Annotated in this window: 51 protein-coding genes and 1 tRNA gene (2 of these 52 only partly in view); 23 read left to right on the top strand and 29 right to left on the bottom strand. The window is 63.5% G+C overall.

The genetic code is table 11. From position 1 onward, the window contains the following. Positions 1–648, top strand: partial view of an HD domain-containing protein gene (locus tag BM374_RS04275; RefSeq protein WP_092289282.1) — the 3' portion only. 447 nt of this gene lie to the left of the window's left edge; 648 of the gene's 1,095 nt are visible here — the last part of the coding sequence; the start codon falls outside the window, past its left edge; its stop codon occupies positions 646–648. 27 nt (positions 649–675) lie between these two features. Here BM374_RS04275 and BM374_RS04270 read toward each other — a convergent pair whose 3' ends face one another. Next, entirely contained in the window at positions 676–1,086 is a 411-nt protein-coding gene (locus BM374_RS04270; RefSeq protein WP_092289281.1) for a VOC family protein, read from the bottom strand. A 109-nt stretch (positions 1,087–1,195) separates the two neighbouring features. On the opposite strand from BM374_RS04270, the gene BM374_RS04265 reads away from it, so the two are divergent. From BM374_RS04265 to BM374_RS04250, 4 genes are all read left to right on the top strand, one after another. Beyond that, complete coding sequence (locus tag BM374_RS04265; protein WP_092289280.1) at positions 1,196–2,170, top strand: Bug family tripartite tricarboxylate transporter substrate binding protein; 975 nt, start codon at positions 1,196–1,198, stop codon at positions 2,168–2,170. A 104-nt stretch (positions 2,171–2,274) separates the two neighbouring features. After that, on the top strand, positions 2,275–2,727 hold the full coding sequence (locus tag BM374_RS04260; protein WP_092289279.1) for an ArsR/SmtB family transcription factor: 453 nt from the start codon (positions 2,275–2,277) through the stop codon (positions 2,725–2,727). After that, the gene (locus BM374_RS04255) at positions 2,727–3,071 is read left to right on the top strand and encodes an SRPBCC family protein (protein ID WP_244552535.1); all 345 of its coding nucleotides are present in this window, start codon (positions 2,727–2,729) and stop codon (positions 3,069–3,071) included. Before BM374_RS04260 ends, BM374_RS04255 begins: the two co-directional genes overlap by 1 nt. A gap of 21 nt (positions 3,072–3,092) precedes the next feature. After that, positions 3,093–3,827: a DUF899 domain-containing protein gene (locus BM374_RS04250; protein ID WP_092289278.1), complete on the top strand. Its 735-nt coding sequence runs from the start codon at positions 3,093–3,095 to the stop codon at positions 3,825–3,827. 200 nt (positions 3,828–4,027) lie between these two features. Here the strand turns inward: BM374_RS04250 and BM374_RS04245 are convergent, their stop codons facing one another. Then, positions 4,028–5,284, bottom strand: coding sequence for a S1C family serine protease (locus BM374_RS04245; protein WP_092289277.1), 1,257 nt, complete (start codon positions 5,282–5,284; stop codon positions 4,028–4,030). Positions 5,285–5,477: 193 nt separating this feature from the next. Between BM374_RS04245 and BM374_RS04240 the strand changes: the two genes are divergently transcribed. The 6 genes from BM374_RS04240 to BM374_RS04215 all read left to right on the top strand — a co-directional run bounded on the left by BM374_RS04240 (position 5,478) and on the right by BM374_RS04215 (position 9,183). Further along, positions 5,478–6,095 (top strand): hypothetical protein, encoded by a 618-nt coding sequence (locus BM374_RS04240; protein WP_092289276.1) that lies wholly within the window; start codon positions 5,478–5,480, stop codon positions 6,093–6,095. Continuing rightward, a complete protein-coding gene (locus BM374_RS04235; protein ID WP_177248083.1) occupies positions 6,082–6,456 on the top strand; it encodes a winged helix-turn-helix domain-containing protein in 375 nt (124 codons plus the stop codon). Before BM374_RS04240 ends, BM374_RS04235 begins: the two co-directional genes overlap by 14 nt. Before the next feature lie 30 nt (positions 6,457–6,486). Next, complete coding sequence (locus BM374_RS04230) at positions 6,487–7,227, top strand: di-trans,poly-cis-decaprenylcistransferase (RefSeq protein ID WP_092289274.1); 741 nt, start codon at positions 6,487–6,489, stop codon at positions 7,225–7,227. A 147-nt stretch (positions 7,228–7,374) separates the two neighbouring features. Continuing rightward, positions 7,375–7,905 (top strand): GNAT family N-acetyltransferase, encoded by a 531-nt coding sequence (locus BM374_RS04225; protein ID WP_092289273.1) that lies wholly within the window; start codon positions 7,375–7,377, stop codon positions 7,903–7,905. A 99-nt stretch (positions 7,906–8,004) separates the two neighbouring features. After that, complete coding sequence (locus tag BM374_RS04220; protein WP_092290229.1) at positions 8,005–8,691, top strand: DNA-3-methyladenine glycosylase I; 687 nt, start codon at positions 8,005–8,007, stop codon at positions 8,689–8,691. Positions 8,692–8,889: 198 nt separating this feature from the next. Further along, entirely contained in the window at positions 8,890–9,183 is a 294-nt protein-coding gene (locus BM374_RS04215) for a hypothetical protein (RefSeq protein WP_092289272.1), read from the top strand. 65 nt (positions 9,184–9,248) lie between these two features. Here BM374_RS04215 and BM374_RS37745 read toward each other — a convergent pair whose 3' ends face one another. From BM374_RS37745 to BM374_RS40255, 3 genes are all read right to left on the bottom strand, one after another. After that, a complete protein-coding gene (locus tag BM374_RS37745) occupies positions 9,249–9,389 on the bottom strand; it encodes a ComC/BlpC family leader-containing pheromone/bacteriocin (RefSeq protein WP_143270143.1) in 141 nt (46 codons plus the stop codon). Between the two features lie 171 nt (positions 9,390–9,560). Continuing rightward, positions 9,561–10,082 (bottom strand): coproporphyrinogen III oxidase, encoded by a 522-nt coding sequence (locus tag BM374_RS40260; protein ID WP_177248082.1) that lies wholly within the window; start codon positions 10,080–10,082, stop codon positions 9,561–9,563. A 29-nt stretch (positions 10,083–10,111) separates the two neighbouring features. After that, positions 10,112–10,774 (bottom strand): GNAT family N-acetyltransferase, encoded by a 663-nt coding sequence (locus BM374_RS40255; RefSeq protein ID WP_092289270.1) that lies wholly within the window; start codon positions 10,772–10,774, stop codon positions 10,112–10,114. A gap of 746 nt (positions 10,775–11,520) precedes the next feature. On the opposite strand from BM374_RS40255, the gene BM374_RS04200 reads away from it, so the two are divergent. Then, the gene (locus BM374_RS04200) at positions 11,521–13,155 is read left to right on the top strand and encodes a recombinase family protein (RefSeq protein ID WP_092289269.1); all 1,635 of its coding nucleotides are present in this window, start codon (positions 11,521–11,523) and stop codon (positions 13,153–13,155) included. On the opposite strand, the gene BM374_RS04195 is transcribed toward BM374_RS04200, so the two are convergent. The 15 genes from BM374_RS04195 to BM374_RS04125 form a co-directional block, all read right to left on the bottom strand. Next, positions 13,126–13,202 (bottom strand) — tRNA-Arg (locus BM374_RS04195). The two genes, BM374_RS04200 and BM374_RS04195, sit on opposite strands and share 30 nt — an antisense overlap. 68 nt (positions 13,203–13,270) lie before the next feature. Next, a complete protein-coding gene (locus tag BM374_RS04190; protein WP_092289268.1) occupies positions 13,271–14,338 on the bottom strand; it encodes a sensor domain-containing diguanylate cyclase in 1,068 nt (355 codons plus the stop codon). 1 nt (position 14,339) lies between these two features. After that, positions 14,340–17,381, bottom strand: a complete 3,042-nt coding sequence (locus tag BM374_RS04185) for a bifunctional diguanylate cyclase/phosphodiesterase (RefSeq protein WP_502689410.1) — start codon at positions 17,379–17,381, stop codon at positions 14,340–14,342. 242 nt (positions 17,382–17,623) lie between these two features. Continuing rightward, the gene (locus tag BM374_RS04180) at positions 17,624–18,709 is read right to left on the bottom strand and encodes a branched-chain amino acid ABC transporter permease (RefSeq protein WP_177248080.1); all 1,086 of its coding nucleotides are present in this window, start codon (positions 18,707–18,709) and stop codon (positions 17,624–17,626) included. After that, a complete protein-coding gene (locus tag BM374_RS04175; RefSeq protein ID WP_092289265.1) occupies positions 18,706–19,716 on the bottom strand; it encodes a branched-chain amino acid ABC transporter permease in 1,011 nt (336 codons plus the stop codon). The genes BM374_RS04180 and BM374_RS04175 overlap by 4 nt, the downstream gene beginning before the upstream one ends. After that, positions 19,713–20,435 carry an ABC transporter ATP-binding protein gene (locus tag BM374_RS04170; protein ID WP_092289264.1) on the bottom strand — a complete coding sequence of 241 codons (723 nt, stop codon included), beginning with the start codon at positions 20,433–20,435 and terminating at the stop codon, positions 19,713–19,715. Before BM374_RS04170 ends, BM374_RS04175 begins: the two co-directional genes overlap by 4 nt. Then, positions 20,432–21,196 carry an ABC transporter ATP-binding protein gene (locus BM374_RS04165; protein ID WP_092289263.1) on the bottom strand — a complete coding sequence of 255 codons (765 nt, stop codon included), beginning with the start codon at positions 21,194–21,196 and terminating at the stop codon, positions 20,432–20,434. Before BM374_RS04165 ends, BM374_RS04170 begins: the two co-directional genes overlap by 4 nt. Positions 21,197–21,377: 181 nt before the next feature. Beyond that, entirely contained in the window at positions 21,378–22,562 is a 1,185-nt protein-coding gene (locus BM374_RS04160) for a substrate-binding domain-containing protein (RefSeq protein ID WP_092290227.1), read from the bottom strand. A gap of 111 nt (positions 22,563–22,673) precedes the next feature. Further along, positions 22,674–24,716, bottom strand: coding sequence for an acyl CoA:acetate/3-ketoacid CoA transferase (locus BM374_RS04155; protein WP_092289262.1), 2,043 nt, complete (start codon positions 24,714–24,716; stop codon positions 22,674–22,676). Positions 24,717–24,823: 107 nt separating this feature from the next. After that, entirely contained in the window at positions 24,824–26,134 is a 1,311-nt protein-coding gene (locus BM374_RS04150) for an MFS transporter (protein WP_092289261.1), read from the bottom strand. Positions 26,135–26,585: 451 nt separating this feature from the next. Beyond that, positions 26,586–28,028, bottom strand: a complete 1,443-nt coding sequence (locus BM374_RS04145; RefSeq protein ID WP_092289260.1) for a sigma-54 interaction domain-containing protein — start codon at positions 28,026–28,028, stop codon at positions 26,586–26,588. Between the two features lie 284 nt (positions 28,029–28,312). Next, positions 28,313–30,049 carry a putative bifunctional diguanylate cyclase/phosphodiesterase gene (locus BM374_RS04140; protein ID WP_177248079.1) on the bottom strand — a complete coding sequence of 579 codons (1,737 nt, stop codon included), beginning with the start codon at positions 30,047–30,049 and terminating at the stop codon, positions 28,313–28,315. A 404-nt stretch (positions 30,050–30,453) separates the two neighbouring features. Beyond that, the gene (locus BM374_RS04135; RefSeq protein ID WP_092289258.1) at positions 30,454–31,419 is read right to left on the bottom strand and encodes a sensor histidine kinase; all 966 of its coding nucleotides are present in this window, start codon (positions 31,417–31,419) and stop codon (positions 30,454–30,456) included. 475 nt (positions 31,420–31,894) lie between these two features. Further along, on the bottom strand, positions 31,895–33,274 hold the full coding sequence (locus BM374_RS04130; protein WP_092289257.1) for a cytochrome P450: 1,380 nt from the start codon (positions 33,272–33,274) through the stop codon (positions 31,895–31,897). 169 nt (positions 33,275–33,443) lie between these two features. After that, positions 33,444–34,679 carry an LLM class flavin-dependent oxidoreductase gene (locus BM374_RS04125; protein ID WP_092289256.1) on the bottom strand — a complete coding sequence of 412 codons (1,236 nt, stop codon included), beginning with the start codon at positions 34,677–34,679 and terminating at the stop codon, positions 33,444–33,446. Positions 34,680–34,927: 248 nt separating this feature from the next. On the opposite strand from BM374_RS04125, the gene BM374_RS04120 reads away from it, so the two are divergent. Both BM374_RS04120 and BM374_RS04115 read left to right on the top strand, forming a co-directional pair. Beyond that, entirely contained in the window at positions 34,928–36,340 is a 1,413-nt protein-coding gene (locus tag BM374_RS04120) for an MFS transporter (RefSeq protein ID WP_092289255.1), read from the top strand. A 141-nt stretch (positions 36,341–36,481) separates the two neighbouring features. Next, complete coding sequence (locus tag BM374_RS04115) at positions 36,482–37,639, top strand: extracellular catalytic domain type 1 short-chain-length polyhydroxyalkanoate depolymerase (RefSeq protein ID WP_092290226.1); 1,158 nt, start codon at positions 36,482–36,484, stop codon at positions 37,637–37,639. A 2-nt stretch (positions 37,640–37,641) separates the two neighbouring features. Here BM374_RS04115 and BM374_RS04110 read toward each other — a convergent pair whose 3' ends face one another. Beyond that, a complete protein-coding gene (locus BM374_RS04110) occupies positions 37,642–37,944 on the bottom strand; it encodes a hypothetical protein (protein ID WP_244552523.1) in 303 nt (100 codons plus the stop codon). Positions 37,945–38,073: 129 nt separating this feature from the next. Between BM374_RS04110 and BM374_RS04105 the strand changes: the two genes are divergently transcribed. Then, on the top strand, positions 38,074–38,439 hold the full coding sequence (locus BM374_RS04105; RefSeq protein WP_092290225.1) for a winged helix-turn-helix transcriptional regulator: 366 nt from the start codon (positions 38,074–38,076) through the stop codon (positions 38,437–38,439). A 3-nt stretch (positions 38,440–38,442) separates the two neighbouring features. Here BM374_RS04105 and BM374_RS04100 read toward each other — a convergent pair whose 3' ends face one another. After that, entirely contained in the window at positions 38,443–39,111 is a 669-nt protein-coding gene (locus BM374_RS04100; RefSeq protein ID WP_092289253.1) for an MBL fold metallo-hydrolase, read from the bottom strand. 160 nt (positions 39,112–39,271) lie between these two features. Here BM374_RS04100 and BM374_RS04095 point away from each other — a divergent pair, with 160 nt between their 5' ends. Further along, entirely contained in the window at positions 39,272–40,870 is a 1,599-nt protein-coding gene (locus BM374_RS04095; RefSeq protein WP_092289252.1) for an alpha-amylase family glycosyl hydrolase, read from the top strand. A 106-nt stretch (positions 40,871–40,976) separates the two neighbouring features. Here BM374_RS04095 and BM374_RS04090 read toward each other — a convergent pair whose 3' ends face one another. Further along, a complete protein-coding gene (locus BM374_RS04090) occupies positions 40,977–42,653 on the bottom strand; it encodes an alpha-amylase family protein (protein WP_092289251.1) in 1,677 nt (558 codons plus the stop codon). Between the two features lie 130 nt (positions 42,654–42,783). Between BM374_RS04090 and BM374_RS04085 the strand changes: the two genes are divergently transcribed. Continuing rightward, a complete protein-coding gene (locus BM374_RS04085) occupies positions 42,784–43,272 on the top strand; it encodes an MmcB family DNA repair protein (protein ID WP_092289250.1) in 489 nt (162 codons plus the stop codon). A 132-nt stretch (positions 43,273–43,404) separates the two neighbouring features. Here BM374_RS04085 and BM374_RS04080 read toward each other — a convergent pair whose 3' ends face one another. Then, complete coding sequence (locus BM374_RS04080; RefSeq protein WP_092290224.1) at positions 43,405–43,959, bottom strand: ActR/PrrA/RegA family redox response regulator transcription factor; 555 nt, start codon at positions 43,957–43,959, stop codon at positions 43,405–43,407. A gap of 102 nt (positions 43,960–44,061) precedes the next feature. Continuing rightward, the gene (locus tag BM374_RS04075; protein WP_092289249.1) at positions 44,062–45,372 is read right to left on the bottom strand and encodes an ActS/PrrB/RegB family redox-sensitive histidine kinase; all 1,311 of its coding nucleotides are present in this window, start codon (positions 45,370–45,372) and stop codon (positions 44,062–44,064) included. Between the two features lie 133 nt (positions 45,373–45,505). Between BM374_RS04075 and BM374_RS04070 the strand changes: the two genes are divergently transcribed. From BM374_RS04070 to BM374_RS04055, 4 genes are all read left to right on the top strand, one after another. Next, on the top strand, positions 45,506–46,309 hold the full coding sequence (locus BM374_RS04070) for an ABC transporter ATP-binding protein (protein WP_092290223.1): 804 nt from the start codon (positions 45,506–45,508) through the stop codon (positions 46,307–46,309). 88 nt (positions 46,310–46,397) lie between these two features. Continuing rightward, a complete protein-coding gene (locus BM374_RS04065; RefSeq protein ID WP_092289248.1) occupies positions 46,398–47,216 on the top strand; it encodes an ABC transporter permease in 819 nt (272 codons plus the stop codon). Positions 47,217–47,336: 120 nt separating this feature from the next. Beyond that, complete coding sequence (locus BM374_RS04060; RefSeq protein WP_092290222.1) at positions 47,337–48,665, top strand: polyhydroxyalkanoate depolymerase; 1,329 nt, start codon at positions 47,337–47,339, stop codon at positions 48,663–48,665. A gap of 217 nt (positions 48,666–48,882) precedes the next feature. Next, the gene (locus BM374_RS04055) at positions 48,883–49,722 is read left to right on the top strand and encodes a M48 family metallopeptidase (RefSeq protein WP_092289247.1); all 840 of its coding nucleotides are present in this window, start codon (positions 48,883–48,885) and stop codon (positions 49,720–49,722) included. A 157-nt stretch (positions 49,723–49,879) separates the two neighbouring features. Here BM374_RS04055 and BM374_RS04050 read toward each other — a convergent pair whose 3' ends face one another. Continuing rightward, positions 49,880–52,096 carry a transglycosylase domain-containing protein gene (locus BM374_RS04050; protein WP_092289246.1) on the bottom strand — a complete coding sequence of 739 codons (2,217 nt, stop codon included), beginning with the start codon at positions 52,094–52,096 and terminating at the stop codon, positions 49,880–49,882. A 165-nt stretch (positions 52,097–52,261) separates the two neighbouring features. Here BM374_RS04050 and BM374_RS04045 point away from each other — a divergent pair, with 165 nt between their 5' ends. Continuing rightward, positions 52,262–52,687 (top strand): DUF1330 domain-containing protein, encoded by a 426-nt coding sequence (locus BM374_RS04045; RefSeq protein WP_092289245.1) that lies wholly within the window; start codon positions 52,262–52,264, stop codon positions 52,685–52,687. A gap of 57 nt (positions 52,688–52,744) precedes the next feature. Here BM374_RS04045 and BM374_RS04040 read toward each other — a convergent pair whose 3' ends face one another. Together BM374_RS04040 and BM374_RS04035 are read right to left on the bottom strand one after the other, a co-directional pair. Next, a complete protein-coding gene (locus BM374_RS04040) occupies positions 52,745–53,968 on the bottom strand; it encodes an ABC transporter substrate-binding protein (RefSeq protein WP_092290220.1) in 1,224 nt (407 codons plus the stop codon). Between the two features lie 147 nt (positions 53,969–54,115). Then, positions 54,116–54,478: a DUF1304 domain-containing protein gene (locus BM374_RS04035; protein WP_210188573.1), complete on the bottom strand. Its 363-nt coding sequence runs from the start codon at positions 54,476–54,478 to the stop codon at positions 54,116–54,118. A 92-nt stretch (positions 54,479–54,570) separates the two neighbouring features. Between BM374_RS04035 and BM374_RS04030 the strand changes: the two genes are divergently transcribed. Beyond that, entirely contained in the window at positions 54,571–55,101 is a 531-nt protein-coding gene (locus BM374_RS04030) for a methylated-DNA--[protein]-cysteine S-methyltransferase (RefSeq protein ID WP_092289244.1), read from the top strand. 64 nt (positions 55,102–55,165) lie between these two features. On the opposite strand, the gene BM374_RS04025 is transcribed toward BM374_RS04030, so the two are convergent. Next, positions 55,166–57,381 carry the 3' portion of a [protein-PII] uridylyltransferase gene (locus tag BM374_RS04025; protein ID WP_092289243.1) on the bottom strand. Its footprint extends 574 nt past the window's final position, so 2,216 of the gene's 2,790 nt are visible here — the last part of the coding sequence; the start codon falls outside the window, past its right edge — the gene reads right to left on this strand; its stop codon occupies positions 55,166–55,168.

Here is a 57,381-nt window from a genome sequence, read left to right as displayed (position 1 = left end):
GTGCTCACGAAGATGTTCGAGAAGCTGCCGCTCGGCGTGCCCCTGACCTTCGACGACGTCATCGCCGCCGAGAACAAGATCCTGAAAGCGATCAAGCACTCGTCGCTGCGCGAATGGCTCACCACGGTCGGGTGCCACCATGTCGGCAGCTATCGCCACTGCCTGTTCGTCACCGGCTTCGCAGTTGCCTTCGCGCAGCATCTCGGCATGCGCGAGGACGACCAGCGCCGCCTGACCCGCGCCGCCTTGCTGCACGACGTCGGCAAGGCCTTCGTTCCCTCCGCGCTGCTCGACAAGCCCGGCAAGCTTACCGACGAGGAGATGGAAGAAGTTCGCCAGCATCCGCGCCGCGGTTATGAGGCGCTCGCCGCCCAGGGCGGCTTCCCGCCGGAGATGCTCGACGTGGTGCTGCATCACCACGAATTCCTCGACGGCAGCGGCTACCCCAACAATCTGTCGTCGAACCAGATCAGCGACATCGTGCGGCTGACGACGATCGTCGATATCTATGCCGCCCTGGTGGAGAAGCGCGCCTACCGCATGCCCTTCACCCATACGCGTGCGTTCACGATGATGGAAGGCATGGGCGGCAAGCTGGATCAGCAGCTGCTGCAGGCGTTCCGGCCCGTGGCGCTGGGATCGTTTTAAGGCGCGCCGGGGCGCGTCGCGCGCCTCCTAATCCTCGTACGAGGAAATCTCGATCAGGCTCCCATCCGGATCCCGGCAATAGACCGAGCGCAGCGTGCCGCGCGCGCCCTGCCGGAGCGACGGACCTTCCTCGATCGTGATGCCGTGTGCTCTCAAATGCGCCACCACCTCGTCGGGAGTCGCAGCGGTGAGGAAGCACAGATCCTCGCTGCCGGGAGTCTCGTGGTCGGCCGTGAACCAGTCCACCTTGTCGGCGTCGCGCGGCCGGACGTTGATCTTCTGTTCACCGAACTGAAGCGAAGTCCGCGGCGCTTTGCCGCCACCGGGATCGAACACCTTGACTTCCATGCCGAGGATCTTGCGATACCACTCGGCAGTGACAGCGACGTCGGCGACGTTGATCACGAGGTGATCGAGGGCCTGAACCTTGACAGGCATGCCTTATCCTTTCCGTCGTCATGGGGCTTGCGCACTTTCCGCAGCAGGCGGGCCTTGTTACAACGCCGCTGACGCCACTATCAAGAACACACCTGGGAGAACCCTTGAAATGATCACTCGCCGTACCGCGCTTGGACTGCTCGCCGCCAGTCCGCTTGCAGCCAGCCCGCTGTCGAAAGCCTTTGCTGCGGATTATCCGTCCCGGCCGGTGAAGTTCGTGGTCGGCTATCCTCCCGGCGGCGCCACCGACATTCTGGCGCGTCTGATCGGCCAGCGGCTGTCGGAGCGCCTCGGCCAGCAATTCGTGGTCGAGAACAAGCCGGGCGCCGGCAACAATATCGCCACCGAATCCGTCGTGAATGCGGAGCCCGATGGCTACACCGTGCTGCTGATCAATCCGGCGAACTACATCAACGCGACACTCTACGCCAACCTCAAATTCAACTTCGTCCGCGATATCGCGCCAATCGCCGCATTCCAGCGCGTACCGAATGTGATGACCGTCAACAAGGACGTGCCGGCCACGACCGTCGCCGAGTTCATCGACTACGTGAAGGCCAATCCGGGCAAGGTGAACATGGCGTCCTCCGGCAACGGCACTTCGGTGCATCTGTCCGGCGAGATGTTCATGGCGATGACCGGCTGCAAGATGCAGCACGTACCCTACCGCGGCGCGGCACCGGCGATCACCGATATGCTGGGTGGCCAGGTGCAGGTGATCTTCGACAACATGCCGTCGATCATCCAGCACATCCGCTCTGGCTCGCTACGTGCGCTCGGCGTCACCACCGCGCAACGCTCGCCGCAGCTGCCGGACGTGCCCGCGATCGGCGAGACCGTGAAGGGCTACGAGGCGAGCGCGCTGTTCGGCATCGGTGCGCCGAAGAACATGCCCAAGGACTTGATCGCCAAGCTCAACAACGAGATCAGCACGTTGATGAAAGAGCCCGACATGACCAAGCGCCTGGTCGAGCTCGGTGGCGATCCGTTGGTCGAGACGCCGGAAGCTTTCGGCAAGGAGATCGAGGCCGAGACCGCCAAGTGGAAGAAGGTCGTCGAGTTCGCGGGCCTCAAGGTCGAGTAGCGATCCTGCGTCATAAGCCGGAATAGGGCCCCGCCGTTTAGGCGGGGCTTTTTTTAATTGGGCTCCCGCTTGACCGGCCTGCATTTGCTCCTATACTAAACCTCATGGTTAAGTATCAGGATGAGACGCTCGACCGCACCTTTGCGGCGCTGTCCGATCCAACACGGCGGGCGCTGCTTGCGCGCCTCGGCGAACGGGACTGCCTGTCGGTGAGCGAGCTCGCGACGCCGTTTTCGATCTCGCTCCCGGCGATCATGAAGCATCTCGACGTGCTCTCGGATGCCGGTCTGATCGTGCGTGAGAAGACCGGGCGCACGGTCTCGTGCCGGCTCACGGCGCAACCGATGGAGCAGGCGATGAACTGGCTCAGTCGATACGCGCAATTCTGGTCCGAGAGTTTCGATCGCCTTGCCGCCTTTGTGGAGGACCAGCCATGGTCAACGCAGCCGTCAATGCCGCCCAACGTTCAACTGAAGCTCCAAGCCTCACGCTCACGCGCCGGCTCCGCGCGCCGCCGGAAAAAGTCTACGCCGCCTGGACGCAAGCCGCGCAGCTAGTGCAATGGTTCGGGCCGCCGAACATCAAGCCGGCGACGCTGCATGCGGAGCTCGACGTTCGCACGGGCGGCCGCTTCCGCATCTCGTTCACCCGCGACGACGGCGAATATTTCGAGGCCGGCGGCATCTACCGCGAGGTGGTGCCGAACCAACGCCTGGTCTTCAGCTGGGCTTGGCATTCGACGCCAGAACGCGAATCGCTGGTGACGATCACGCTCAAGCCGGACAGCGCCGGCACGCTGATGATCTTCCATCACGCCCAGTTCTTCGACGAGACCGCGCGCGACAACCACCAGCGCGGCTGGAGTTCGTTCTTCGACAAGCTCGACGCCTTCGTCGCCTGATTCCTGTCAAAGGAGGATACCATGCAGCAACATCAGATCGTCTCGCGCGAGCAATGGGTCGCCGCCCGCAAAGCTCATCTGGCCCATGAGAAGGAGTTTTCGCAGGCTCGCGAGCGCCTCGCCGAGGAGCGCCGCGCATTGCCCTGGGTGAAGGTCGACAAGCCCTACGTGTTCGACGGGCCTGATGGAAAGGTGACGCTTGCAGATCTCTTCAAGGGTCGGCCGCAGCTCGTGGTCCAGCACGTGATGTTCGCACCCGACTGGGACGCTGCCTGCAAGAGCTGCTCGTTCTGGGCGGACGGCTTCGAGCGGATGGTGCCGCATCTGGCAGCGCGCGATACCACCATGGTGGCGATCTCGCTGGCCTCAGTCGCAAAGCTCGAAGCGTTCAAGAAGCGGATGGGCTGGAGCTTCGATTGGGTGTCTTCAGGCAATAGCGACTTCAATTACGATTACGAGGTCTCGTTCACGCGCGAGCAGATCGATCGGGGCGTGCCGAAATACAATTTCGGCACAACCCCGTTCTACGGCCCTGAGCTACCCGGCGTCAGCGTGTTCTATCGCAACGAAGCGGGTGAGATTTTCCACACCTATTCCTGCTTCGCCCGTGGCCTCGACATGATGAATGCCGCCTATCAATATCTCGATCTCACCCCGCTCGGTCGTCACGAGGAGGGCCTGCCCTATCCGATGGACTGGGTTCGCCTGCGCGACCAGTACGAGCCGCAGGCGAAGGGCGCGTGCTGCCACGGGTGAGGGGGGTCTCGCGGACTCTCGCTGTCACGAGCGCAAATTGTTCTCGTCACGCTGAGGTGCGCGCCTTGCAAGGCAGGGCGGGCCTCGAAGGGCGACAGCCCGGCTGCATCTCGGCCATTCATCCTTCGAGGCTCTCCATGGGGCGCGTTGCGTCCCATGCCTCGCGCCTCAGGATGACGGGTCGGGCTGCGTCGATCTACTCACTTCTTCGCGTCAGCCTGCTCCGTGCCTTTGCACGAGATCAGCATCGTGTAGGCGCGGGCGTTGCCGGCGATCTCGGTGGTCTTGAGCTCACCCTTCGGCTCGGCCGTCTGGTACGGCACGACCGAATTGTCGAGGAAGTCTCGCAGCGCGCCCGTCTTGATCGCGAAATTGATGTTTTCGGGGATGTCGCCGGTCAGTGCGGCAATGCGCAATCCGGAGAGCTTTGCGGTGACCACGCCGACGATTTGCCCGCTGGTGTCCAACAGCGGGCCGCCGCTATTGCCGGGCTGCACGGGCGCGCTGATTTGCAGGAAGCGCGAATCGTTGCGCATGCCGCTGAGCGAGCTCACGATACCCGTGGTCACTGTGAAATCCGAGGTCAGCAGCCCGTGAAGCGGAAAGCCGATCGCGACGACGGAATCACCGGAGCGGATCGAGCGGTCGCGGATCCTCGCAAAATCCTTGAACGTCGCTGTTGACGACGGCTGCAACAAAGCCAGATCGTTGTTCGCATCGCTCGACACAACCCGCAACACCATCGCGGTTTCGCCGGTGAGATTGCCCTTGAGCTCGCTGCAACCGTCGATCACGTGGTTGTTGGTGACGATGTGCCCGCTGGCGCTGACCACGAAGCCGGTGCCAAAGCCGTCGCTGTTCTTGGCCCCTTTTCCGGGCTTGCTGGCGGGCGGCGAGCCTTGCTTGTCGGCCGTGACTGCCGGCTTCGCTGCGCCTTTGGTGAAGTCACCGGCCTTTTCGAGTCCGTCGGCTTTCACGCGGGTCACGCAATTGGCCAATGCGGAGATCGCTGGACCGGTTGACCTCAGGTCGAAGTTCAGGACGGCATGGCCGGCCGTCGCGACCATCAGGCTTGCCTTCTGAAACGTACGCACGACAGTCAGCGGCATGACGGCCGTCAGCATGTCGGGTCGGTACGCCGTGGCGTACAGCCTGGCTTGCTCCCGCCCGTCAAAGGTCACGTCGATCGCGGCGCTCTCGTCCTTGTTGAAGTGATAATTGGGACTTGCAAAGGCGAGCGACCATATGCCGGCGGCATTTTGGCTCACGACGAGGATGACGCCGTTCGCATAAGGCGCCGTCGCTGCGCAATGGGAGAAAGCGCCCGTCTCGTCGTTGCTGAAGGCGCCGCCGACCCAGCCGCCGACATTGACCGTGCCAAACGGTCCTTTCGCATGTGCTGTCCCAACAAGACACACCTGCAGCAGAGCTGCAGCGACGAACGACCTAAACCACATGACTTCCCCCAGGGCACCTTGGCCGCATCTTAGCTGGGCTGACGTCCGCGGCGCAACCGATAGTTGTCAAGTCGGGCCTCATCCCGGGCCGGCAATTTCCTCTCTTGCGTTTACTTTGTGCTGCGGTATACTTTGCGATACAAAGTAGTCGGGTGGTCCGTGGGCTGGATGGAGCGGAGTTTTGGCGTTGCCGATGCGCGATCTCGATAAGGCACTGGCCGACATCGTGGCGATCCGCAGCCAGATTGCGGCGGGCACGGCATTCCGCGGCTACGGCCCTGCGACGATGGCGGCGACCGGCGCGGTCGCGCTTGTCACTGCCATCCTGCAATTCTGGCTGCTCGGCGATCCCACAAGCGAGCCGCTGGGTTTCTTTCTCGGCTGGTTCATTGCGGCTGCGCTGTCCGGCCTGATTATCTGGATCGAGATGCGCGCGCGTTCGCGTCGTCATCATTCGGGCCTTGCCGACGCCATGATCCACCAGGCGGTCGAGCAGTTCTTGCCCGCTGGTGTCGCCGGCGTGCTGCTTGCGGTGGTGATGTGGAAGTTCGCCGCCGCGACGCTGTGGCTGCTGCCGGGGCTGTGGCAGATCCTGGTGTCGCTCGGCATTTTCGCGTCGGTCCGTTCGCTGCCGCGCAGCGTCGCGTTCGCGGGGGCCTGGTACTTCATCTCGGGTTTCGTGGTGGTGGTGCTGGCGAGCCGGACCCACATGCTGTCGCCGTGGACCATGGGGCTGCCCTTCGTGATCGGCCAGTCGGTGATGGCGGCCATTCTTTATTTCGCGTCCGGAGACCATGATGTCGAAGGTTGACAGCGCGCCCTTCTCTTACGAGGGACTCGACCGAGTGATCCACGAGAAGGCGAGGCTCGGCCTTCTCACCTCGCTGATGGCTCACCCGAAAGGGCTTGCGTTCGCTGACCTCAAGCAGCTTTGCGGTCTCACCGACGGCAATCTCAGCCGGCATCTCGCCGTGCTCCAGGAGGCGGGCCTCGTCGAGGTGACCAAAGGCTATGAGGGCAACCGCCCGCACACCACCTGCCGGCTGACCAAGACAGGCCGTCGCCGCTTCCTCGACTATCTCGCCGTGCTCGAGCGGCTGGTGCGCGATGCCGCCAAGGCTGCTGGCCGCGAGGCGCCGCCGCTCGGCCGCCTCGGCATTCTCCCGACCTGATCGCCCCCTTTTTTGACTGGAGACTTTGCGATGCAAAGCGACGTCATGTCCCACAATGACAAGCTTCATGTCGGCATCATCATGGACGGCAACGGGCGATGGGCGACACGGCGTGGCCTCTCGCGCCTGCGTGGCCACGAGGCCGGGGTCGAGACCATCCGCCGTATCGTCGAGGCCGCACCGAAGCAGGGCATCGGCACGCTGACGCTCTACGCGTTCTCGACCGACAATTGGCGCAGGCCGAAGGCCGAGGTCGCCGGGCTGATGACCCTGCTCCGCTTCTATCTCGCCAATGAAGTGCAGAGCCTCGTGAAGAATGGCGTGAGGCTCAACGTGATCGGCCGCCGTGACCGCCTGCCTGAAGGCATCGCCACCGCCATCGCACGCGCAGAGGACGCCACCGCACACGGCGCCACGCTGCATTTGCGCATCGCCGTCGACTATTCCGCGCGGGATGCCATCCTGAACGCCGCGGCGAAGGCCGCCGCGCTGACCAGCCTGACCCGCGAGGCCTTCTCGCAGCTCGTCACCGGCGAAGCGGGCTTGCGCGACGTCGATCTCATCATCCGCACCTCGGGCGAAAAGCGGTTGTCGGACTTCCTGCTCTGGGAAGGCGCCTATGCCGAGCTGCATTTCACCGAGCGGATGTGGCCCGAATTCGATGCGGGCGATCTCGCCGCGGCGCTGGCCTCCTTCCATGGCCGCGAACGCCGTTTCGGCGGTCTTCAAGCCATTCTGCCGGACGAGGTGCCTTCACTCTCGCGGGCGTAGGGGCGCATGAGCGCGGCTTCTCCGTGACATCAAGCACAGGCCAAGGGCAGTTCGTTTTCGGCAGCAAGATTGGCGGCTGTGTCCAAGCGGCGAGCGCGTAACTTCGGCTAGCTCTGCTACTCCCGCAACCTGCCGAGAGCCTCGCGCATGTCACAGTTGCCTCCGGATGCCGTTGTCCGGCCGCATCAGATCAACGGTACGGTCCGCATCCGGGCCGCCAATGCATCTGATGTCGGTGGCCTCTCGCTCTATTTCACCGGCCTGTCGTCGACGTCGCGCAACAAGCGCTTCATGGGGGCGCGCGCCGACCTCGCGACGCTTGCGGCGGAATGCGTCGCCAAGGCCGGCCATCCCGATCATTTCACCTTGCTCGCCGAACTCAGGCAGGGGGAAGGGCTGGGCACGATCATCGGCGAAACGCGATATGCCTATGATACGGTGGCGCGTTACGGAGATTTCGCCATCTCCGTGGCCGATATGTTTCAGCGCAAGGGCATCGGCCTGCAGATGATGAATGCGATGGAGCGGCAGGCAAGCGATTTCGGTCACGAGATGATTGCAGCCGAGACCGCGCGGGCGAATGCGGAGATGCGCGGCCTTGCAAAGAAGGCCGGTTATGAAGATACCGGTCTCGGAGACTGGCTGTCCGTCCATCTTGCAAAGCGTTTGTTGCGATAGCTAGGCTGGTCGACCCCGAGCTCAGGCCGCGGGCGTGGCGAGACTGGACCGGATCGCCAATTTCTGATGTCGTGGATCACCGTTATCGCAGGTGTCCGCATGACTTCCTTCAAGACCATTCGTGCTCGCGTTGAGAAGCGCAAAGGCGGTCCCAAGGCGCTCGACAGACTGATGCCCGAGAAGCCGGACCTGAAACGCCTGGCGAGGCTCGGCGATGATCGCATCCTTGCCGAGATGACGAAGCGGGTGTTTTGCGCGGGGTTCGCCTGGAGCGTGATCGACGCCAAATGGGACGGTTTCGAAGACGCCTTCCTGCGCTTCCAGCCCGCCAAGCTGAGCTTCCAGCCCGAGGATTATTGGGAAGGCCTGCTGCGCGACACGCGGATCGTGCGCAATGGCGCCAAGATCATGTCGGTGCGCGCCAATGCTGCGTTCGTGCAGGAGATCGCGAAGCAGCACGGCAGCTTCGGCAAGTTTCTGGCGGCATGGCCGCCATCCAACGAGATCGGGCTGCTTGATCTCCTCACCAAACGCGGCAGCCGGCTCGGCGGCAATACCGGGCAGATGCTGCTGCGCTTCGTCGGCTGGGACGGCTTCGTCACCTCGAAGGACGTCGTCGCCTGCCTGCGCGATGCAGGCCTCGACATTGCCGAAGAGGTCAAGTCGAAGGGCGATCTTGCAAAGGTACAGGCGCAGTTCAACGCCTGGGCCGAGGAGACCGGCCTGCCTTACACCTATCTGTCACGCATCTGCGCACTTTCGATTGGCGAAGTCAGGAGTGAGTAGCGAGGACGGATCCTGGAGATCCTGTGGCGATCCCGCGACGTCAACGCGGCAGTTGCCGCGCGCGATCACGAAATGCATTTCGCAGGAACATTTGTGCGCAGCACCCGTTCGGGAGGTTGGGCCAGGCGGCAAAGGCGCAGGGAACACGCGCGCTCCGGCTCAGTTCCATGAAACGCGAATGACAGAACGGAGCAGCTCATGAAGCTCACATCCGAACAGGTGAAGCAGACCGTCAACCAGCTCGGCGCGCAGGTGCTGCCCGACGAGCATCCCGCCATGCCGCAGCTCAACAGCATGTTCGGCGAGCACACGTTCTTCGTCGACGAGATGGGACTGAAGGTCCTGGAGCCGACCCCGTCGGCCGGCGCGGACCGCGAGACCGGCGAAGTCGTCAGTCTCGCCGACTGGAGCGATGCGGAGCTGACGCGCCTGATGGCGCATGAGCCCGAGCCGACCGGCGTGATCGTCGTGTTCGAGCACGTCAGGCATTGAGCTTGCGAGGACGAGGGCCGCGTGCGGCCCTCGTCCGGATGCTGCGGTCGAAAGATGAGACGAGATCAGGGACGGTCGAGCGGACGGCGCAGGTCGCCGGGGCCGCCGAACAGGCCGCGGAAGAAGCCGGCAATGCTGCCCCAGAAGCTTCCGCCGGCGATCGTCTCGAGCTCCGTCTCCGTCAATTCCCGAGCCATGTTCTGCATGGCAGTCTCCTTTTTACATCGGCCGGACCATTCCGCGCGCGATGCGAGGAGAATGCGGCTACGTCGGCCGCGTTGCCGTGACCGGGGACACAGTGCCGGCGTGCGATGCCGGTCAAGAGGTCCGCGTGGAAATGAGATGAAATGGCGCGCCACGGCCGATGAAGATGGGCACTACTGCTTCGCCGTGGCACTATGATGCAGCTGTCGATCAAGCGCTACGACTACCCAATCTGCGAAGGTCTGCGATCTTGAGCTACACCACTCATCGCGCTTCAGGCACTGGCTGTTTGGCCCTCCGTCCGTTTGCAAACGCACGCCAACAGTCGGCGGGCGATGCGGCTGAAACACTCGGGTTTCAACGATCTGCCAGGACAACGCGCTCAGTCCCACATTACGCTTGGAGGCGCCAGGCATTGAGAGAGCGATCTCAGGCGGAAAATGGCCGTGGGTAGTTGACGTATGGACGCCGGCCTTCTCGAATAAGCGGCCATTCTCCAAAAATCCCCCGCGGCCAGCGCCCCCATTTGCACGTGCTTGCGCTTGAAAATGAAACGTTTTCGGGCTGTGGCCAAAGATATCTTCGGACGCGTCCCGCTCTAAGGTCTCTAGTTCGGCGCATATCCGATCGCGAAGGGTCTCGAATGATATCCGAGCCTGTTCTCTTTGGGACTGGAAGGTCTTGTGGAGCTTCATATCGTATCGTCTCGGATGGGTTCGCGCCGTCACGCCGCAAGTTTGGCTATTTGGGCGTCCAAATTTGATCTCACCCGAGGCCATTCCTCGGCCAAGATGGAAAAGATCACTCGATCGAACACTCGTCCAGTCCAGGTTGTTCGCGCGCGTCGAAGGACGCCTTCTTCGGTTGCTCCCAACTTCAGCATCGCGCGGCGTGATCGTAGATTTAGAGCGTCGACGCCAAACTGCACACGATTTGCCCCACACCCGAAGGCATGCCCCAACAAGAGATGCTTGACTCCTGGATTAACGACGGTGCCGCGATCCTCCGGGCGGTAGTAGGTGCTACCTATGTCAACCGACCGGTACTTCGCTTCGGGCCTGATATAGGATGTCAGGCCTACGCAACGACCGGATCGTATTACGGCAAACGGGATCCAATTGCCCGCCTTGTGGTCCTGTTGAATTCGGGTCCACGACGGATCGAATTGATCTCCCTCCAGCGAAAAAGGGTAGATTGCGGTCCAGATTTCGCGATCGGCGCTCGTGGCCTCGCGCAGGGGTTCGCGATGTTTCTCTGACAGCGGCTCAAGCCGAACGTGTTCGTTCTCAAGAATGCATTCCACTAGGTTCAAGTCTAGCTCCGCATTGGCAGGATGAGGATGCTCGTCCGGCTGCGACAGAAACCCCGGCCTGATCTTTGCGAGCATAGGTGAACCAGCATGGTGCGGCAAGGAGTCCGCGCGATTAGGACGGCTAGATAAAAGCGACGGTGTCGCTCTGGGCTATCCGGGGTCGTAAGTGTTTGTCTGTACATGATTTTGGATTGCACTTCAGCGGCACCGCATGAAGTGGCCTGGCGCCGCTCGAACCCAGAAAGCATTCAAAATCAACGTTCCGAGCGCCATCGTTCGCAGCATAGCGTCTTGTCGCGCGTGCTCGGCGGGACGTCCGGCCATGATCGCATGGGAGGCCGCTGCCGGACCAACGGAGCGCCGTCAAGGCTCGCGCTGCGCGCGACCGGCTCCGCCGGCTCGCGGCCTTGACTGCGCACCGTTGGCCCGGCTCTTTTGCTTCCATGCGTTCATGGCTTGCTCTGCGCGATCGCGCTCATGCGGCAGAGAAAGTGCGAGTTCGCAGGGCCGCAGCGTGACTTGGCGTAGACATCGGCCGTTCTGTGGATCGGTCAGGCTTGCCACAGTGGCGCCATGGCTCCCCCTCACAAATCGCAGTCGCGGCGTCCGCCGGACCGCGCCCCACTTGACGATCTCTACGACTATGCGCGTGCCCCCGCGCGGCCCCGTCGACGACGAGCGAAGTGCGCTTCGGTGACACGGACGGTGACGGACGACTGGCCGAAGGACGTGCCGGTGACCGAAACGGAGATCGACGTGTTCGAAGCCTGGTTCGGTGATCTGTTCGACGAGTTGTTTGGGAATGATTGAGGGACATCACCATGGCTGCAACGGTTCGGGCGGCGCTCTACCTGCGGGTCTCAACGGGACGGCAGGCCGATAGCGATCTCTCCATTCCGGATCAGCGCCGCCAGGCGAAGGGCTATTGCGCGTCGCGCGGCTGGGAGATCGTCGCCGACTATGTCGAGCCAGGCGCGTCCGCAACCGACGATCGGCGGCCGGAGTTCCAGCGCATGATTGACGCGACGACGGTCAAGCCGCCGGCGTTTGACGTGATCCTGGTCCATAGCTTCAGCCGCTTCTTCCGTGACCAGTTCCAGCTTGAGTTTTATGTCCGCCGGCTAGCCAAGAACGGCGTGCGGCTGGTGTCGATCACACAAGAGCTGGGCGACGATCCCATGAGCAACATGATCCGCCAGATCATGGCGCTATTTGATGAATATCAGTCCAAGGAGAACGCTAAGCATACGCTGCGCGCGATGAAGGAAAATGCGAGACAAGGCTTCTGGAATGGCGCGCTGCCACCGATCGGCTACCGCGTCGTGGAAGCCGCCGAACAGCGCGGCCACCGCACCAAGAAGACGCTGGAAATCGATCCCATCCAGGCCGAGACGGTGCGGCTGATCTATCGCCTGGCGCGGGAAGGAAACGGCTCCTCGGGGCCGATGGGCGTCAAATCAATTGCCAAACATCTGAATGAATCCCGCATCCGAACCCGCGACGACGGACGCGGGGGCGTCGATGCCGTGCACAAGGTTCTGACGCGCACGACGTATATCGGCCGTCACCGCTTCAACACCAAATACTGGAAAACACGCGAGCGCAAACCGGACGCCGAGGTGGTGGAAATGGCCGTGCCGCCGATCATCGAGGCCGTCGAGTTCGAGGCGGTGCAGGCGCTGCTCAAAGAGCGCAGCCCCGCAATGACAGCACCGCGCGTCGTCAGCGGTCCGACCCTCCTTACCGGCATCTGCTTTTGCTCCGCCTGCGGCGGGGCCATGACACTGAGGACCGGGAAGAGTGGCAGGAACAGGTATTACACTTGCTGCACCAAAGCCCGCCAGGGCGAGACCGGCTGCAAGGGGCGTACCGTTCCAATGGAAAAGCTCGACAGTCTCGTAGCCGAGCACATCGAAGAGCGGCTATTGCAACCCAAACGCCTCGAGGAAGTCCTGTCGGCCGTTCTGTATCGCCGGAAAGAGCGCGCCGAGCGCCGAACGATGCATATTGCCGAATTGCGCAAGCGCGCAGCCGAAGCAGAAGCCAAACTCAAGCGATTGTACGACGCGATCGAGAACGGCGTCGCTGACGTGTCCGATCCGCTGCTCAAGGAGCGCGTGACCGAGCTGAAGTCCATCCGCGATCAGGCCCGCGCCGACGCTGAGCGGGCCGCGGGCGCGCTCGATCGGGCTGGGCCGAGCATCACACCGCAGGCGCTCAAAACCTTCGCCAGCCAGGCCCGCAGGCGGATGCGGACCGAGGCGGGCGGCTACCGCCGCGACCACCTCCGTACGCTGGCCCAGCGCATCGAGGTGGACGCGAAAGAGGTTCGCATCATGGGCTCGAAAAGCGTGCTCCTGCGTAGGCTCGTCGCCGCGTCGAGCGTAAAAACGGCAGGTTTTGGAGTGCCCAGTTTTGTACCGAAGTGGCGCGCCCGACACGATTCGAACGTGTGACCTTTGCCTTCGGAGGGCAACGCTCTATCCAGCTGAGCTACGGGCGCAACGAGGCCTCATTTAGCCTAATGGCGAGGGGCGGGCAACCGGTCTTGCCGCGGGATGAGCCCGCGCTTCAGGCCGATTTTCGCGAGGCGGGGCCAGGAACCTGGCCGGTGACCGCCACATCGTCCCGGCCGAGGCCTGCGAATTCGGCCAAGACCCGCTCGGAGCAGACGACGCGGTTGCGGCCGAGCCGCTTGGCGGCATAGAGCGCTTGGTCGGCCGCACCCAAGAGCCGGTCGGGGCCGCTGTCGGTCTCGCCGGGGACGTGACTGGCGACGCCGACACTGAGCGTGACGTGGTTGCCGGCCCCAGGGGCGCCGTGGACGATCCCTAAGGCCATGACGGCGCGCCGGATCTCCTCGGCGATGGCGCAGGCATCGTCCCAGCTCAAGTCCGGCAGGATCAGCGCGAACTCCTCGCCGCCGTAGCGGCTGGCAAGGTCGAGCGGGCGCTGCGCATGGCGGCTGACGACACCGGCGACCGCGCGCAGGCACTCGTCGCCGGTCTGGTGGCCGTGCTGGTCGTTGAACAGCTTGAAATGGTCGACGTCGACGAACAGCAGCGCCAGCGGCTTCTGCGTACGCTGCGCGCGCGCCCATTCGCTCATCAGCATCTGGTCGAACGAGCGGCGGTTCGAGAGCCCGGTCAGCCCGTCCTTGGTGGCGAGCTCCTTCAGCGCCATCTCGGCGCGCTTCTGGTCGGTGAGGTCGCGCAGCGTCTCCACCACGGCGATCAGATTGCCGGCTTCGTCGTGGATGGGGCCCGCGTCGATCGCGAGATAGAGCTGGTTGCCGAGCTTCGGCATCACGCACCAGTTCTCCGCGGAAAAGCCGAGGCCGTTGTGGCCGCGCGCGGCATATTCCGGATAGAACTCCGGTAGCTGCTCGGGCCGGTCGAGCGCGACCAGATCGGCGAGGCAAGGGCGCTTGGTCTCGTAGAAGGCCTGCCAATGCTTGGTGGTGCCGATCACCTCGGAGGCGGCAACGCCGGTCAGCCGCTCGCAGGCCCTGTTCCAGATCACGACGCGCCGCTTCGGGTCGATCACGAAGGTCGGCACCACCAGATGCTGCATCAGCCGCACCGCGTAGGAATCCGCCACGTCGACAGTGTCGGGGGGAGCCTTGGTGAGCTTTGTCATCTCAGGCCACCGCCGCCACGGGCATGGCATCATCAGGGCCGAACAGCTCGCGTACCTCGGCGGCCGGCCTCGGCTTGCTGAACAGATAGCCCTGCATCTCCGTGCAGCCGAGCGAACGCAGCAGCTCGCGCTGCGCCTCGGTCTCGACGCCTTCGGCGACCGTGGTCATGTTGCTGGCGGAGGCGATGTTCACCACGGCCTGCACGATCACGGGTGATCCGCTGGATTCGGCGATGTCGGCCACGAAGCAGCGGTCGATCTTGATCTTGTCGAACGGGAAGCGTTTCAAATAGCTCAGCGATGAATAGCCGGTGCCGAAATCGTCGAGTGCGATGCGCACGCCGATGGAGCGGAGCTGGTGGAGGATCGAGAGCGCCGCATCGTCGTCGCGGATCAGCACCGCTTCGGTGATCTCGAGCTCGAGCCGGCGCGGATCGAGCCCGGAGCCAGCGAGGGCTCCGGCGATCCGGAGCGCCAGCGTGTCGCATTTGAGCTGCACCGGCGAGACGTTGACCGCGAGGCGGACATGGGCGGGCCAGGTCGCGGCCTCGTTGCAGGCCGTGCGCAACACCCAGTCGCCGAGCTCGTTGATCAGCCCGGTGTCCTCGGCGATCGGAATGAATTCGGCCGGCGATACCATGCCGCGTTGGGGATGGCGCCAGCGCAGCAGCGCCTCGCAACCGGAGACCACGCCCGTGTGCAGATTGACCAGCGGCTGGTAATGGATCTCGAAGCCGCCATTGACCAGCGCCTGGCGCAGATCCTGCTCCAGCGTGAGGCGGGCCTTGGCGCTCGCATCCATTTCCGGCACGAAGAAGCGATGGGTGCGTCGCCCTTCCGCCTTGGCGCCGTACATTGCAAGGTCCGCGTTCTTGACGAGCTGGTCTAGATCGGTGCCGTCCTGCGGCGCCAGCGCGATGCCGATGCTTGCGTCGGTCGAGAGCTGGTGCCCGAGGCAATGATAGGGGCGGCGGATCGCTTCGTGAATCCGCGTCACGAAGGCCAGCACGTCGGCGGACGATTCGATTCCGCTCTGGATCACCGCGAATTCGTCGCCGCCGAGCCGCGCGATCAGATCGCCCGGCTTGAGACAGGCGCGAATGCGGCCCGCGATCGCCTTCAGCAGCTCGTCGCCGACATGGTGGCCGAGTGAATCATTGATGCCCTTGAACTCGTCGACGTCGATGTAGAGCAGCGCGAATTGCCCCCCGCCGGCGACCTTCTCGAGCTCGCGCTCGATCTGCTCGCGGAACAGCGTGCGATTGGGAAGGTCGGTCAGCGCGTCGTAATGCGCCATATGCTCGATCTCCTCCGCGGTCCGCCGCTGCTCGGTAATGTCCTCGATGACGTTGATGATGTAGCGGGGAGCGCCGGCGTCGTCGCAGATACCGATGCGCTTTGAAATGGTATGGCGTTGCCCGTCAGTCGGCGTTCTCCAGCTTTGCTCCCTTTGCAGCAATCGGTCTGGCGACTGCAGCACGGTGTCATCGTCGCGTGTAACGACCTGGGCGTCCGTTTCGGGCAGGAGATCGGCTGCGGTCTTGCCGACGATCGTCTTGCCTGCTTCGCCAAGGACCTCCTCGGCGATCCGGTTGACCAGCAGATATTGCCGCGTTCGGGCGTCCTTCACCGTGATCTGCGACGGGATGTGGTCGATGATCTCGCGGAGGAACGTGTAGTTGCGATCGCGTTCCTGCTCGAGGTTGCGCCGCTCGGTGATTTCCTCGATCGTGGCGACCCAGCCCCCCTGAGCCAGCGGGGTATTGATGACCTGGAACGCGCGGCCGTTGGGCAGCAGATGAGTTCTGGTAGAAACCGTGCCTTCGGCCACGACCCGCATCACATCGGCACAGAAGTCTTCGACGTTGCCGTCGAAGGCGCCGCACTCCTTGCGATGGTACATCGCCTCGAGGATATGACAGCCGGGCTTGATGACGTCATGGGAGAGGCCGAACATGTCGACGTAGCGGCGGTTGCAGGTGACGATGGTGCCGCTCGCATCGTGCAGGATCAGCCCCTGTGTCATGTTGTTCAAGGCGGTGTCGAGCCGCAGCCGTTCCGCTTCCAGCCGCTGCTGAGCGTCGCGGTTCTGCCGGTTGATCTGACGAATGATCAGATAGAGGATCAGCGCGATCACGGTGGCGGAAAGCGCCGCGGTCGTGACCATAAAGCCGGTCTGCTGCCGCCAGTCTGCGAGCGCCGCCGCCGTGGTGTTGGTGGCGGCGATGATCAGAGGGAAATGCGTCAGCGATGCCGCCGAGCCGAGGCGTTCTCCGCCATCGAGCACACTCTTGATGCGAAGCGTTTGCCGGCCACCCTTGGCCAGCACCTTCTTTATCAGAGGCGCATCCTTGAAGCTCTTGCCGATCAGTTCCTCATTGTTCGGATAGCGGGCGAGCATCTTGCCTTCGCGGTCGAACAGCGAAATCGCGGTCCCCTCCGCAAGAGCCACGGATGCGAAATACTGCTGATAGCTGTCAGGGTCGATCCGCCGGACCATCGCCCCGACGAAGGTTCCGTCAGGCAGGCTCAGCCTGCGCGCGACGACCGTGGTCCATTTCTTCATGATGAAGCTGCGCACCGATTCCAGCAGCACGGGCTCTGCCATCGGATTGGTCTTGAAGGTCTGGAAGTAAGCGCGCGCGGAGATGTTGATCTTGGGCAGCGGCAGGGCCCGTGACCAGTTGATCAGGTCGCCGTCGACGTCGTAGACCGCGATGTCGCCCAAATAGGACACCGCGCTGACCTTGCTGCGCAGCATCTGGTTCGCATCGTCTCCCGACATGCGTTCGCGGAACATCTGCGGCGAGGTGATGTCCGGAAGGCGCATCTGTCCGATCAGATCGGCCGCGACCGCATCGGAATCTTCAAACTGCTGATCGAAGTGGCGCGCGATCAGCTGCACGGTGTTCTCCAGATCGCGCTCACGATTGGTCAGCGTGCGCTCGCGAAACTCGCCGACGGCCATCGCGGTCACGGCGAATATGCCGGCGACCAGCAATGCGCCCGAGAGTGTCAGCCACAGCACCGGGCCACGCCGCATGGCGGCGTCCCAGCCATCCCTTGCGGTTCGCGACAGTCTGGATGCCATGCCTGAAAATAGGTCGTGCATTTCCTCCCCCTCAGGGAACAAAAATACACCGCAGAAATGGCACAAAGCTTAGGAAAGCCAGTTACCCAAGCATTAATCAGGTTGCGTAGCGCATCACCGTGCAGCGCAGCGCGAATCACGCAATGCTTGTGCGGAGGCCATCACCAACGCTGCGCTGCATCGTTAATCGAAGCTTAATGCGACGTGCCCACGCCCTTGTCGCCGCCGCCATGGCGCAGCCGTCCGACCACGCCGCTCGGGAAGAAATAGACGCTGGCGATGAACAGCAGCCCGAGCCAGAGCAGCCAGCGGTCGGGGTGGAGCAGTCCCGGCAGCAGCGGCAGACCGGCTTCCGACGCAGCCTTGGAGGCGACGCCCATCAGCGATTGCAGGTAGTTCTGCGCCAGGATGAAGATGGTGGCGCCGATGATCGCTCCGTAGATCGTCCCCATCCCGCCGATCACGACCATCAGCAGGATGTCGAGCATGATCGAGAAGCTGAGCGAGGTGTCCGGCCCGGCGTAGCGCAGCCACAATGCGTTCAGGACGCCGGCGCCGGCGGCGACCAGCGCGGCGAGGCAGTTGGCGTAGGTCAGGTGAAAGACGGTGCGAAAGCCGAGCGCTTCGGCGCGAAAGCGGTTCTCGCGGATCGCCTGTAGCACGCGCCCGAACGGCGAGTTCACCACGCGCAGCAGGGCGAGGATCATCATGGCCGAGACCGCGAACACCAGGTAGAAGGTCAGGATGCGGCCGTTGATCTCGAAGCCGAACATGTTTTTCGAGATCAGCACCGTGCCGGGACGCAGCAGCTCGGGGAGCTGGAAGCTGCGCCCGTCCTCACCACCTGTCAGCCAGGACAGTTGCGACGCCAATACCTGAAAGGCGGAGGCGACCGCGAGCGTGATCATGGCGAAGAAGATCGCGGCAACCCGCAGCGAGAACAGGCCGATCGCGAGCGCAAGCAGCGCCGCCAGCGGCAGGCCGACCACGATGCCGGTCGCGACCGCCGCCCAATTCGGACCCATGCCGTACAGCGCGATCGCGATCGCGTAGCTGCCGATGCCATAGAACATCGTATGCGCGAACGACACCGAGCCGGTATAGCCGAGCAACAGATCGTAAGAGGCGACCAGCGCGGCGAACACGCAGATCTTGGCCGCCACGTTCAGCGCCTTCGCGCCCGGAAACAGGAATGGCGTCGCGGCCAGCGCCAGGATGATGACGACGAGAACGAGCGTGAGCACGCGGCTGCGCGGCGGGTCGCCTGAGAGGATCATCATCGGCTGGTCACCGCATAGAGGCCGCGCGGCCGCCACATCAGAATGGCGACCATCAGCAGGATGTTGGAGACGAGGGCGAGTTTCGGCACGAGGAAGCCGCCGTAATTTGCGACCATCGCCACCAGGATCGCGCCGATGAAGCAGCCGCCGATCGACCCCAACCCGCCGATGATGACGACGACGAAAATCAAGACCGTGAGCTCGTCGCTCATGGAGGCGTGGACCTGCTCGCGATAGAGCGCCCACATCACCCCGCCAAGGCCGGCGAGCGCCGATCCCGTCATGAATACGCCGAGGAATAGCCGGCGGATGCGATAGCCCAGCGCCTCGACCATCTCGCGGTTCTCGACGCCGGCGCGGATCAAAAGGCCGAGTTTGGTGCGGTTGAGCACGAGCTGGATCGCGATGAAGACCGCGAGGCCGATGAACATCGCCAGCACACGGTATTTGGCAATGGCGACATCCCCGAGGATGAAGGAACCGCGCAGCGAGGCCGGCAGCGGCATCGGGATGATCTGCGGTCCCCACAGTGCATAGAGCGTCTGTTCAGCGACGATCAGGCCGCCCGTCGTCATCAGGATCTGCTTCAGGTGCTGGCCGTAGACGGGGAGGATCAGCACGCGCTCGACGACGAGGCCGAGGGCGCCGGAGACGGCCATCGACAGCAGCGCCGCCGGCGCCAGCACCGCGAGGTTCACTAGAAGCGAATCCGCCTGCACCGAGGCCGCGAACGGCGCGAACACCAGCGTTGCGATGTAAGCGCCGACTGCGATGAAGGCGCCGTGGCCGAAATTCAGCACGTCCATCAGCCCGAACACCAGCGTCAGCCCCGAGGCCATGATGAAGATCATCATGCCCATGGCAAGGCTCGCGGCGGTGAGCGTCAGCCAGGAGCTGGTCGAGCCGATCAGCGGGATCATCAGAAGGGCGAGCGCGATCGGCAGCAGGATCGGCGCGATGTCGCGCTTCGGCTTCGGCAGCGGATCGGATGCGGCGAGTTCGGTCACTGGTGTGCCTCCAGGCTCAGGCCGAGCAGCCGCTCCTGCAGCGGCACGTCGGCGGCGAGATCAGCCATCTCGCCGCGATGGACGATGGTGCCGTTGTCCATGACCAGCACGCTGTCGCCGAGCTCGCGCGCGGCAAAGAAATTCTGTTCGACCAGAAGGATCGTCGCACCCTTGCGCTTGATCTCCTTCAGGCACTCGATCAGCGCCATGACGATGGCGGGCGCCAATCCCTTGGTCGGCTCGTCGATCAGCAGCAGCTTGCGCGGCTCGATGATGGCGCGGGCGATCGATAGCATCTGTTTTTGCCCGCCGGAGAGGCTTCCGGCGCGCGACAGCCAGAACCGGCGCAGCGCCGGGAAGAAGCCGAAGATCCAGTCGAGCTGGGTGTCGTCGAGCGGCCCGTCGCGCGCCGCCAGCACCAGATTCTCCTTCACCGTGAGGTCGGAGAACACGGCCATGCTCTCCGGCACATAGCCGACGCCGAGCCGCGCGATGTCGGGCGTGGCGCGGCTTTCGATGCGCTCGCTGCCGAACGTGATCTCGCCGGAAGAGGCCTGCCACAGGCCCATGATGGTGCGCAGCGTTGTGGTCTTGCCGGCGCCGTTGCGCCCGAGCAGCATCGTGACCTGCCCCTGCGGCACGGCGAGGTCGATACCCTGGAGGATGTGATAACGCCCGATATTGGTGTGCACACCGGAGAGTTTGAGCAGGTCCGTCATGCTGCACTCTTCGGTGCGACGCCGAGATAGGCTTCCTGCACGACCGGCGAGGCGATCACCTCGGCGGGCTGGCCATCGGCGACGAGCTGGCCGTTGTGCAGCACGATGATGCGGTCGGCGAGCGAGCGCACCACGTCCATCTTGTGCTCGACCAGCAGGATGATCTTGCTCTTGTCCTGCTTCAGCTGCGCGATCAGGTTCAGGACAACGGGCACCTCGTCGATGCTCATGCCGGCGGTCGGCTCGTCGAACATGAACACCTTTGGCTCCAGTGCGATCATCAGCGCGACTTCGAGCTTGCGCTGGTCACCATGCGACAGCGTAGTCGCAGCGACGCTGCGGCGGTTGCCGAGCGCGACCTGGTCGAGGATGGCATCGGCACGCGCGACTAGATCGCGGCGGACCATCCAGGGCCGCAGCATGTCATAGTGGGTGCCGCTCGCCGCCTGCACCGCGAGGCGGACGTTCTCCTCCACCGTCAGGTTCGGAAAGAGATTTGTCAGTTGGAACGCGCGCCCCAGGCCCGCACGGGTCCGCAGCGGCGCGGACTGCAGGGTGATGTCGGTGCCGTCGAACAGGATGCTGCCGCTCGAGGCCCGCAGCTGGCCCGAGATCAGATTGAAATAGGTGGTCTTGCCGGCGCCGTTCGGCCCGACGATCGCGGTGAGCTCGCCCGGGCGGAACGTGCAGCTGACATTGTTGACCGCGACATGCCCGCCGAAGCGGATGGTGAGATCGCGGGTTTCGAGCGAGAGGGTCATTCTTGCAAACCGGGTTGAGTCTATCCGTTCACCTCTCCCCGGAGGGGAGAGGTCGATTTGCTCCTGGCGATGCGAAGCATCGTCCAGTGCTAATCGGGTGAGGGGCTCAGGTCCCGCGAGGGAGCGGAATCCCTCACCCGCGCCTTCGGCGCGACCTCTCCGGGAGGGAGAGGTGAAGCACCTAGCGCTTGTTCTTGATCGGAACGTCCATGTCCTCGATCTTCAGCTCGCGCACCGGCTCGAGAATGGCCCAGGCGACGTTCGGATCGACCTTGACCTTGAAGTGATACATGCTCTGCAGCGCCTGATGGTCCTCCTTGCGAAACACCATCTTGCCCTTCGGCGTGTCGAACTCCATGCCTTCCATCGCCGTGATCAGCTTCTCGGTGTCGGTCGACTTGGCCTTGGTGACGGCGGTCACGACGGACATGGCTGCGGCAAAGCCGCCCGCAGTAAAGAAATCAGGCGGCGACTTGAACCGCTTCTGGTGTTCGGCGACGAGCCAGTCGTTCACCGGATTCTTCGGAATGTCGTAGTAGTAATAGGTCGCACCCTCCATGCCGGGCAGGCTCTTATAGGCGGCGAGCGCCGGCAGGATGTTGCCGCCGGTCGAGAGCTCGATGCCGTAGCGCTTCGGGTCCATGTCCTGGAGTTTCGCCAGCGGATTGCCCGCGCCGGCCCAGATCACCCAGATCACCTTGCGGCCGGGCTTGTCCTTCAGCGCATCGAACAGGCGCTGGCCGACCGCGGTGAAGTCGGTGGTGTTGGTCGGGGCGTATTCTTCCGCGGCGAGCGTCGCGCCTGTCTTGGCAAGCGCTTCCTTGAAGGCGGCGACGCCGTCGCGGCCGAAGGCGTAGTCCTGCGCCAGCGTCGCAACGGTGACGCCCTGTTTGCCGATCGCGACCGCGTTGGAGATCGCGTCCTCCGAGGAGTTGCGCGCGGTGCGGAAGATGTAGCGATTCCATTTTTCGCCGGTAATCTGGTCCGCGACTGCGGGCTCGACGATCAGGATCTTCTTGTTCTCCTCGGCGACGGGGAGAATGGCGAGCGCTGCGGCCGAGGAGGTCGTGCCGATCGCGATGTCGGCCTTGTCGTCCTGATAGGCTTCCGCGAGCGCGGCCTTGGAAAGGTCCGGCTTGCCCTGGTCGTCCTTGGTGATGATGACGATCTTGCGACCGTCGACCGTCATGGTGCCCTTGGTGGCGTATTCGAAGCCCATCTGCAGGCCCGTTTCCGTCTGCTTGGCATAAGCCTCAAGCGGACCGGTCTTGCCGTAGATCAGCGCGACCTTGAGGTCGTCGGCGTGCGCGGCACTCGCCGCGGCCAGGCCGAGAATGGTTGTTGTTATGATGAGTGAACGACGCACGATGGTCCCTCCTGATTTGAAGTTTCTCGGCAACAGCGATTTGCACAAGCGTGTGAACTTTGCAATTCAACCTTCCGGTTGACTGTACCTGTAGACGAGCATGCATCATTTTTAGGCCTGCCGCGCAGTGGGCGCCTCGCCGGATATTGGAGGCGCGCCCTCGACCTGACGCCACTCCGACTGCGCCTCGTCCGCACTCTCGAAAATATGCGGCGCGACGCCGCGCTTCTCCAGCGCCTCGCCGAGCTTGATGCGCAGGAAGCCTGATGTGGTGTAGCGCGAAACGCCGGCATAGAAGCGGTCGACCAGGTTGCGTACCATCGCCGAATAATCGTCCAGCAGCTCCGGCAGAATCGAGAAGTTGTCATAATTGACGATGGCGTAGACCTTGCGGCCGAGCGGGGCGAGCCGTGCCGCGACAATCCGTGCGATCTCGTCGATCTCGGCCTTGCTGCGCAGGGGATAGCGTTCCAGATTGACGAAGAACAGGTTCTGCTGCTCGTCGAAGGTGAAACGCTGGTCGAGCGGGATGGTCAGGAGCCTTTCGCGCAGGTCCATGGGGCCGTCGCGGAAGATGCGTGCATCCATCGGTGCGGGATCGCAGGGGATCAACGGTTTGAAATCCATCAGGCGCAGGATGTCACGCTCGATGTCGATGCCGGGCGCGACTTCGGTGAGCTCGAGCCCGTCGGGGCTCAGCGCGAACACGCAGCGCTCGGTGACATAGAGCACGCGTTGCCCGCGCGCCGCGGCGAAGGGCCCGCTGAAGGTGACGTGCTCGACATGTTCGACGAATTTGCGGGACTTCGCCTCCTCCAGGATGGACAGCTTGCCGTCGCTGACCGCGATCCGCTGCTTGCCCGCGGCAAAGGTGCCGACGAACACAACTTCCTTGGCATTCTGGCTGATGTTGATGAAGCCGCCGGCGCCGGCGAGCTTCGGCCCGAACTTGCTGACATTGAGATTGCCGCTGTGGTCGACCTGCGCGAGGCCGAGAAAGGCGGCGTCCAGCCCGCCTCCGTCATAGAAGTCGAACTGGTAGGGCTGGTCGATCACGGCCTGGGTGTTGATCGCGGCGCCAAAGTCGATGCCGCTTGCGGGAATGCCGCCGATCACGCCCGGCTCGGCCGTCAGCGTGATCAGGTCGATGATCCGCTCTTCGTTGGCAACGGAGGCGATCCCTTCGGGCATGCCGATGCCGAGATTGACGACGCTGTTGGCCTTGAGTTCGAAGGCCGCGCGACGGGCGATGATCTTGCGCTCGCTCATCGGCATCTCGGGGAGCGATGCCGCGCGCACCCGGATCTCGCTGGAATAAGCCGGATTATATTGCGTGCCAAACGTCTGCCAATGATGCTCAGGCTTGGCCACGACGACGCAGTCGACGAGCACGCCGGGGATCTTGACCTGGCGCGGATTGAGGCTGCCGCTCTCGGCCACCCTCTCGATCTGCGCGATGACGATGCCGCCGGAATTGTGCGCGGCCATGGCAATGGCGAGCGCCTCCAGCGTCAGTGCCTCCTTCTCCATGGTGAGGTTGCCGTCGGGATCGCCAGTCGTGGCGCGGATAATGCCGACATTGATCGGGAACGTCTTGTAGAGCAGGCACTCTTCGCCCCCAATCGTGATCAGCTCCACCATGTCCTCGGTGGTGCGCGCATTGAGCTTGCCGCCGCCGTGCCGCGGGTCGACGAAGGTCCCCATGCCGACGCGAGTGACATGGCCTGGCCGGTGTGCCGCGATGTCGCGGAACAGATGCGTGATCACGCCCTGCGGCAGGTTGTAGGCCTCGATCTGGTTCGCGATCGCCAACTGCTGCAGTTTCGGCGCAAGCCCCCAATGCCCGCCGATGACGCGGCGGACCAGGCCTTCATGCGCGAAATGGTTGAGGCCGCGATGCTTACCGTCGCCCTGGCCCGCGGCATAGACAAGCGTCAGATTGCGCGGCTTGCCTTGCGTATAGGGCGCATCGCCCTCATGGGAGAGATAGAGCTCCTCCAGCGCGATCGCGATTTCCTCGGCAAAGCCGATGCCGACGAAGCCGCCGGTGGCCACCGTGTCGCCGTCGCGGATCAGCATGACCGCTTCGGCGGCCGTAACGACCTTGCCTTTCTCCGAGGTCGGTAAATAGGGCAAAGCGGGATGCTGGCTCACGGCATTCCTCCCGATCTCAGTGGATCGCACGCTATTGTTGTTGCTTTGAACGAAGTCTAGCGCGCGAGGCGGCCTTGGAACAGGCCGCTCCGCGGCAAGAGCCGAATTCAGGACTGAACTATCTTGCGTGTTTCCGTGGCGAAGTAGACCGACACCACCGTGATGATCGCGAGTGCGACCATGTAGAGCGAGATCGGCCAGGTTGCCGGCGCATAGGCCGTCATCAGGCCTGTCGCGATCAACGGCGACAGCGCGCCGGCGAAGATCGAGGCGAGGTTATAGCCGAGCGAGACGCCGCTATAGCGCACCTTGGTGCCGAACAGCTCCGACAGGAAGCTCGCCTGCGGGCCGTACATCGCGGCGTGTCCGATGGCGAGGCCCAGCACGATCGCGATCCAGGCGAGTTTCGGGTTCTTGGTCGACAGCAGCATGAACAGCGGGAACGACATCAGCGCCGAGAACACCGCGCCGAAGATGTAGATCGGCCGACGCCCGACCTTGTCGGACAGCGCGCCGAAGGCGGGGATGGTGAAGGTCTCGATCGCGGCTGCGATCAAGACGCCGTTGAGCATGTCCTGCCTGTTCATGCCGAGCGATTGCGTCGCAAAGGCGAGCACGAAGGTGGCGTAGATGTAGAAGAAGCCGTTCTCCGCAAAGCGCGCGCCCATCGCGAGCAGGATGTTCTTCGGGTACATCCTGATCGCCTCGAGGATCGGCATCTTCACCTCTTGCTTGGTGTCCTTGACCTTCTGGAACTCAGGCGATTCCGCGATGGTGAAGCGGATCCACAGGCCGACCAGCACCAGCGCGATCGAGAACAGGAACGGGATGCGCCAGCCCCAGGCATAGAGCTGGGCATCGGTCAGCAGCGCCGAGACCACCGAGAACACCAGCGTGCCGAGCACGAGGCCGAGCGGTGCGCCAAGCTGCGGCCAGCTGCCGTAGAAACCTTTCTTGTCTTCCGGCGCATGCTCGACCGCCATCAGCACGGCTCCGCCCCATTCGCCTCCTAAGCCAAAGCCCTGCACCAAGCGGCAGGTGACGAGCAGGATTGCGGCGCCGATGCCGGCGGTCTCGTAGGTCGGCAGGAAGCCGATGGCCGCGGTCGCCGCACCCATGATCAGCAACGTCAGGTACAGCATGGTCTTGCGGCCGATCTTGTCGCCGTAATGGCCGAACACGACGCCGCCGAGCGGGCGCGCGATGAAGCCGAGCGCATAGGTCGCAAACGCCAGCAGCGTCCCCATCATCGGGTCGAAGGTCGGAAAGAACAGCTTGTTGAAGATCAGCGCCGCGGCGGTGCCGTAGAGGAAAAAATCGTACCACTCGATCGCCGTGCCGATCAGGCTCGCGGTGGCGACCGTGACGTGCGAGGGCTGTCTCGCCTGAAGCTGATGGACTGAGATCGCGTCACTCATCCTTGCGTCCTCCCTGGTTTGCGAATGCGCATGTGCAACATGCGTCATTGTGCAAAAGCGAAGAGCAAGGTCCGCGCCAGATGCGGCGCCGATGAGCAAACTGGCTCAAATCCCGGCAATTTCAGCGTAGCACGCGGAAAAGGCAGGTCGATCGCAGTGTCAGGAATCCGAGACTCGTGACACGAGGAGTCTCGAAAGTCAGACGGGTTACGGCGCCTGAGCGGAGCGCACGACGGCGAGCCATTTACTCCGCTGTCGTCCCGGACAAGCGCGCCACAAGCGCGCGCCGATCCGGGATCCTTAAACCCAAGAAGAAATGCGGCGCGAGCTGACAACTGCGAGTCTGCCAAACTCAATCCTGTGGCTATGGATCCCGGAATCTGCGCTTACGCTTGTCCGGGACGACACCGAGAGTTTGGCGACAGCTACCGCTCCATCCGGATCTACGATCTCAGACCGGCGGCGCCCCCGTCGTGAGGCCGAACTTGGCGAGCTTCTTGTAGAAGGTCGCGCGCGAGATCTGGAGCAGCTTTGCGGCTTCCGAGATCTGGCCGTTGCTGGCGGCGAGCGCCTGTTCGAGCGTGTGCTTCTCGAATTCCGCCTCGGCCTCGGCATAGGGCACGACCATGCCAGCCGCCCGCATCGTCGAGGCCGGCCTCGCATCCGTGCCGACGGGGAGGATGCGGGCGAAGTCGTCGCCGGTGAGCCGCCCGGAATCGCTCAGGATCAGCGCGCGCTCCAGGACGTTGCGAAGCTCGCGGACATTGCCCGGCCAATCGTAGCGGGCAAGCGCCGACAGCGCGCTCGGGGTGATCTTGGCGCTGACATAATCGCCGGAGGCGCTGATGTCCTCGAGCAGCCGGGCGCTGATCTCGGGGAGATCACCAAGGCAGTCGCGCAGGGGCGGCAGGTCGATCGAGAGCACGTTGAGGCGGTAATAGAGGTCGGGCCGGAACGCGCCGTCGCTGACGCGCTTGCGCAAGTCCACATTGGTGGCGGCGACCACGCGAACGTCCACCTTCGAGATCTTGTCCGATCCGAGCGGCTCGATCTCGCGCTCCTGCAACACGCGGAGCAGCTTGGCCTGCAATTGCAGCGGCATCTCGCCGATCTCGTCGAGAAACAGCGTGCCGCCGTCGGCGACCCGGAACTTTCCCTCGCGACCCCTGCGGTCTGCACCGGTGTAGGCGCCGGGCGCGGTGCCGAAAAACTCCGATTCGATCAGCGTGTCGGGGATAGCGGCGACGTTGACGCTGACGAACGGCTTCTCGGCGCGGGAGGAGGCGTTGTGGATGGCCTGCGCCAGCATCTCCTTGCCCGTTCCGGTTTCGCCGGTAAGCAGGACGGTGACGTTCTGTCGGGCGGCGCGGCCTGCGAGCTCCTTGGCCTGTGCGATCCCTGAGGTCTTGCCGACGAAGTCGGCAAAGGTGAAGCGTGCCGCGCGGGGGTTCGACAATTGCCGTCGCGCCAGCCGCAGATCGCTCTCGAGCTGGGCGACGCGCGAAAGCAGCGGCTTGAGACTCTCCAGATGGTCATAAAGCACGAAGCCGATCGCGCCAATGACGTTGCGCTGCTCGTCCTCGATCGGCATGCGCGTCACCACGAGCTGCTCGCCGCCGAGCTCCATGATGTCGAGCAGGATCGGCTCGCCTGTCTCGACCACCTTCCGCATCAGGCTGTTTGGAATGACCTCCTCGATCGGCCGCCCGATTGCCTCGGATGTGTGCTTGAGACCGAGCGAGGTGAGGTACTTCTCGTTGACGTAGATGACCCGCCCGCGACGGTCGATCGCAATCGCGCCTTCGCACAGATGCTCCAGCCGCTCGAACAACGTCACCATTGCCCGCGCGCGGACATAGGCGGGATCGCTGACATCGGGAGAAGTGCTGGGCATGGCGTGCCTCGGGGAGGTCCGCCTGTTATTACCAAAAGCCAAGTAATTTCAAAGGGAAAAATGGACGTCTCAGGTCTATCCCCGTCACCCTGAGGTGCTCGTCCTGCGGCGTGCCGCAGGGCGAGCCTCGAAGGGCGACGGCCCGGCTGGCAGCTCGGCCGTGCATCCGTCGAGGCTCGCCCCACGATGCATTCGCATCGCGGGCCTCACGCCTCGGGATGACGGAGCTGATCTGGGTAGGCGCAGCGCTGTCTGTGCCGACGCGCAGCTTCAGGGCCGCGCCTTTACCGCCGGTATCCGCTCGCCCGCGAATAACCCTGCCTATTCTGCTGCGCCGGCCGACTCGCCACGTTGCCGCGCGCCTCGCTTGAGACCGGGCTGGCGAGCTTCAGCTCCTCCAGGAAGATCGGTCGGGAAAAGTAATAGCCCTGCGCGTAGCGGATCTTGGTGGCAGCCTGGAGATAGGCGAGCTCCTCGAAGGATTCGAGACCTTCGGCGATCACGGTCATGCCGAGGGCTTCGCTCAAGGATTCGATTGCGCGCAAGATGCCCTGGCTGCGAGGGCGCTTGTGGATGTCGGTGATGAAGGACCGGTCGATCTTGATCTCGTCGGCAGTGATGTCGGCGAGCGCCGAGAGCGAGGAATAGCCGATGCCGAAATCGTCGATGGAGATGCCGACACCGAGCTTGCGGAACAGCGGCAGGATCCCGGACTGGAAGTGATTCTTGGCGACGAAGGCGTCTTCCGTCACCTCGATCATGAAGCGTTGCGGAAAGCCGGTGTCCTCCAGCGCCTGCGCAAAACTGCGCATGAATTCGGGGTTGCCGGCCTGCTTGGCAGCGACGTTGATGCTGATGGTCGCTTCCGCGCCGAAGGTGTGGTTGATCGAATCGATCGATTTGACGATCTCGGCGAGCACCAGGTGCGTGAGCTCGTCGATCAGCCCGAGTTCGCAGGCAAGATCGATGAACGAGCCGGGCGCCTGGATCACGCCTTCGTCGTCACGCAGGCGAACAAGGGCCTCGATGCCCTTTACGGCTTGCGTGCGGATGTCGACCTTGGACTGGAACGCGCAGCAGAAGCGCTTCTCGAGGATGGCGAGCCGCAGCGACTGCTCGATCTTCATCCGGGCCAGCGCCTCGCGCTCCATACCGGCATCGAAGAAAGCGGCGGATCCCTTGCCGTCGTTCTTGATGCGATACATCGCGATGTCGGCATTCTGGCGCAGCGTCTCGAAGCTGCGGCCGTGTTCGGGATAGATGCTGATGCCGACGGAGGTCGAGACGAAGATCTCGGAATGGTCGATGAAGAAGGGTGCGGTCAGCCGCTGCAACGTCGCCTGCATGAATTCGGCGACTTCCTCCTGGCTCTGGATCGGTGAGAGCAGCAGCAGGAACTCGTCGCCGGAAATGCGCGACAGCATGTCGGAATCGCGCAAGTCTCGCCCGAGCCGCTTCGCCAGCTCGGCCAGCAGTGCGTCGCCGACGGCATGACCGTAATAGTCGTTGATGTGCTTGAAATTGTCGACATCGAGAAAGGCCAGCGCAAATCGTTCGTCGGCACCATCGCGCGCGAGCAGGCTGTTGGAGCGATGCTCGATCACGCGCCGCGAGGGCAGGCCGGTTAGCTCGTCGAAATAGGCCGAGCGGAACAGCTGGTCCTCGAAATTCTTCTGCTCGGTGATGTCGGACGAGGCCGAGATCAACAGCTCGCGTCCGGCGTGGCGGACCGGGCGGTGTGTAGTCAGCAGCACCTGGCGTGCGGCTCCGTGGTGGAGCGCTTCCTCCGAGGTGACGGGTTGGCCGGACCTGAGGGCCTGCTGGCAAGCCTCGCGGCGCGGCGCGAGATCGGGCGAGGGGCGGCTGCCGTCCATGCCGAGCTGCGACGCCGCCAGATCGTTAACCAGTAGAAGCTTGCCCTGCGCGTCCTGCACGGTCAGGCCGGCAGGCAGCATTCTAACGATTTCCTTGAGAAATCCGAGTTCGGCTTCGTTCGCGCCGTCGTATGCGTTGTCGTTCATAGAATTCATGAATCTTGTTGTTTCAGCGCGCCTTTGCAATGGGCGCGATCATGCGCAGTTCCCTCTTAGGTTTGGTTAAGGGGTCCGAAGAAATACGGCGGTGCTTTGTGAGAAACTTGCGACGATGTGAGGCGCGCCGTCGATCGTCATTAACAGAAGGTCAACGGTGCTTGCGAAAGCGCGAGCGCTGCGCGCGGTCGCTTTCGCTTGCGGGAACGGCATCATTTTCATTCATTCAATCGACGCGAGCTCCCGAGGTCGCCCCACCTCTCCCGAAGGGACAGGTCGGATCGCATCGAAGATGCGGTCCGGGTGAGGGGTTACAGACTCACGGTATGCCGCGGCCCCTCACCCGGATTACTGCGCAATCCGACCTCTCCCCGTCGGGGAGAGGTGACCCAAATCTATTCACTCCGGGGAATACGACATTGCATGGTGCAATGCAGCCCGGTCTTCAAATAGGAGACCTCGGTCTTGCCGTCGAAGGCGGAAAGCGCCGATTTCAGCAGCTTGGTGCCGAAGCCGGGCGCGGAGATTTCGCCGATGGTTGGTCCCTCGGTTTCGTCCCACGTGATGGTTAGACGATCGTCGCTGACGGTCCATGACACCTGCAACAAGCCGCGCGGCGAGGAGAACGCGCCGTATTTGCCGGCATTGGTGGCAAGCTCGTGAAACATCAGTGACAGCGTGACCGCCAGCTTCGGCGGCAGGAACAGCCGCTCGCCATTGAGGGTGAAGCGGACATGGCCGTAGGGGCCGAGCTCGGAGATCAGGAGATCGCGGATGTCGCAGCCAGCCTTGTCGATCCGCGAGATCAGATCATCGGTTGCCGCCAGGGATCGCAGCCGCGGGTCGATCCGAGCCCAGACCTGCGGCTCGTCGTGCAGCACCTGATGCAGCACGGCATGCACGGTCGACAGCTTGTTCTTCAGCCGGTGCTGCAGCTCATCGACCAGAACCTTGCGATAGTCCTCCTCCTCGATCAGGCGGCGGGAGATCCGCCGCTGCTCCGCCAGCTTGGTGCGGTAGTGCTCGACGCCCCAAATGGTGAGCGCCGAGACGCCCCAATAGAGTGTCAGCAGGACGAATCGCGCGCGATCAGGGGGGAGATCGCCGAAATTCAAGATGACGCCGAGCACGCCGCCGACGAGAGCGGTCACGACGCCGATCCGAGCACCTCCGAAGGCCGCCGCAAAGAACACGGCGGGAAAGTACGGCGTGAAGTAGACGTCGGGACGCACATGCGCGAGTGCCCAGCGGGCCAGGGTCGCAAGCAGCAGGCAGGCCACCGCAAACGCAATGCTCAGGCCAAATGACGGCGGCGCCACGCCCTGCCAGCCCTTGCGGAATTCGTCGATCAGCTTCCCCATGCGCAGCCCGGTGACGATGTGCGTTCGAAAATCGAGTGGCGGTCGAGGATGTTACGCATCTCGCACGCGCAAGCATAGCTTGCCTTGCCGGGAGCCGGCAGAAATAGTGATGGCCACGGCACCGACCGTCGCGGCGAAGTCATCGATCGGTGTCCGCCATTTGGCGTCGAATCATTCGAAAACAGGGACATTCCACGGGTAGGCTGAACGGGAAGATCACGGGCGGGGCGAGCGTGATCGGTTAGCGCCTCGCGGAAGTCTTCGTTGCCGAAGGTGCCAAAATTGTGATCGCTGGCAGAGCATGCCGGAAGGCGAGAGTGCAGCCGCGAGCAAGGATGTCGTAGGGTGGGTTAGACGGCGTCCGCGCAAAGCGCAGGCGCTGGCGTAACCCACCACTTCTATTACCGGGGACACCAAAGGGGTGGGTTACGCCAGCGAACTGCGCTCCGCGCAGCCCGTGCTAATCTAACCCACCCTACGAGACCGCCTTCAGCTTTATCCGCAGTCCATCCCGCGGCTTCGGGATCGGCCACATCTGCCAATCCGGCTTGTAGCCCTCTTCCAGCGACACCTCGATGTTTTGCAGGAAGTGCCGTGCGAAACATTTCGCCTGCATGTAGGCGAAATGCAGGCCGAGGCACATATGGGCGCCGCCGCCGAACGGGACCCAGGCGAAGCGATGCCGGTTGCGCTGGGCCTCTTCGGTGAAGCGCAGGGGATCGAAGCGATCCGGCTCCGGCCAGATTCCGCTCATGTGGTGCGTGTAGAGCGGATTGACGCCGACCGCAGTGCCGGCGGGAATGGTAAATCCCTTGAAGGTGAAATCGCGCATCGCACGGCGCGGCATCGAGGGCACCGGCGGCTTGATCCGCAGCGCCTCCCTGAACGCCATTTCCGCCAGCGGCATCTTTTCGAGATGGTCGAAGCTGCTCGGCGCGTCCGGAGCAAGCCCGAGCGCAAGAACTTCCGCGCGCAGCTTGTCCTGCCAGTCCTTGTTGGCGGCGAGCTCGCCGATGAAGGAGGTCAGCGACGAGGTCAGCGTGTCGTGCGCCGCCATCATCAGGAAGCTCATATGGTCGATGATGTCCTGATCGGACAGCAGGGCGCCGTCCTCGTGGGTTGCGCGGCAGAGCTGCGAGAACAGATCGTCGCCGCCGTGATTGCCGCGGCGGAGTGGAATCTGCTGGCGGAAATAGGCGACGATGCGTTTGCGGCCCGCAACGCCGCGCGCCATCTGGGTGCCGGGCAACGGCCGCCGGATCGGCGCGACGGCAGCCGCCACCATGTCGACGAAGGCGCGGTTGATCTCGTCCACCTCCGGTCCGATATCGGCGCCGAGGAAGGACGCTGCCGCCAGATCGAGCGTGAGCTGCTTCATCGCCGGATAAAGCTTCATCTCGCCGGGCTTGGCCTTCCACTGCGCGACGCGCGCCGAGATGCCGCGGTCGAGATCGCTGAGATAGGACTTCATCGGTCCCGACTTGAACGCGACCGACAGCGCCTTGCGATGCAGCCGGTGCTCGTCGAAATCGAGCAGCATCAGGCCGCGCGGAAACAACAGGCCCAGCACCTTGTTCCAGCCATGGGTCGACGAGAACAGTTTCTGCTGGTCGAACAGCACGAGCTCGTTGGCCTCGGGGCCAAGCAACACGACATTGGTCTCGCCGAAAATATGGGTGCGGTAGACCGGCCCGTATTTGGCGCCGTTCGCCTCGATATGGCCCTTGGGATCGGCGAGGACCTGAAAGGTCTTGCCGATGATCGGCCAGCCCTCGTCGCCGGGGATGTGGGTCAGCGCATTGCGCTTGGGCGCGGTATACGGAAGCGCAGAGGCGGCCACATTCTGCATCGACATGACGATTGCTCCGGATGGCTGGTACGCTCAGCTTAGCACAGCTGGATGCAGAAACGATGCGGCGGTATTGACGTGCGAAGGTGTCGCGGTGCAGTTCACCTCTCCCCGCTGGGGAGAGGTGAAACCCGGCCCGCCGATCGCATTCGCTGCCTTTTCGCTCCCTTAAAGCCTATCGCTTGGCCGCTTCCTTCTGCAGATCCGGCGCGTTCACGGCGGGAATGGCGACGCGGCCGGGGCCGGTCACCTTCAGCGCCTCGGCGGCCTTCTCGTTCTGCATGATCTTGGCCATCACGGCCTGGCCCGCACGCTCGAAGATCGCGCGGTTCTCGATCACGAATTTTTGCGACCTGCGCAGCCCGTCGATATAGCCGTTGATCTCGGGCACGACGTAGCGCGCGACCATGTCCCAGCTCCGGCGGGTCGCTTCCGGATTGGCCCAGTCGTGCACGAATCCGATGATGGCCCCGATTCCGCCGGAGACCTCCATCACGTTCTTGATGGATTTGACGAGATCGTCGGGCGTGCCGATGGTGGATGCGGCGCCTTCGACGAATGCGGTCTTGTCGACCGCCTCGTCCGGCGAGGAGAATGCAGTCAGGCCCGGCCGCTGCAGCGTGCCGACATTATATTCGTTGTGCCAGCGCATCAGCCCGGCGCCGGCCTCCTTGCGAGCCTGCTCGCGGCTCTCGGCGATGTGGAAGGCCAACAGCACGCGCCAGTCGGCACGGTTGACGGTGGTGCCGTGCTTTTTGGCGGCGTCCTCGGCGAACTGCCATTGCTGCTGCAGCGACATCAGGCCCTGCGTCGTCATCGAGCCCAGCGAGATGATGCCGATGCCGTATTTGCCGGCGAGCGTCATGCCCGATGGCGAGATTTGCGAGGCCACCACGAACGGCATCTCCTCCTGCAAGGGCAGGATCTGCAGCGCCGCATCGTTCATGGTGAACCAGTCGCTTTTTGCGGTCACGCGCTCGCCGTTGAAGAGGCGGCGGATCACGTCGATCGCCTCATCCTGGCGGTCGCGCTGCGTCATCGGGTCGATGCCGAGCGTATGTGCGTCGGAGGCCAGTGCGCCGGGGCCGGAGCCGAAGATGGCGCGGCCGCCGGTCATGTGGTCGAGCTGCACCATGCGCTGGGCGACGTTGAAGGGATGATGATAGGGCAGCGATATCACGCCGGTGCCGAGCTTGATCCGCTTGGTTCGCTCGCCGGCTGCGGCCAGGAACATCTCGGGCGAGGCGATCATCTCCCAGCCGGAGGAATGATGCTCGCCGCACCAGAACTCGTCATAGCCGAGTGCATCCAACTGCTCGACCAGGTCGAGATCGCGCCGGAACTGGAGCATCGGATGCTCCCCGATCGGGTGATGGGGGGCCAGGAAAGCTCCGAATTTCAGGCGCGCCATGGCGTTCTCTCCGGCTGTCATTTTCTGTTTATTTGAGATGATGAGGCTACGTGCTGGTCGACGCGAACGCAATCGCGTGATGTCCCGCGCAGCGGAATGCTGGCATGCGGCCAAACGAGGTCGTTCGTCATGGCCGGGCTTGTCCCGGCCATGACGACACCGGAGTACGGGAATCCTACCTCTGAGGTAATCGCGCCACCGCGCGCGATCTGGAATCATCGGGCATTGACCTCCAGAACCGTGCGCCAATGCATCAAATCGTCACAAAGCCCGTTGCTTCGACCCGCCGCTGGTGGGTGCTGGCGATCGTCGTCGCCGCGCAGTTCATGTTCGGCGTCGACGCGTTCGTGGTCAACGTCGCCATTCCCACCATTGCAGTCGAGCTGAAGGCCACGCCGGCGCAGATCGAATCCATCATCGCGATCTACCTGATCGCGTACGCCATGCTGGTCGTCACCGGCGGCCGTCTCGGCGACATCCACGGCACCAAGAACGTGTTTCTCGCCGGCGTAATCGGCTTTACCGCGACGTCACTGTGGTGCGGTCTCGCGCAATCCGGGGCCGAGCTGATCATCGCGCGGCTGGCGCAGGGCGCGACCGCGGCGCTGATGGTGCCGCAGGTGCTGGCGACGCTGCACCTGCTTTTCACGGACGAATCGCGCAGCCGCGCCTTCGGTATCTATGGCATCGTGCTGGGGCTTGCGGGCGCCGCGGGCTTCTTGCTTGGCGGCCTGCTGGTCACGATTGATCTTGCCCACACCGGCTGGCGCGCGGTGTTCTTCGTCAACGTGCCCTGCGGCCTCCTCATTGCCATGACGGCCTGGCGCATCATGCCCACGGTGCCGCGGCGATCCGGCACCAAGCTCGACATCAAGGGCAGCCTGGTCCTGTTCGCCGGCTTGTTGTGCCTGATCGGCCCGCTGCTGTTCGGCCATGACGTCGGCTGGGCGCCGTGGCTGTGGGTGGTGATGGGAGGCGGCGGCGCGATCCTGTTCGCGTTCGTGCGGCTCGAACACGAGGTCGGTCGCGCCGGCGGCATGCCGTTGATTGATCTGACGCTGCTTTCCGATGCCGCGTTCCTGCGCGGGCTCGGCGCGGCCTGCTTTTTCTTCGCCGCCAATCTCTCGTTCTATCTGGTGATGACGCTGTTCATGCAGCGCGGCTTAAAGATTGCGCCGCTCGCCGCGGGCCTTGCCTTCATCCCGCTCGCGCTCGCCTTCGTCGTCGCTTCGCGCCACAGCGGTTCGCGCGCGAAGCATCGCGGCACCAAGGTGTTGATCGAAGGTTGCGCGCTGCAGATCGCGGGCCTCGCCGCGCTCGCGCTTGTAGCATTTGGCGTCGATGCGCCGACGTCGGTCATGCTCGCGCTCATCATGATCGTCTTCGGCTACGGCCAGGGGCTGGTGATGGCGCCGCTCTCGGCGGCGGTGCTCTCGACCGTGAAGCCGGTCGCCGCCGGTTCAGCCTCCGGCGCGTACGGCACCATTGCGCAGATCGGAAATGCGGCCGGAGTGGCCGCAATCGGAGCGGTGTTCTTCGCGGTCGAAACGTTGCAATCAGCGCGCGCAGCTTTTCTCGTTTCGCTCGCGCTGTTTGCGGCGTTAATCATGATCTGCGCTGCATTCCTGTCATGGATGCGTCGCGCATCTGCGCGAAGTTGAGGCAGTGCGGTTAATACGTGCGGATTCCTGCGGGAATCCGCCCGTTTTCGAGGTGATTGGCAGCACACGGTCTTTTCAATTTGCACTGCAGCAACTATCTGGTCTGGGTAAACGTTGAAAGCTGCCCACCAGGAATTTGCCGTGTCGCTTGCCCGTAATGTCGATCTCTTGAGACGTCTGCCAAGGCTGGACGGCCTGCGCCTGCCCGATTTCGGCACGAGCGCCGGGGCCTCCAGTCCGCTGCAGGAGATCACCGGCTTCGGCGACAATCCCGGCGCCTTGCGCATGTTCGCGTTCGTGCCGGCGCAACTGCAGAAGCCGCACGCGCTCGTTGTCGTGCTGCATGGTTGCGGCCAGACCGCAGCAAGTTACGATCTCGGTGCGGGCTGGTCGACACTGGCGCGTCACTACGGCTTTGCGCTCGTCATGCCCGAGCAGCAGCGCATCAACAATGCCAATACCTGCTTCAACTGGTTCAACCCCGAGGACACCGCGCGCGATAGCGGCGAGGCGCGATCGATCCGCGAGATGGTCGCCCATATGGCCAGGGCGCATCGCATCGATCCCAGGCGTGTCTTCATCACCGGCCTCTCTGCCGGCGGCGGCATGACCTCGGTGATGCTCGCGACCTATCCTGAAGTGTTCGCGGCCGGTGCGGTGATCGCCGGATTGCCCTACGGCATCGCCTCGAACCTGCGCGAAGCGCTGGACGGCATGTTCCATTCCCCTGAAAGGCCCGAGCGCGAGCTCGGCGATTTCGTGCGGCGGGCCTCCAACCATCGCGGGCCCTGGCCGAAGATTTCGGTGTGGCACGGCAGCGCCGATCGCACCGTCAATCCCGGCAACGCCAATGAGATCGTCAAGCAATGGCTCGATCTGCACGATCTGCCGGCGACGCCGATGGCCGAGACCAACGTCGACGGCTATCCGCGCCAGGCCTGGTGGAACAAGGACGGCGAGACGCTGGTCGAATCCTACGCCATCACGGGCATGGCCCACGGCACGCCGCTTGGACTTGCCGACAATGACCAGCGCTATGGCGTCGAAGGCGCATTCCTGATCGAGGCCGGCATTTCGTCGTCCTACCACATCGCGAAGTTCTTCGGCCTCACCGGATGGATTCCGGATGCGAAGAAGGCGCAGGCCAAACCAGCACGTTCACCCGCGCCGCATCTCGCCCGCACGATCCGGGCGAAGGTCGCGGAAGAAGAGGCCGAGCCGAAGCGCGACCAGCCTCGCGGCTTCGATCTCGGCCAGATCATCACCCGCGCGCTGACCGCCGCGGGCTTGATGAAGTAGGTTTAAGCCGTCGCGTCGATCATCTCGATCGGCGTCGCCGTGACCTCGCCGCCGGAGACCTGTCGCGTCATCGCGGAATAGTGCTTGAAGAAGTCGCGCGATTGCAGCGTCTTCTGCGCGTCCTCGTCGGCCACGCTGGCGAGGTGGAAATAGTTGTTGTCGTCGCGGTTCTTCAGGACGCGATAGCCGATCCGTCCCTTCAGCTCCGGATCGGCGTCGATCGCCTTGATGAAGCGGCCGATCTCGCGGTGCCACTCTTCCGTCGTGCCGTTCCTGAATTGGTACTTGATCATGAAGTGCTTCATGTGACGCTCCCTGTTCGTCATGTGCACCATCATCTGCGGCTTGTGTGCCGTCCTGCAAGTACGGACAAAATTGATAGTATGGACTTCTTCGGCGTCGCTCCTATCCTTATTTTCTTCGGAGGAAACGACATGGCAAAAGCGTCCGCACGAGCCTGCCCGGTCACAGCGTTCCAGAAGATGATCAGCGGCAAGTACAAGCTGCGCATCGTTTGGGATTTGAAGGACGGCCCGCGCCGCTATGGCGAAATCCGCAGCGGCCTCTTGCGCGGCGCATCCGGCAGCGCCGCGATCACCCCGCGGGTGCTCAGCCGCGAGTTGAAGGCGCTGACCGCGAGCGGTCTGATCGATCGCAAGGATTTTGGCGAGGTGCCGCCCAAGGTCGAGTACCGCCTGACCCGCAAAGGCAAGAGCTTCGTGCCGGTCATCGCCGCGATCCGTGAATGGGGCGAGCGCAATCTCGGCGAAGCGGCGGCGCTGGCGGACGCCGCCGAGTAAACCCTACACCTCGCCGGTGATGAACGGATTGGTCATCCGCTCCTGGCCGATGCTCGAGCCGGCGCCGTGGCCGCAGATGAAGCCGACGTCGTCGCCGAGCGGCAGCAGCTTGGTCTTGATCGAGTTGATCAGCGTGGCGTGACTGCCGCCGGGCAGATCGGTGCGCCCGACCGAGCCGGCGAACAAGACGTCGCCGACATGGGCGAATCGCAAATCCCCGTTGAAGAACACCACGCTGCCCGGCGAGTGACCGGGACAGTGCAGGATGTCGAAGGTCAATCCGCCGATCGACACGGTGTCGCCTTCGTCGAGCCAGCGGTCCGGTGCGAAATTGCGCACCCCCGTCATGCCGAAGCGCGCGCCACTCTCCACGACATTGTCGAGCAGGAATTTGTCGGCGAGATGCGGGCCCTCGATCGGCACCTTCAGCGCGTCGCGCAAATCGGCGGCGCCGCCGACATGGTCGATATGGCCGTGCGTCAGCCAGATCTTCTCCACGGTGACGCCGGTCTGCTTGATGGCTTCCAGGATCTTCGGCACGTCGCCGCCGGGATCGATCACCACGGCCTTTTTCGAAGGCTCGTCCCAGATGATGGTGCAGTTCTGCTCGAACAGCGTCACGGGGACGATGATCGCGCCGGCCTTGGATTGAGTTTCATTTTGCTCGGTCATGGCGCCACAATGCCGATTTTTGCCATGTCGCCAAGCAAAAGATTCATGCGAAGGGTCGGGGAACAGGTCACACGGCCGTCCCAATTGGCTCGCCAATCTGAACCGGGGCGATGCTTCTGCGTTCTCCCGCGCGAGAGGCAGTCTTTGGAAGGTATCCGACATGGCTCAGGGCGAAAACTGGTGGCGCGACGGAATCTTCTACCAGATCTATCCACGCTCCTTTCAGGACTCGAACGGCGATGGCGTCGGCGATCTCGCCGGCATCCTCAGGCGGCTGCCCTATGTGAAGTCGCTCGGCGTCGACGCGATCTGGCTGTCACCGATCTTCCCCTCGCCGATGGCCGATTTCGGCTATGACATCTCCGACTACACCGGCGTTGATCCGCTGTTCGGCACGATGGCGGATTTCGATGCGCTGCTGGCGGCTGCGCATGAGGCCGGATTGAAGCTGATCCTCGATCTCGTCCCGAACCACACCTCCGATCAGCATCCCTGGTTTGTCGAGAGCCGCGCCTCGCGCGACAATCCCAAGCGCGACTGGTACATCTGGCGCGATCCCGCCCCCGACGGCGGCGTGCCGAACAACTGGCTGTCCGAATTTGGCGGCAGTGCGTGGGCTTTCGACGAGACCACGGGGCAGTACTACTATCACGCCTTCCTCGCGCAGCAGCCGGACCTCAACTGGCGCAATCCGCAAGTTCGCACCGCGATCTACGACGTAATGCGGTTCTGGCTGGAGAAGGGCGTCGACGGCTTTCGCGTCGACGTGATCTGGCACCTGATCAAGGACGCCGGATTTCGCGACAACCCGCCGAACCCGCGATATGTCGAGGGCCGACCGCCGAACGAAAAGATCCTCACCCAATATTCCACCGACCAGCCCGAAGTGCACGATGTCATCGCCGAGATGCGGCGCGTCACGGATTCGTACGATGCACGCGTCCTGATCGGTGAGATCTATCTGCCGCTGCACCGTCTCATGGCCTATTACGGCAACGATCTCACCGGCGCACAGATGCCGTTCAATTTCGCGCTGCTCTCGACCTTCTGGAGCGCGCGCTCGATCGAGAAGATCATCGAGGATTACGAGAAGGCACTCCCCAGGGGCGCCTGGCCGAACTGGGTGCTCGGCAATCATGATCGCCCGCGCGTGGCCAGCCGCGTCGGACCCGAGCAGGCCCGCGTCGCCGCCATGTTGCTGCTGACCCTGCGCGGCACCCCGACGCTCTATTACGGCGACGAGATCGGCATGCATCAGCTCGCGATCGCGCCGGAGGATGTGCGCGATCCCTTCGAGAAGAACGTGCCCGGCATCGGGGTCGGTCGCGACGGCTGTCGCACGCCGATGCAGTGGGATTCGTCCGATTTTTCCGGCTTCTCCGAGACCAAGCCGTGGCTGCCGCTGCCGGAAGACCATGTTCGCGAGAACGTCGTCAATCTCGACGCCGACGCGCGCTCGATCCTGAGCCTCTACAAGCGCCTGATCGCGTTGCGCAAAACCTGTCCGCCGCTGGTCTCGGGCGACTATGATCCGATCGCGGCACAGGGCGATCTGCTGATTTATCGTCGCGAGGCGGAGGGCAGGGCGGTCATCGTCGCGCTCAATCTCGGTCCTGATCCGATCGCCGTCACCACCAGCGCGATCCGCTTCGGCAGCGAGATCCTGCTGTCGACATTCCTGGACCGCGAGGGGGAGCGGCTGGAGGGCGTGCTGGATCTGCGCGGCAACGAGGGCGTGGTGGTGATGCCGCCGAGCTGAGTGGGGGGTAAAGCGTCATCGTATTCTCGGACCGTCATCCCCGGCCGCGCGAAGTGGCGCGCCCTGGAATGACGGCGCGCTACACCTGGTCCGGCTTCTTCCCCCCTCACTTCGCCCCATTCACATCACTCCGCTTCAGCAGATAATCCAGCCCGCCGACGCGGTACCAGCGATAGCCATATGGCTCCAGCACGACGCGGTGCAGGCCGCGCTTGTCGGCGTGGCTGTGGTCCTCTGCAAGCAGATTGATCAGGTGTTTTCCGGCTTCGCCCGGCAAACCCGCGGAGAACGCGATCTCGCGCGGCTTCTCGTTGAGATTATGCAGGAACAGCACCGAATTGTTGCGCCAGTCATAGCGGATGATGAACACGGCAGGATCGCGCGTCGGGATCACGGTGAAATCGCCCCAGCCGACCTCCGGCACCTCCTTGCGCATGCGGATGATGCGTTCGGTCCAGTTCAGCATCGAATTGGGATCGCGCCGCTGCTTGGCGACGTTGACGTGCGGATAGCCGTAGGGCCCCTCGTCAATGACCGGAATCGCGGGCCTGTTGCTCTTGGTGAAGCCGCCATGCGGCTCGGTCGACCATTGCATCGGCGTCCGCGCGCAATTGCGTTCGGGCAGCGAGAGATCGTCGCCCATCGCGATCTCGTCGCCATAGCGGATCACAGGCGTTCCCGGCAGCGTGCACATCAGGCTGTAGGCGAGCTCGAGTCGCCTGCGGTCGCCGCCCAGCATCGGCGCAAGACGGCGCCGGATGCCGCGATCGTAGAGTTGCATGTCCTTGTCGGGACCGAAGCATTTGAACACCGTCTCGCGCTGCGCCTTGGTCAGCCGTCCGAGATCCAGCTCGTCATGATTGCGCAGGAACAGGCCCCATTGCGCCGACGCCGGGCGTGGCTTGGTTGCTTTCAGCGCCTTCGCCAGCGGGCGCGAGTCGCTCGACGCCAGCGCATAGAACAGGTGCTGATTGACCTGGAAGTTGAACATCATGTGCATGCGGTCGGCATCGCGGCCGAAATATTCAAGGTCGGTATCCGGCAGCACGTTGGCTTCGGCCAGGATGATGGCATCGCCCTCCCGCCATTGCAGGAATTCGCGGAAGGTGCGCAGCATGTCGTATTGCTCGACGGGCTTTCTCACCTTCGCGCCCTTGGTCGCGATCACGAAGGGCACCGCATCCATGCGGAAGCCTGATACGCCAAGCTGGATCCAGAAGCCCATGATCTTCAGGATCTCCGCCTGAACAAGCGGATTCGAGGTGTTGAGATCGGGCTGGAAATCGTAGAAGCGATGGAAGTAGTACGCGCCGGCTTCCTTGTCGCGCGTCCAGGTCGATTTCTGAACGCCGGGAAAAACCATGCCCTTGTTGGCGTTAGCGGGCTTCTTGTCGGACCAGACATACCAGTCGCGATAGGGTGAGTTCTTGTCGCGGCGAGCCTCCTTGAACCAGTGATGCTGATCGGAGGTGTGGTTGACGACGAGGTCGATGATGACGCGGATGCCGCGCTGCTTGCAGCCATGGGTGAACTCGACGAAATCGCCGAGGGTGCCGTAACGGGCATCGACGCTGTAGTAATCGGCGACGTCGTAACCGTCGTCGCGGCCCGGCGAGGTCTGGAACGGCATCAGCCAGATCGTGGTGATGCCGAGACCGTGCAGGTAGTCGAGCCGCCGCAACAGTCCCTTGAAGTCGCCGATACCGTCGCCATTGGCATCCATATAGGTGCCGACCGACAGGCAATAGATGATGGCGTTCTTGTACCAGAGATCGTCGATCATGCTCCGCGGCCTCGATGCTCCCGCCGAGGGTAGCGGCGGCTGCGTGATAAGTGATTGGGGAACGAGAGGTTCCGCATCCCGCCGCTTTCGCCCGGACGACAGCGGGGATGGAATCGGCTAATCTCCTGACATGGACAACACCGCCCGCATCACCGTCGTTCCGCCACCCGATCGCCGCCAATCGGAAACAGCGCTCGCGGTCGCGCGCGGCACGGCGCGGCTGTTGCGTTCACTCGGCTTTTCCTGCATCAGCGAATTGCCGCTGCCGTCGGGCCGGCGTGCCGATCTCGTGGCGTTGAACGAGCGCGGTGAAATCTGGATCGTGGAGATCAAATCATCGGTGGAAGATTTGCGCGCTGACCAGAAATGGCACGAATACCGCGCCCATTGCGACCGGCTGTTCTTCGCCTTCACGCAGGACCTGCCGTGCGAGATCTTTCCTGAAGATACCGGCCTGATCATCGCCGATGCCTATGGTGCGCACATGCATTGCGAGGCGCCCGAGCACAAGATCGCTGCAGCGACCCGCAAGCAGATGACGGTGCGGTTTGCGATGGCCGCAGCGCTGCGCATCAACCGCCTGGTTGATCCGCAAGGGCACGCGGATTTTTGGGAGTAGCTTTCTGCGTAGGATGGTTAGCCGAAGGCGTAACCCACCTCTTCTGCAGCCGCGGCGCTAGACAGTGGTGGGTTACGCCAAGCGGTTTGCGCTTCGCGCAATCCGCAGGGCTAACCCACCCTACGAGCCCGTTTACCTCGGCGCGCGCTTGGCCAGGATCCGCTGCAGCGTACGGCGGTGCATGTTCAGCCTTCGCGCCGTTTCCGAGACGTTGCGGTTGCACATCTCGTAGATGCGCTGGATGTGTTCCCAGCGCACGCGGTCGGCGGACATCGGGTTCGCCGGCAGCTCGGATTTTTCAGCGTTGGTCGAGAGCAGCGCGGCGACGACGTCGTCGGCATCCGCAGGCTTCGAGAGATAATCGATCGCGCCCATCTTCACCGCGGTGACGGCGGTGGCGATATTGCCATAGCCGGTGAGCACGATGGCGCGGGCTTCGGGGCGCTTCTTCTTCAGCGCGGAGACCACGTCGAGACCGTTGCCGTCACCGAGTCTGAGATCGACCACGGCGAAAGCGGGCGCGGCTTTGCCGATTTGCGCAAGGCCATCCGAAACCGTGTCACATGACGTCACCGCGAAGCCGCGTGTCTCCATGGCGCGCGACAGGCGCTCCAGGAACGGCTTGTCGTCTTCCACGATGAGAAGCGAGCGGTCGGTCTGTTCGTTCAGTTCAGCGATGGCGTTCAAGGTTTTGTCCTCTCTCCTGCACATCTACATATGGCGTCGCAATCTGGTGGTGCCAAGGCCGCCAATAGTCGATCGGGCCTCACGTGCGACGCAAGGTCGCGCCTATCCTATTGTTTCCTCGAGGCTCTCGATAGCCTCAAATCGCTCGCGCGGCCATGCGATCTGCACCACCGCGCCGTGTTCCGGAAAGGTCCTGTTGGTAAACGAGACCTTGGCTCCGGTGCGCTCTAACAGCGTACGGGCGATGAACACGCCAAGCCCCAGGCCGCCGCCGGCGTCCTGGGAACGCCGCCGCGACAGATAAGGCTCGCCGATCCGTTTCATGAGGTCGGGCGGTATGCCGGGGCCGTCGTCGGAGATCACGATCTCGATGGTTTCGTTGTTCCACCATGCGTTCACCTCCACCGTGGTGCGCGCGAAATCGACGGCATTCTCGACGATGTTGCCGACGCCGTAGAGCACCGCCGGATTGCGCGATCCGACCGGCTCGGTTGAGGCTGCCACCGCGATCCGCACCTTGATGTCGACGCCGAAATCGCGGTGTGGCGCCACCACCTCCTCGATCAGCTCGGACAATTTCATGCGGTCGAATGGCGCGCCGGTCGAGGAGAGCTGGGTGATCTTGCTCAAGATATCGCGGCAGCGCTGCGTCTGTTCTCGCAAGGTCTTGAGGTCGCCGGCGAAGCTCGGGTCCTTCACCGTCTTCTCCAGCTCGCGTGCGATCAGGAAGATGGTCGCGAGCGGCGTGCCGAGCTCGTGCGCAGCAGCGGCGGCGAGGCCGTCGATCTGGGTCAGATGCTGCTCGCGCGTCAGCACGAGCTCGGTCGCGGCCAGCGCGTCGGCGAGCTTGCGTGCCTCCTCGGTCACCTGAAATGAATAGAGGCTGGTGACGCCGATCGCGAGCACGATCGAAAGCCAGACGCCGACGAGATAGATCGGTGGCAGCACCACGGGATCTTCCGCATCCCATGGCAGCGGGAAATGAAAGAAGAACAGGATCGAGGCGCAGGCCACGGCCAGGATGCCAAGGCCGAAGGTCAGCCGCGCCGGCAAAGCGGTCGCCGAGATCAGGACCGGCGCCAGGAACAGGAACGAGAACGGATTCTGCAGTCCGCCGGTAAAGAACAGCAGCCCGGCCAGTTCCACGATGTTCAGCGCCAGCAGTCCCGCCGCCTGGATCGGCTCCAGCCGCCGCATCGGGTTCACCGCGGTCTGGAGCACCAGGTTGAGCACGGCCGAGACGCCGATGATGCTGACGCAGGGCACGATCTCGACCTCGAACTCGAGCCCCTGCGCCACGACGAAGATCGCAGCCAACTGGCCCAGCACCGCGAGCCAGCGCAGCCGCAGGATCGTATCCAGGCGGATGTGTCGTTGCGACGGACGGAAGTCGGAAGCTGAGGTCTCGGTCATGGCAGGCCAATCTAGCGGTGCGCGTGTCCGATCACAAACACGCGGGCCCACATCCGGTCTGGTTGCGAGCTATCGAGATCAAGTCAATCAAGTCTTGCGCTCCACCGTGCAATGGCGGAAGAACGCCTCCAGCATGACCGGGAATGACAACGCTTCAAGCCGGCCGACTGTCGCGGATGACATTTCGTCCGCGGCCATCGAGGTCGATCGCCTCGTCAAGGTCTACAAGCAGACCCGTGCGGTGGACGGCATCTCCTTTTCGCTTCCCCGCGGCAGCATCACGGGGCTGCTGGGCGGCAATGGCGCCGGCAAGACCACCACCATCGCCATGATCATGGGGCTGGTGCTGCCGACCTCCGGTCGCGTCCGCGTGCTCGGCCACCGGATGCCCGAGGAGAGTGCCGAGGTGCTGGGGCGGATGAATTTCGAGAGCCCCTATGTCGACATGCCGATGCGGCTCACGGTGCGACAGAACCTCACCATTTTCGGCAAGCTCTATGCGGTGAAGGACGTCGCCGACCGCATCTCCAGACTGGCCGCCGAGCTTGACCTCAACGATTTCATCGACCGCGCCAACGGCAAGCTCTCCGCCGGCCAGAAGACCCGCGTCGCGCTGGCCAAGGCGTTGATCAATCAGCCCGAGCTGCTGTTGCTGGACGAGCCGACCGCTTCGCTCGACCCCGATACGGCCGACTGGGTGCGGGCGCATCTGGAGCGCTACCGCAAGGACAACAACGCCACCATCCTCTTGGCCTCGCACAACATGCTCGAGGTCGAGCGGCTCTGCGACCGCGTCATCATCATGAAGCGCGGCCGCGTCGAGGACGACGACACGCCCGATGCCATCATGGCCCGCTACAACCGCACCACGCTGGAAGAGGTGTTCCTGGACGTCGCGCGCGGGCGGAGCAATGGAGCGAAGGAGGAGGCAAGATGAGGTGTCCTCTGTGTCTCAGCCGTCATTCCGGGTTCGATGCTGCGCATCGCCCCGGAATGACAGGTCCTTTCAAGACGAGGGAGCTGCCATGACCGACATCTCCCTCCACCGCGGCATCTCGGCGCACCGCATCGGCGCGATGATCCTGCGCTATTGGTACCTGCTGTTGTCGTCCTGGCCGCGGCTGCTCGAGCTGTTGTACTGGCCGGCGCTTCAGGTCATCACCTGGGGCTTCATCCAGTATTACATCGCGCAAAACGCCAGCTTCTTCGCGCGCGCCGGCGGCACGTTGATCGGCGCCGTCATCCTCTGGGACATCCTGTTCCGCGGCCAGCTCGGCTTCTCGATCTCCTTCCTGGAGGAGATGTGGGCGCGCAATCTCGGCAACCTCATGATGAGCCCCTTGAAGCCGATCGAGTTTCTGCTCTCGTTGACGGTCATGAGCCTGATCCGGCTGGCCATCGGTATCGTTCCGATGACGCTGCTCGCGCTGATCTTCTTTCATTTCAACGTCTACAGTCTCGGCCTGCCGCTGATCGCGTTCTTCTGCAACTTGATCTTCACCAGCTGGTCCGTCGGCATCTTCGTCTCCGGCCTGGTGTTACGAAACGGTCTTGGCGCCGAGAGCATCGTCTGGACGTTGATGTTCGCGATCATGCCGCTCGCCTGCATCTACTATCCGGTCAGCGTGCTGCCCGTCTGGCTGCAATACGTCGCCTGGGCGCTGCCGCCGACCTACGTGTTCGAGGGAATGCGCGCGCTGCTGATCGAGAACAGCTTCAGGACCGATCTGATGCTGGAGGCCTTGGCGATCAACACCTGTCTCCTGGCTGCTTCGTTTTGGGCATTCCTTGCCCTCTTGCGCAGCGCCAAGACGCACGGCTCGCTGCTGTCGAGCGGCGAATAACCTCACTTTCTCGTGGATTTCCGCTGATTTGGCCGTCCCGAGCACGTAGATGTACGGAAGCATGCATTGACGCAATATTGCGCATTCGGCAGTATGCTGCGATGCGAAGAGGATTATAATATGCCTATTGGTGAGTTTGGCGGCGCGCCACCCTTGGTGGCGGAAGGCAGTCCGGTCCTGACCACGCCGATGTACTGGATGTACGAGATGGCGCACGCCTCTCTCAATCCGGCTCGTGCGGTCACCGACGCGACCAAGCTCCTGTTTCAGAATCCCCTCAATCCCTGGGCGCGAACCGAGATCGGCAAGTCGGTCGCCGCGGCCTGCGAGTTGTTCGAGCGCACCACGCGCCGCTACGGAAAGCCGGAATGGGGCCTCGATGATACCGAGGTCAACGGCATCCGCGTTCCCGTCGAGGTCCGTTCGGTGTGGGAAAAGCCGTTCTGCCGGCTGCTCTATTTCGATCGCAAGTTCGCGCGCCCGTTGCGCAGCCCGCAGCCGCGCGTGCTGATCGTCGCGCCGATGTCCGGTCACTACGCGACGCTGCTGCGCGGCACGGTCGAGGCGTTCCTGCCGGCGCATGAGGTCTACATCACCGATTGGGCCGATGCCCGCATGGTGCCCTTGAGCGAAGGCCGCTTCGATCTCGACGATTACATCGATTACGTCATCGAGATGCTGCATGTCCTCGGTGGCAACACCCACGTGATGGCGGTGTGCCAGCCCTCCGTGCCCGTCGTCGCGGCCGTCTCGATCATGGAAGCGCGGCGCGATCCCTTCGTGCCGACGTCGATGACGCTGATGGGCGGCCCGATCGACACGCGCCGCAATCCGACCGCGGTGAACAACCTCGCGCAAGAACGCGGCATCGACTGGTTCCGCAATCACGTCATCACCAAGGTGCCGTTCCCGCATCCGGGCATGATGCGCGACGTCTATCCAGGCTTCCTGCAGCTCAACGGGTTCATCAGCATGAATCTGGATCGGCACATGGATGCCCACAAGCAGCTGTTCGCCAATCTGGTGAAGGGCGACGGCGACCTCGTCGACAAACATCGCGAGTTCTATGACGAATATCTCGCGGTGATGGACCTCTCCGCCGAATATTACCTGCAAACCGTCGATACGGTGTTCGTGAAGCACTCGCTGCCGAAGGGCGAGATGACCCATCGCGGAACTCGCGTCGATCCCAGCAAGGTGACGCGCGTCGCGTTGATGACGGTGGAAGGCGAGAACGACGACATCTCGGGGCTCGGTCAGACCGAAGCGACGCACGCACTATGCAGTGCAATCCCCGATCATCGCCGCGTTCATTACGTGCAGAAGGGTGTTGGACATTACGGCGTGTTCAACGGATCGCGCTTCAAGTCGGAAATCGTGCCGCGCATTCATGACTTCATGGTCTCGGCGGCGAATCCGGCCTCATTGCAGGCGCGCGCGGCCGAATAGCTCTAGATTTCGGCTTTCCCGTCGAAAAATCGGCCCCGGCCGGAGCCTCCGGCAGGGGCAGTTCCCTCTAGATTCGCGGTATTAAGGTAGCCTTCTAGGAGTGAGTCTATCCTCACCCCTTGGGGGTGTCGCATGCGTCCAGCGGGGGCGAAAAAAGCCGGTTCCGACCCCAGTCTGTAGGGTCTCCCGGACTGAAGAACCGCTGTATATTGGGCAAATGATTTGTTTTTGCGCCGAGCGCTTTCCCTGGCGGCGGTTATGGCAGAATCCGGGCGCTCTCCTGCCCCCCGGACTGACAGACATGGCCACTCGCGCACTTCTTTATCGTCGGCCCCACGAACCGAAGACCCTTGTCATCACCCACGGATCGCAGTTTTTTGCCATCCGATTGCGCCGGCACAGACGCGCGCGCCGCTACACCCTCAGAATTCATCCAAGCGACCGCGAAGCCATTCTCACCATGCCGCCGCGCGGCACGCTCGCCGACGCCAAGGACTTCGCGCAGCGTCACGGTGCGTGGATCGCCGCGCGTCTTGGTCGCTTACCCAAGGCTGCACCGTTTCAGCCTGGCACAGTGATACCGCTGCGCGGCGTCCCCCATCGTATCGTGCATCGCGCCGGCCAGCGCGGCACGGTGTGGACCGAGACGCGCGATAGCGGCGACAAAATTCTTTGTGTCGCCGGCGGGCTCGAGCATGTCGATCGCCGCGTCAGCGACTTCCTCAAGCGCGAGGCGCGCCGTGATCTGCAGCGCTCCGCCGAGACCCATGCCGCCGAGCTCGGCGTCAAGGTGAAGCGGCTCTCGATCCGCGATCAGTCCAGCCGCTGGGGCTCCTGCACCTCGGCCGGCTCGCTGTCGTTCTCCTGGCGCCTGATCCTCGCCCCGCCCTTCGTGCTCGACTATCTCGCCGCGCATGAAGTGGCGCATCTCGTCGAGATGAACCACTCGGCCCGGTTCTGGCGCGTCTGCGGCAAGATCTGCCCCTCGATGGAGCGTGCCAAGAAGTGGCTCGACACCTGCGGCAATGATCTGCACCGGTACGGGGTCGAGGATTAGGGGGCGCTGCCAGCTCCGAAGAAGTGTCATCGCCCGCGAAAGCGGGCGATCGCATTTTGCACCATCACATCAAGACGTTCGACCGATACACCCAGCATCCCGCCGCATCCCGCCGCCTACGGTGCATGGGGTTGTTTTCGCGTTTTTGTTCTGACGCCTACCTGTTGCCGCCGAACAGCCGGTCCATCAGCCAGCCATCAAGTCCTGCAGCCGCTTCCGGGCGCACATTGGCGCGCGTCGGCGGCGGGGCGCGATAGCCGCCATTGCTGACCGGCGCAGGTGCAGGTCCAGGCGCCGCCGCCTGCGTTGGCGGCGAGACCTGCGATGAGATCTGCACCAGGTTCGATGGCCCCCAATTGCTTTGCAGGTTCGGCAAGGCCGCCACCTGCACGCCCTCGTGCGCGGCGCGCATGAAGCGGGTCCAGACTTCGACCGGCAGGCCGCCGCCGGTCGCCTTCTTGGTCGGCGAGTTGTCGTCATTGCCGAGCCAGACGCCGGTGACGAGGTTGGCGGTGTAGCCGATGAACCAGGCGTCGCGATAATCCTGGCTGGTGCCGGTCTTGCCGGCCGCCTGCCAGCCGGGAATCTCGGCCTTCTTGGCGGTGCCTGAGATCAGCGTCTCGCGCATCATCGTGTTCATCATGCCGACATAGCGCGGCTCGATCACCTGATTGTGCTCGTCGGGTTGACGCATGTAGAGCAGCTTGCCGTCGAGCGTCTTGATCCGCGTCACCACGTGCGGGGTGGCGGCGAAGCCGCCATTGGCGAATGGCGCATAGGCCCCGACCAGCTCGACCACCGAGACTTCCGAAGTGCCGAGCGCGATCGAGGCGTTGGGCTCGAGCTTGGAGGAGATGCCGAGCCGGTGCGCGGTGCGCACCACGTTCTTCGGCCCGACCTCGAGGCCGAGGCGGATGGCGACGGTGTTGAGCGACATCGCCAGTGCCTGGGTCAGCGTCACCGGGCCGAAATATTCATGGGTGTAGTTCTCGGGCTTCCAGCCCTTGACCTCGATCGGCGCGTCCTGACGGACGGTGTCGGGGGTGAGGCCTTGCTCCATCGCCGTCAGATAGACGAACGGCTTGAACGACGAGCCCGGCTGGCGCTTCGCCGTGACCGCGCGGTTGTACTGGCTCTCGGAATAGTTCCGCCCACCCACCATGGCGCGCACCGCGCCGTCGGGCGTCATCGCGACCAGCGCGCCCTGGCTGACATTGAACTTCACGCTCTTGGCCGCGAGCTCGTCGATGACCGCGGCCTCCGCCACGGCCTGGAGCTTGGGATCGATCGTGGTCTCGACCTTGATGCTGTCGTCGATCTGCCCGACCAGATCGTCCAGCACCTCGCCGATCCAGTCGGCGACGTAGTTGACGGTGCCGGCTCCAATCGGCTTCACGACGTAGGAGGGATGGCCGATCGAGGCCTGCGCCTGCGCTTCGGTGATGAACTTGGCGTCCGCCATCGCCGCGAGCACGACTTGAGCCCGCGCCTCGGCGCCTTCCGGATTGCGGTTCGGCGCGAGCCGCGAGGGCGATTTGACGAGGCCGGCCAGCATCGCGGCTTCCGCGATGGTCACGTTCTTCGCCGACTTGCCGAAATATCTTTGCGCAGCCGCTTCGACGCCGTAGGCGCCGGAGCCGAAATAGACGCGGTTGAGATAGAGCTCGAGAATCTCGTTCTTGGAGTGCTTGCGCTCGAGCCAGATCGCGAGCTCTGCCTCCTGCAGCTTGCGCTGCATCGTGCGCTCCTGGGTCAGGAACAGGTTCTTCGCGAGCTGCTGCGTCAGGGTCGAGCCGCCCTGCGACACGCCGCGGTGAAGCACGTTGGTAACGAGAGCGCGCAGGATGCCGACGGGGTCGATGCCGAAATGCGAATAGAAGCGGCGGTCCTCGATCGCGATGAACGCCTTGGGCAGATAGGGCGGCAAATCCTTCAGCGACACGTTGGCGCCGGCCATCTCGCCGCGCTGCGCCAGCAGGCTGCCGTCGATGCCGACGATCTGGATCGTCGGCGGGCGTTTGGGAATCTCCAGCGACTGGATCGGCGGCAGATGGGCCCCGACCCAGATCACGACGCCGATCACGGCAATGACGCCCCACAGGCTCAGCACCGCTCCCCAATAAACGAGGCGGCCGAGGCCGGCGCCGATGGATGATCTCGACCGGCGCTTGGCGCCGTTTTTGCCCGGCGCCTTGCGCTCGCGCGGCGGCTCATCGTCGGGCGTATCGCTCTTGCGCTTGCTGGAAGATTTTTTCGGCTTGTCGTCGCTGCCGCCGGGAATGCGATCGGCCGCCGTCAGGCGCAGATCGGCGAGCGCCGCGGGCAAGCCGAACAGCGGCTCCTTCCGCCCACCCTTTTTCTTTGCCGACCCCATATGAAAACGCCCGGTCACCCGCCCCGCCGCACGCTAGCGGTCGCTGTTTAAGGCCCCGTTACCCCGTGCTTAACGTCTGATTAGGAGATGCGGCATTCCCGGGCCGCAGTTCCGCTCATGGGGCGGCAGCGCTAGGATCGCGGCCATAAAACAAAGGGAGTTCGCATGGGCCACATCGATCCGACCAAGGAGATCTTCGCGCAATTCCGGGAGAACGATCGCCCGGGTCCGATTCACATGCTCAATCTGGTGCGTCTGCGCAAAGAGGCCGCCTATCCCGACGGCCGCAAAGCCACCGGCGCGGAAGCCTACGCGGCCTATGGCCGAGAAAGCGGGCCGGTGTTCGAGCGCCTCGGCGGCCGCATCATCTGGCAGGGCCGGTTCGAGCTGATGCTGATCGGTCCGCAAGACGAGCGCTGGGACCATTGCTTCATTGCCGAATATCCTGATGTTGCCGCCTTCGTCGAGATGATCCGCGACCCGGTCTACCGCGAGGCGGTGAAGCATCGCCAGGCCGCGGTGGAGGATTCGCGGCTGATCCGCCATGCCGTGCTGCCGGTGGGCAAGAATTTCGGCGAGGTGCCGACATAGAGGCTCCAAACAAATCGGCGGCCCGCAGGCCGCCGATTGCATTTCAGAGCTGTTCGACTAGCCCGCTGGGCCTGAGCCCTCGATGATCGGGCCGAACAGTTCCCAGCGCTCGCCGTTGAACCTCATCATCTGCATCTGCTTGTTGACGCGGTAGTCGTCGGCGCCCGTGTTGATCTTGATGCCAGGGAGCGCCAGGCTGGGAGTGAAGTCCTTGATGTTGGCGACCTGCTTCATGACGTTCTCGCGTGTCAGGTTGTCGCCGCACTGTTTCAGCACCTGAACCAGCAATTCCGCCACCGAATAGCCGTAGGTGTTGACAGTGTTGAGCTTGTCGCCTTCGGGGAAATATTTGTCCATGAACGCGAAGAACGCCTTCACCCCGGGGTCGTCCTTCCACTGCGGGTCGCCCGGCTCCTTGCCATACTGGGTCGAGATGATGCCCTTGGAGATGTCGAGGCCGGCCGGCTTCAGCGTGGCCGAGATCGGGCTCGCATTGATGTCGAGGATGTGCACCGGCGTCCAGCCGAGGTCGGCGAGCTTCTTGATCGCCTGTGCCGCGAATTTCGGCGTCGAGGCATCGAAGAACACGTCGACGCCCATCGACTTCAACTTGACGACCTGTGAATCCACTGTCGGATCGGTGACCTCGTAGGACACCTCGCCGACGATCATGTTGGCCTTGTCGCCGAGACCGCTCTTGAGGCCCGCGAGATAGTCGCGCCCCATGTCGTCGTTCTGGTAGAGCACGCCGATCTTGGCGTTCGGATGCTCCTTGAGAATGTACTTCGCGTAGATCCGCCCCTCGGATACGTAGTTGGGATTGTAGGCGATGGTCCAGGGATAGTTCTTCGGATCGTTGAAGCGCTCGGCGCCGGTCGAGGCGAGCAGCTGCGGCACTTTCTTGCCGTTGAGATATTTTTGAACGGCGGCGTTCGCGGCAGTACCGATCAGCTGGAAGGTGAAGAGCACCTCGTCGCCTTCGACGAGCTTGCGCACCTGTTCGACCGTCTTCGGCGGCGAGTAGGCGTCGTCATACTGGATCAGATTGATCTTGCGGCCGTTGATGCCCCCCTGGTCGTTGATCATCTTGAAATAGGCGGCCTGGGTCTTGCCGATATTGGCATAGACGGAATAGGGGCCGGAGAACGGCACGGTCTGGCCGATCTTGATCTCGGTGTCGCTCGCACCGGTGTCGTATTTCTTCTGTGCGAGGGCCTGGCCGGCGGAAAAGGTGACGGCGAGCGCTGTCGTGGCAGCTAGGAAGGCTCTGCGATTGGTCATGTTGGGTTGTTCCTCCTGACGGAATTTTCGGCCGATGGTCTTTTTCCGTTGATTGCAACGGTCGCCATCGCTGTCGAAGATTGTGGAGGAACGTCCGCCGCCGCGCAAGGATCGCGGCGCTGCGCCGTAGCGTTTCAGACCAAGGTCTCAGGCCAGGAACAAGGCGACCAGCGCGATCACGGCCGGCAGCGCCTGCACGATCAGGATGCGCGCGCTGACGGTTGCCGCACCATAGGCGCCGGCCACGACCACGCAGAGCAGGAAGAACACCTTGATCTGAAACGCGAGGGCCGGATTGCCGTGCACCAAGCTCCAGATCAGGCCGGCGGCGAGGAAGCCGTTGTAGAGACCTTGATTGCCGGCCAGCACCTTGGTGATCGCGGCCTTCTCGGGGGTATTGCGAAAGGTCTTCAAGCCCAATGGCTTGTCCCAGAGAAACATTTCCAGGATCAGGAAATAGGTGTGCAGCGCGGCGACCAGCGCCACCAGGATATTGGCGATGAGAATCAAGATGAGCTCCCCCAAAGCGTCAGCTTTCGGGTGGACGTTAGCATGGCCTGCATGGCAAGTGCGATGGCGTGTTTCGAAGTGATGGTGCCGCAATGCCCACCCGATCAACCAAAACGCCCGAACGCTTCGGCCTCGATCGGCTGGCGACGCCGATCGGGATCGCGTTGCTCGTCACCGATGCCGACGGTGCGTTGCGCGCGCTCGATTGGGACGACTACGAGCACCGCATGCGCGAGCTTTTGCGCCTGCATCACGGCGCGGTGGACCTGGTCGATCAGGTTGCGCCGACGGCGATGAAGGCCGCACTGTCGGCTTACTTCGAGGGTGATCTCGGCCAGCTTGCACGAATCGAATGGCGCATCGGTGGAACGCCGTTCCAGCAAAAGGTCTGGACGGCGCTGACGAAAATTCCGGCAGGCACCACGATGAGTTACGGCGCGCTCGCCGCCAGGATCGAGATGCCCAGGGCGATCAGGGCCGTCGGCCATGCAAATGGCTCCAATCCGATCAGCGTGGTGCTGCCATGCCATCGCCTGATCGGCGCAGATGGCTCGCTGGTGAAATACGGTGGCGGGCTCGAGCGCAAGCGCTGGTTGCTGCGGCATGAGGGCGTGGAAATTTAGCTCTCCTGTCATTCCGAGGCGCGCGAAGCGCGCCCCGGAATGACGAGGACAGAGATGTGCGCTGTTACGCCGCCGGCTGGACCGCCTTGTCGCCGGCCATGACATGCGTCAGCGCGCTCTTGATCGCGGCCTGACGGGTCGGCGCGTTGATCTGCGCGCCGAGCAAATCGGTGACGTAGAACACGTCGCGGGCGCGTTCGCCGAAGGTCGCGACGTGGGCCGAGGCAATATTGAGGTTGAGCTTCGAGATCGCAGTGGTCAGTTCGTAGAGCAGGCCGGGGCGGTCCAAGCCCGAGACCTCGATCACGGTATAGCGGTCGGACCATTGGTTGTTGATGGTCACCTCCGGCTCGATCACGAACGGCTTTACTTTGCTGCGCACCGTGCGCCGCGCCACCACTTCGGGCAGGCGCAGCTTGCCTTCCAGCACGTCTTCGATCATCTCGCCGATGCGGGTGGCGCGCCTTCCCTCGTCCTCGTCGCGGTCGTATTCACGCGAGATCGAGATCGTGTCGAGCGCGCGCCCGTCGGTCGTGGTGTAGATCTGGGCGTCGACGATATTGGCGCCGGCCGAAGCGCAGGCGCCGGCGATGATCGACAGCAGCCAGGGATGGTCGGCAGCGAAGATCGTCAGCTCGGTGACGCCGCGCACCTCGTCGAAGCCGACATTGATTGCGAGCTTGTGGCCGGCCTGTTCGCTCGACCGCACGAAGCGGGCGTGACGGATCTTTCGCGGCAGCTCGACCTTGAGCCAGTACGCCGGATAGTGCCGGCCGATATAGGCATCGAGCTCGTCGGCCGGCCATTCGGCGAAGGCCGTGCGGAATTCGGCGTGCGCGGCAACGAGGCGTTTTCCGCGGTCGACCTCCGAAAAGCCGCCGGTCAGCACCGGCTCGGTCTCGTAATAGAGAGAGCGCAGGAGCTGCGCCTTCCAGCCGTTCCACACGCCCGGACCGACGCCGCGGATGTCGGCGGTGGTGAGGATCGTCAGCAGTTTCATCTGCTCGACCGACTGCACCACGGCGGCAAAATTCTCGATGGTCTTGCGGTCCGAGAGATCGCGCGACTGCGCGACCGTGGACATCGTCAGATGCTCCTCGATCAGCCAGGCTATGAGCTCGGTGTCGGCCGCGCTGAAGCCGAGCCGCGGGCAGAGCCGTCGCGCGACCTTGGCGCCTGCGATCGAGTGATCCTCCGGCCGCCCCTTGGCGATGTCGTGCAACAATGTCGTGATGTAGATCACCGCGCGGTGATCGGGGCGAATCTTGCGCATCAGGTCGCTGGCGAGCGCGAACTCCTCGATGCCGCCGCGCTCGATGTCCTGGAGGAAGCCTACGCAGCGGATCAGGTGCTCGTCGACGGTGTAGTGATGATACATGTTGAACTGCATCATCGAGACGATCTTGCCGAAGGCGCGAATGAAATGGCCGAGCACGCCGGTCTCGTTCATTCGGCGCAGCACGATCTCGGCGTTGTCGGAGGTCAGGATCTCCATGAACAGCCGGTTGGCCTCGGGATTCTCACGCATGTGCGCGTTGATCAGGCCGAGTGAGCGCGTCACGTCGCGCATCGCATCCGGATGGAAGGCGAGGTTGTTCTTCTGCGCCAGGCGGAAGATGCGGATCAAATTGACCGGATCGTGCTTGAAAACGTCGGGCGCGGCGACGTTGATGCGGTTGTTGTCGACGATGAAGTCGTCGCTCTCGGGAACACGCCGCTTCGCCTGGGTGGGGCGCAGCCGTGCCATCATCCGGCTCAGCACCGGGGCGGGCTTGGCCTGCTGGTCCTCGAGCTTGGCGCACAGGATCGCCGTGAGATTGCCGACTTCCTTGGCGACCAGGAAGTAGTGCTTCATGAAGCGCTCGACGTCCTGCATGCCGGGATGCGAAGTGTAGCCGAGCCGGACCGCGATCTCGCGCTGAAGGTCGAAGGAGAGGCGCTCTTCGGCACGATTGCAGTAGAAATGCAGATTGCAGCGCACTGACCAGAGGAAATCGGCGCACCGGCGGAAGCTGCGGTACTCCTGCGCGTCGAACACGCCGCGCTCGACCAGCTCGTCGGTGTCGCGGACGCGATAGACGTATTTGGCGATCCAGAACAGCGTGTGCAGGTCGCGCAGCGCGCCCTTGCCGTCCTTGACGTTGGGCTCGACCAGATAGCGCGACTGGCCGCCGCGACGATGGCGTTCTTCGCGTTCGGCGAGCTTGGCCGTGACGAACTCGGACGCGGTGCCCTGCACCACCTCTCTGTCGAAGCGCTCGACCAGCTCGTCATAAAGCG

The sequence above is a fragment of the Bradyrhizobium sp. Ghvi genome, assembly GCF_900115265.1.
Classification (GTDB): domain Bacteria; phylum Pseudomonadota; class Alphaproteobacteria; order Rhizobiales; family Xanthobacteraceae; genus Bradyrhizobium.
The sequence above is the reverse complement of the archived record's forward strand: the minus strand, read 5'-3'. Positions and strand labels throughout refer to the sequence as shown.

Bases quoted from the DNA above. Each gene is read 5' to 3' on its own strand.
- BM374_RS04270 (WP_092289281.1), bottom strand. From the start codon at position 1,086: ATGCCTGTCAAGGTTCAGGCCCTCGATCACCTCGTGATCAACGTCGCC.
- BM374_RS04265 (WP_092289280.1), top strand. From the start codon at position 1,196: ATGATCACTCGCCGTACCGCGCTTGGACTGCTCGCCGCCAGTCCGCTT.
- BM374_RS04260 (WP_092289279.1), top strand. From the start codon at position 2,275: ATGGTTAAGTATCAGGATGAGACGCTCGACCGCACCTTTGCGGCGCTG.
- BM374_RS04250 (WP_092289278.1), top strand. From the start codon at position 3,093: ATGCAGCAACATCAGATCGTCTCGCGCGAGCAATGGGTCGCCGCCCGC.
- BM374_RS04245 (WP_092289277.1), bottom strand. From the start codon at position 5,284: ATGTGGTTTAGGTCGTTCGTCGCTGCAGCTCTGCTGCAGGTGTGTCTT.
- BM374_RS04240 (WP_092289276.1), top strand. From the start codon at position 5,478: ATGCGCGATCTCGATAAGGCACTGGCCGACATCGTGGCGATCCGCAGC.
- BM374_RS04235 (WP_177248083.1), top strand. From the start codon at position 6,082: ATGTCGAAGGTTGACAGCGCGCCCTTCTCTTACGAGGGACTCGACCGA.
- BM374_RS04230 (WP_092289274.1), top strand. From the start codon at position 6,487: ATGCAAAGCGACGTCATGTCCCACAATGACAAGCTTCATGTCGGCATC.
- BM374_RS04225 (WP_092289273.1), top strand. From the start codon at position 7,375: ATGTCACAGTTGCCTCCGGATGCCGTTGTCCGGCCGCATCAGATCAAC.
- BM374_RS04220 (WP_092290229.1), top strand. From the start codon at position 8,005: ATGACTTCCTTCAAGACCATTCGTGCTCGCGTTGAGAAGCGCAAAGGC.
- BM374_RS04215 (WP_092289272.1), top strand. From the start codon at position 8,890: ATGAAGCTCACATCCGAACAGGTGAAGCAGACCGTCAACCAGCTCGGC.
- BM374_RS37745 (WP_143270143.1), bottom strand. From the start codon at position 9,389: ATGCAGAACATGGCTCGGGAATTGACGGAGACGGAGCTCGAGACGATC.
- BM374_RS40260 (WP_177248082.1), bottom strand. From the start codon at position 10,082: ATGAAGCTCCACAAGACCTTCCAGTCCCAAAGAGAACAGGCTCGGATA.
- BM374_RS40255 (WP_092289270.1), bottom strand. From the start codon at position 10,774: ATGCTCGCAAAGATCAGGCCGGGGTTTCTGTCGCAGCCGGACGAGCAT.
- BM374_RS04200 (WP_092289269.1), top strand. From the start codon at position 11,521: ATGGCTGCAACGGTTCGGGCGGCGCTCTACCTGCGGGTCTCAACGGGA.
- BM374_RS04190 (WP_092289268.1), bottom strand. From the start codon at position 14,338: ATGACAAAGCTCACCAAGGCTCCCCCCGACACTGTCGACGTGGCGGAT.
- BM374_RS04185 (WP_502689410.1), bottom strand. From the start codon at position 17,381: ATGCGGCGTGGCCCGGTGCTGTGGCTGACACTCTCGGGCGCATTGCTG.
- BM374_RS04180 (WP_177248080.1), bottom strand. From the start codon at position 18,709: ATGATGATCCTCTCAGGCGACCCGCCGCGCAGCCGCGTGCTCACGCTC.
- BM374_RS04170 (WP_092289264.1), bottom strand. From the start codon at position 20,435: ATGACGGACCTGCTCAAACTCTCCGGTGTGCACACCAATATCGGGCGT.
- BM374_RS04165 (WP_092289263.1), bottom strand. From the start codon at position 21,196: ATGACCCTCTCGCTCGAAACCCGCGATCTCACCATCCGCTTCGGCGGG.
- BM374_RS04150 (WP_092289261.1), bottom strand. From the start codon at position 26,134: ATGAGTGACGCGATCTCAGTCCATCAGCTTCAGGCGAGACAGCCCTCG.
- BM374_RS04145 (WP_092289260.1), bottom strand. From the start codon at position 28,028: ATGCCCAGCACTTCTCCCGATGTCAGCGATCCCGCCTATGTCCGCGCG.
- BM374_RS04140 (WP_177248079.1), bottom strand. From the start codon at position 30,049: ATGAACGACAACGCATACGACGGCGCGAACGAAGCCGAACTCGGATTT.
- BM374_RS04135 (WP_092289258.1), bottom strand. From the start codon at position 31,419: ATGGGGAAGCTGATCGACGAATTCCGCAAGGGCTGGCAGGGCGTGGCG.
- BM374_RS04130 (WP_092289257.1), bottom strand. From the start codon at position 33,274: ATGTCGATGCAGAATGTGGCCGCCTCTGCGCTTCCGTATACCGCGCCC.
- BM374_RS04125 (WP_092289256.1), bottom strand. From the start codon at position 34,679: ATGGCGCGCCTGAAATTCGGAGCTTTCCTGGCCCCCCATCACCCGATC.
- BM374_RS04120 (WP_092289255.1), top strand. From the start codon at position 34,928: ATGCATCAAATCGTCACAAAGCCCGTTGCTTCGACCCGCCGCTGGTGG.
- BM374_RS04110 (WP_244552523.1), bottom strand. From the start codon at position 37,944: ATGAAGCACTTCATGATCAAGTACCAATTCAGGAACGGCACGACGGAA.
- BM374_RS04105 (WP_092290225.1), top strand. From the start codon at position 38,074: ATGGCAAAAGCGTCCGCACGAGCCTGCCCGGTCACAGCGTTCCAGAAG.
- BM374_RS04100 (WP_092289253.1), bottom strand. From the start codon at position 39,111: ATGACCGAGCAAAATGAAACTCAATCCAAGGCCGGCGCGATCATCGTC.
- BM374_RS04095 (WP_092289252.1), top strand. From the start codon at position 39,272: ATGGCTCAGGGCGAAAACTGGTGGCGCGACGGAATCTTCTACCAGATC.
- BM374_RS04090 (WP_092289251.1), bottom strand. From the start codon at position 42,653: ATGATCGACGATCTCTGGTACAAGAACGCCATCATCTATTGCCTGTCG.
- BM374_RS04085 (WP_092289250.1), top strand. From the start codon at position 42,784: ATGGACAACACCGCCCGCATCACCGTCGTTCCGCCACCCGATCGCCGC.
- BM374_RS04075 (WP_092289249.1), bottom strand. From the start codon at position 45,372: ATGACCGAGACCTCAGCTTCCGACTTCCGTCCGTCGCAACGACACATC.
- BM374_RS04070 (WP_092290223.1), top strand. From the start codon at position 45,506: ATGACCGGGAATGACAACGCTTCAAGCCGGCCGACTGTCGCGGATGAC.
- BM374_RS04065 (WP_092289248.1), top strand. From the start codon at position 46,398: ATGACCGACATCTCCCTCCACCGCGGCATCTCGGCGCACCGCATCGGC.
- BM374_RS04060 (WP_092290222.1), top strand. From the start codon at position 47,337: ATGCCTATTGGTGAGTTTGGCGGCGCGCCACCCTTGGTGGCGGAAGGC.
- BM374_RS04055 (WP_092289247.1), top strand. From the start codon at position 48,883: ATGATTTGTTTTTGCGCCGAGCGCTTTCCCTGGCGGCGGTTATGGCAG.
- BM374_RS04050 (WP_092289246.1), bottom strand. From the start codon at position 52,096: ATGGGGTCGGCAAAGAAAAAGGGTGGGCGGAAGGAGCCGCTGTTCGGC.
- BM374_RS04045 (WP_092289245.1), top strand. From the start codon at position 52,262: ATGGGCCACATCGATCCGACCAAGGAGATCTTCGCGCAATTCCGGGAG.
- BM374_RS04040 (WP_092290220.1), bottom strand. From the start codon at position 53,968: ATGACCAATCGCAGAGCCTTCCTAGCTGCCACGACAGCGCTCGCCGTC.
- BM374_RS04030 (WP_092289244.1), top strand. From the start codon at position 54,571: ATGCCCACCCGATCAACCAAAACGCCCGAACGCTTCGGCCTCGATCGG.